The 53,983-nt window shown below is 58.3% G+C and carries 49 protein-coding genes; 14 read left to right on the top strand and 35 right to left on the bottom strand.

Features of this window, described 5'->3' with window-relative positions:
• The coding region (locus QTL94_RS23730) for an autotransporter domain-containing protein (RefSeq protein WP_289803268.1) at positions 1-1,102 on the top strand (1,102 nt) is incomplete at its 5' end.
• A gap of 61 nt (positions 1,103-1,163) precedes the next feature.
• Positions 1,164-1,898 (top strand): DUF6065 family protein, encoded by a 735-nt coding sequence (locus QTL94_RS23735; protein WP_065691898.1) that lies wholly within the window; start codon positions 1,164-1,166, stop codon positions 1,896-1,898.
• A 557-nt stretch (positions 1,899-2,455) separates the two neighbouring features.
• Here the strand turns inward: QTL94_RS23735 and QTL94_RS23740 are convergent.
• The 3 genes from QTL94_RS23740 to QTL94_RS23750 form a co-directional block, all read right to left on the bottom strand.
• Entirely contained in the window at positions 2,456-3,022 is a 567-nt protein-coding gene (locus tag QTL94_RS23740; protein WP_065692222.1) for a L,D-transpeptidase, read from the bottom strand.
• Between the two features lie 255 nt (positions 3,023-3,277).
• Entirely contained in the window at positions 3,278-3,862 is a 585-nt protein-coding gene (locus QTL94_RS23745; RefSeq protein ID WP_065691897.1) for a hypothetical protein, read from the bottom strand.
• Between the two features lie 979 nt (positions 3,863-4,841).
• A complete protein-coding gene (locus QTL94_RS23750) occupies positions 4,842-6,023 on the bottom strand; it encodes a Fic family protein (RefSeq protein WP_065691896.1) in 1,182 nt (393 codons plus the stop codon).
• A gap of 248 nt (positions 6,024-6,271) precedes the next feature.
• On the opposite strand from QTL94_RS23750, the gene QTL94_RS23755 reads away from it, so the two are divergent.
• Positions 6,272-8,629: a hypothetical protein gene (locus tag QTL94_RS23755; RefSeq protein ID WP_065691895.1), complete on the top strand. Its 2,358-nt coding sequence runs from the start codon at positions 6,272-6,274 to the stop codon at positions 8,627-8,629.
• A gap of 257 nt (positions 8,630-8,886) precedes the next feature.
• Here QTL94_RS23755 and QTL94_RS23760 read toward each other — a convergent pair whose 3' ends face one another.
• From QTL94_RS23760 to QTL94_RS23830, 15 genes are all read right to left on the bottom strand, one after another.
• Positions 8,887-9,840 (bottom strand): sensor histidine kinase, encoded by a 954-nt coding sequence (locus QTL94_RS23760; protein ID WP_065691407.1) that lies wholly within the window; start codon positions 9,838-9,840, stop codon positions 8,887-8,889.
• 817 nt (positions 9,841-10,657) lie between these two features.
• Positions 10,658-11,284 carry a LutC/YkgG family protein gene (locus QTL94_RS23765; RefSeq protein ID WP_065691445.1) on the bottom strand — a complete coding sequence of 209 codons (627 nt, stop codon included), beginning with the start codon at positions 11,282-11,284 and terminating at the stop codon, positions 10,658-10,660.
• On the bottom strand, positions 11,284-12,726 hold the full coding sequence (locus QTL94_RS23770; RefSeq protein WP_065691406.1) for a lactate utilization protein B: 1,443 nt from the start codon (positions 12,724-12,726) through the stop codon (positions 11,284-11,286). Before QTL94_RS23770 ends, QTL94_RS23765 begins: the two co-directional genes overlap by 1 nt.
• The gene (locus QTL94_RS23775; RefSeq protein ID WP_065691405.1) at positions 12,723-13,466 is read right to left on the bottom strand and encodes a (Fe-S)-binding protein; all 744 of its coding nucleotides are present in this window, start codon (positions 13,464-13,466) and stop codon (positions 12,723-12,725) included. The genes QTL94_RS23770 and QTL94_RS23775 overlap by 4 nt, the downstream gene beginning before the upstream one ends.
• A gap of 152 nt (positions 13,467-13,618) precedes the next feature.
• Entirely contained in the window at positions 13,619-14,326 is a 708-nt protein-coding gene (locus QTL94_RS23780) for a NapC/NirT family cytochrome c (protein WP_065691404.1), read from the bottom strand.
• A gap of 3 nt (positions 14,327-14,329) precedes the next feature.
• The gene (locus tag QTL94_RS23785) at positions 14,330-14,830 is read right to left on the bottom strand and encodes a nitrate reductase cytochrome c-type subunit (RefSeq protein WP_065691403.1); all 501 of its coding nucleotides are present in this window, start codon (positions 14,828-14,830) and stop codon (positions 14,330-14,332) included.
• Positions 14,800-17,310, bottom strand: a complete 2,511-nt coding sequence (gene napA / locus QTL94_RS23790; RefSeq protein WP_065691402.1) for a periplasmic nitrate reductase subunit alpha — start codon at positions 17,308-17,310, stop codon at positions 14,800-14,802. Before napA ends, QTL94_RS23785 begins: the two co-directional genes overlap by 31 nt.
• Entirely contained in the window at positions 17,279-17,560 is a 282-nt protein-coding gene (locus QTL94_RS23795; protein ID WP_065691401.1) for a chaperone NapD, read from the bottom strand. The genes napA and QTL94_RS23795 overlap by 32 nt, the downstream gene beginning before the upstream one ends.
• Entirely contained in the window at positions 17,553-18,041 is a 489-nt protein-coding gene (locus QTL94_RS23800) for a ferredoxin-type protein NapF (RefSeq protein ID WP_083199350.1), read from the bottom strand. Before QTL94_RS23800 ends, QTL94_RS23795 begins: the two co-directional genes overlap by 8 nt.
• An 8-nt stretch (positions 18,042-18,049) precedes the next feature.
• On the bottom strand, positions 18,050-18,241 hold the full coding sequence (gene napE, locus QTL94_RS23805) for a periplasmic nitrate reductase, NapE protein (RefSeq protein ID WP_065691399.1): 192 nt from the start codon (positions 18,239-18,241) through the stop codon (positions 18,050-18,052).
• 133 nt (positions 18,242-18,374) lie between these two features.
• Entirely contained in the window at positions 18,375-18,575 is a 201-nt protein-coding gene (locus QTL94_RS23810) for a hypothetical protein (RefSeq protein ID WP_065691398.1), read from the bottom strand.
• Between the two features lie 626 nt (positions 18,576-19,201).
• Positions 19,202-19,936 carry a helix-turn-helix transcriptional regulator gene (locus QTL94_RS23815; RefSeq protein ID WP_065691396.1) on the bottom strand — a complete coding sequence of 245 codons (735 nt, stop codon included), beginning with the start codon at positions 19,934-19,936 and terminating at the stop codon, positions 19,202-19,204.
• A gap of 74 nt (positions 19,937-20,010) precedes the next feature.
• Positions 20,011-20,976: a hydroxymethylbilane synthase gene (gene hemC / locus QTL94_RS23820; protein WP_065691395.1), complete on the bottom strand. Its 966-nt coding sequence runs from the start codon at positions 20,974-20,976 to the stop codon at positions 20,011-20,013.
• A complete protein-coding gene (locus QTL94_RS23825) occupies positions 20,976-22,769 on the bottom strand; it encodes an ABC transporter transmembrane domain-containing protein (protein WP_289803277.1) in 1,794 nt (597 codons plus the stop codon). Before QTL94_RS23825 ends, hemC begins: the two co-directional genes overlap by 1 nt.
• A gap of 294 nt (positions 22,770-23,063) precedes the next feature.
• Positions 23,064-23,921, bottom strand: coding sequence for a ferritin-like domain-containing protein (locus tag QTL94_RS23830; RefSeq protein WP_244499473.1), 858 nt, complete (start codon positions 23,919-23,921; stop codon positions 23,064-23,066).
• 209 nt (positions 23,922-24,130) lie between these two features.
• On the opposite strand from QTL94_RS23830, the gene QTL94_RS23835 reads away from it, so the two are divergent.
• The 9 genes from QTL94_RS23835 (at position 24,131) to QTL94_RS23875 (ending at position 35,361) form a co-directional block, all read left to right on the top strand.
• Positions 24,131-26,329 carry a 4Fe-4S binding protein gene (locus tag QTL94_RS23835; protein ID WP_502944179.1) on the top strand — a complete coding sequence of 733 codons (2,199 nt, stop codon included), beginning with the start codon at positions 24,131-24,133 and terminating at the stop codon, positions 26,327-26,329.
• A gap of 47 nt (positions 26,330-26,376) precedes the next feature.
• Positions 26,377-28,296 (top strand): TAT-dependent nitrous-oxide reductase, encoded by a 1,920-nt coding sequence (gene nosZ, locus QTL94_RS23840; protein ID WP_065691394.1) that lies wholly within the window; start codon positions 26,377-26,379, stop codon positions 28,294-28,296.
• Positions 28,296-29,669, top strand: coding sequence for a nitrous oxide reductase family maturation protein NosD (locus QTL94_RS23845; RefSeq protein WP_083199349.1), 1,374 nt, complete (start codon positions 28,296-28,298; stop codon positions 29,667-29,669). Before nosZ ends, QTL94_RS23845 begins: the two co-directional genes overlap by 1 nt.
• A complete protein-coding gene (locus tag QTL94_RS23850; protein WP_065691393.1) occupies positions 29,666-30,586 on the top strand; it encodes an ABC transporter ATP-binding protein in 921 nt (306 codons plus the stop codon). The genes QTL94_RS23845 and QTL94_RS23850 overlap by 4 nt, the downstream gene beginning before the upstream one ends.
• Positions 30,583-31,410, top strand: coding sequence for an ABC transporter permease subunit (locus QTL94_RS23855; protein WP_065691392.1), 828 nt, complete (start codon positions 30,583-30,585; stop codon positions 31,408-31,410). Before QTL94_RS23850 ends, QTL94_RS23855 begins: the two co-directional genes overlap by 4 nt.
• Entirely contained in the window at positions 31,407-31,973 is a 567-nt protein-coding gene (locus tag QTL94_RS23860) for a nitrous oxide reductase accessory protein NosL (protein WP_065691391.1), read from the top strand. The genes QTL94_RS23855 and QTL94_RS23860 overlap by 4 nt, the downstream gene beginning before the upstream one ends.
• Positions 31,960-32,958, top strand: a complete 999-nt coding sequence (locus QTL94_RS23865) for an FAD:protein FMN transferase (RefSeq protein WP_244499471.1) — start codon at positions 31,960-31,962, stop codon at positions 32,956-32,958. The genes QTL94_RS23860 and QTL94_RS23865 overlap by 14 nt, the downstream gene beginning before the upstream one ends.
• Before the next feature lie 123 nt (positions 32,959-33,081).
• Complete coding sequence (locus QTL94_RS23870) at positions 33,082-33,516, top strand: pseudoazurin (protein WP_065691389.1); 435 nt, start codon at positions 33,082-33,084, stop codon at positions 33,514-33,516.
• A 99-nt stretch (positions 33,517-33,615) separates the two neighbouring features.
• Positions 33,616-35,361, top strand: a complete 1,746-nt coding sequence (locus QTL94_RS23875; RefSeq protein ID WP_065691388.1) for a putative bifunctional diguanylate cyclase/phosphodiesterase — start codon at positions 33,616-33,618, stop codon at positions 35,359-35,361.
• A 34-nt stretch (positions 35,362-35,395) separates the two neighbouring features.
• Here QTL94_RS23875 and hemA read toward each other — a convergent pair whose 3' ends face one another.
• Positions 35,396-36,610, bottom strand: coding sequence for a 5-aminolevulinate synthase (gene hemA / locus QTL94_RS23880; RefSeq protein ID WP_065691387.1), 1,215 nt, complete (start codon positions 36,608-36,610; stop codon positions 35,396-35,398).
• 326 nt (positions 36,611-36,936) lie between these two features.
• Between hemA and QTL94_RS23885 the strand changes: the two genes are divergently transcribed.
• Both QTL94_RS23885 and QTL94_RS23890 read left to right on the top strand, forming a co-directional pair.
• Positions 36,937-37,695: a heme ABC transporter permease gene (locus QTL94_RS23885; RefSeq protein WP_289803269.1), complete on the top strand. Its 759-nt coding sequence runs from the start codon at positions 36,937-36,939 to the stop codon at positions 37,693-37,695.
• 154 nt (positions 37,696-37,849) lie between these two features.
• Positions 37,850-38,419, top strand: coding sequence for a DsbE family thiol:disulfide interchange protein (locus QTL94_RS23890; RefSeq protein ID WP_065691386.1), 570 nt, complete (start codon positions 37,850-37,852; stop codon positions 38,417-38,419).
• A gap of 467 nt (positions 38,420-38,886) precedes the next feature.
• Here the strand turns inward: QTL94_RS23890 and QTL94_RS23895 are convergent, their stop codons facing one another.
• The 16 genes from QTL94_RS23895 to ccoO form a co-directional block, all read right to left on the bottom strand.
• Positions 38,887-39,573 (bottom strand): CBS domain-containing protein, encoded by a 687-nt coding sequence (locus QTL94_RS23895; RefSeq protein ID WP_065691385.1) that lies wholly within the window; start codon positions 39,571-39,573, stop codon positions 38,887-38,889.
• Positions 39,574-39,648: 75 nt separating this feature from the next.
• A complete protein-coding gene (locus tag QTL94_RS23900; protein ID WP_244499478.1) occupies positions 39,649-40,080 on the bottom strand; it encodes a cytochrome c-type biogenesis protein in 432 nt (143 codons plus the stop codon).
• A gap of 68 nt (positions 40,081-40,148) precedes the next feature.
• On the bottom strand, positions 40,149-42,134 hold the full coding sequence (locus QTL94_RS23905) for a heme lyase CcmF/NrfE family subunit (RefSeq protein WP_065691384.1): 1,986 nt from the start codon (positions 42,132-42,134) through the stop codon (positions 40,149-40,151).
• Complete coding sequence (ccmE, locus tag QTL94_RS23910; protein ID WP_065691383.1) at positions 42,131-42,583, bottom strand: cytochrome c maturation protein CcmE; 453 nt, start codon at positions 42,581-42,583, stop codon at positions 42,131-42,133. Before ccmE ends, QTL94_RS23905 begins: the two co-directional genes overlap by 4 nt.
• Positions 42,580-43,701, bottom strand: a complete 1,122-nt coding sequence (gene ccmI, locus QTL94_RS23915) for a c-type cytochrome biogenesis protein CcmI (protein WP_065691382.1) — start codon at positions 43,699-43,701, stop codon at positions 42,580-42,582. The genes ccmE and ccmI overlap by 4 nt, the downstream gene beginning before the upstream one ends.
• Before the next feature lie 78 nt (positions 43,702-43,779).
• On the bottom strand, positions 43,780-44,499 hold the full coding sequence (locus QTL94_RS23920; RefSeq protein WP_065691381.1) for a response regulator: 720 nt from the start codon (positions 44,497-44,499) through the stop codon (positions 43,780-43,782).
• Between the two features lie 134 nt (positions 44,500-44,633).
• Entirely contained in the window at positions 44,634-46,547 is a 1,914-nt protein-coding gene (locus tag QTL94_RS23925; RefSeq protein WP_065691380.1) for a methyl-accepting chemotaxis protein, read from the bottom strand.
• 185 nt (positions 46,548-46,732) lie between these two features.
• The gene (locus QTL94_RS23930) at positions 46,733-47,401 is read right to left on the bottom strand and encodes a Crp/Fnr family transcriptional regulator (RefSeq protein WP_065691379.1); all 669 of its coding nucleotides are present in this window, start codon (positions 47,399-47,401) and stop codon (positions 46,733-46,735) included.
• A gap of 19 nt (positions 47,402-47,420) precedes the next feature.
• Complete coding sequence (gene ccoS / locus QTL94_RS23935) at positions 47,421-47,579, bottom strand: cbb3-type cytochrome oxidase assembly protein CcoS (protein WP_065691378.1); 159 nt, start codon at positions 47,577-47,579, stop codon at positions 47,421-47,423.
• Positions 47,576-49,858 carry a cation-translocating P-type ATPase gene (locus QTL94_RS23940; RefSeq protein ID WP_065691377.1) on the bottom strand — a complete coding sequence of 761 codons (2,283 nt, stop codon included), beginning with the start codon at positions 49,856-49,858 and terminating at the stop codon, positions 47,576-47,578. The genes ccoS and QTL94_RS23940 overlap by 4 nt, the downstream gene beginning before the upstream one ends.
• Positions 49,855-50,340, bottom strand: a complete 486-nt coding sequence (locus tag QTL94_RS23945; RefSeq protein WP_065691376.1) for a FixH family protein — start codon at positions 50,338-50,340, stop codon at positions 49,855-49,857. Before QTL94_RS23945 ends, QTL94_RS23940 begins: the two co-directional genes overlap by 4 nt.
• Positions 50,337-51,899, bottom strand: a complete 1,563-nt coding sequence (ccoG, locus tag QTL94_RS23950) for a cytochrome c oxidase accessory protein CcoG (RefSeq protein WP_065691438.1) — start codon at positions 51,897-51,899, stop codon at positions 50,337-50,339. Before ccoG ends, QTL94_RS23945 begins: the two co-directional genes overlap by 4 nt.
• A 259-nt stretch (positions 51,900-52,158) precedes the next feature.
• The gene (locus QTL94_RS23955; protein WP_065691375.1) at positions 52,159-52,347 is read right to left on the bottom strand and encodes a hypothetical protein; all 189 of its coding nucleotides are present in this window, start codon (positions 52,345-52,347) and stop codon (positions 52,159-52,161) included.
• A 10-nt stretch (positions 52,348-52,357) separates the two neighbouring features.
• Complete coding sequence (gene ccoP, locus QTL94_RS23960; protein WP_065691374.1) at positions 52,358-53,221, bottom strand: cytochrome-c oxidase, cbb3-type subunit III; 864 nt, start codon at positions 53,219-53,221, stop codon at positions 52,358-52,360.
• A 1-nt stretch (position 53,222) separates the two neighbouring features.
• The gene (locus QTL94_RS23965; protein WP_065691373.1) at positions 53,223-53,375 is read right to left on the bottom strand and encodes a cbb3-type cytochrome c oxidase subunit 3; all 153 of its coding nucleotides are present in this window, start codon (positions 53,373-53,375) and stop codon (positions 53,223-53,225) included.
• A 9-nt stretch (positions 53,376-53,384) separates the two neighbouring features.
• Positions 53,385-53,983 (bottom strand): cytochrome-c oxidase, cbb3-type subunit II (gene ccoO, locus QTL94_RS23970; protein ID WP_289803270.1); only part of this gene is annotated, 599 nt, incomplete at its 5' end.

Raw genomic sequence — 53,983 nt, forward strand, 5'->3', positions numbered from 1 at the left:
GCCCCCTCCGCCTCCTCCTCCACCTCCACCACCCCCTCCTCCGCCGCCACCACCTCCATCTCCACCACCACCGCCGATTCCGAACATTCGGCCGGAGGTGCCTGGCCAAGTGATCGCACCGCTGGTCGCGCAACGCATGGGGTTGATGACGATGGGAACATTTCACCAGCGCCGCGGCGACCAGTCGTTTCTGACTGGTGTTGGCGCCCTGGTTTATTCGGGTCCAGGCGCGCAAGGTGATGCATCGGAGGGCGACGTTGAAGGCTCCCCGCCCGGTGTCTGGGGACGGGTTTTCGGGGCGAGAAGCGACCTTGCGACCAACGCCACCTTAAGTATCGCGGGTTACGACGTCGGGCCGCAGTTCGATGGCACTTACTGGGGGATACAGGCGGGCAGCGATCTGGCGCAAATCGAACACGCTAATGGCCACACTGAACGCTTCGGCCTCTTCTACACCCACGCGAACACAGACGGGGATATCAGCGGCAACATCTTCGGCCGGGTCGATTTGGCAGCCGGCACTCTGGACCTCTCCGAAGACAGCTTGGCCGCCTACTGGACGCATCTGGCACCCGGGGGCTGGTACGTAGACGTGGTGGCGAAGTACGGCTGGCTCAATGGAACGAGCCGCTCCAATCGAGGCATCGCATCGGATGTCGATGGAAGCAGCTTTGCAATGTCTGCCGAAACCGGTCTTCCGCTCGCGATTGCCGATGGCTGGACGATCGAGCCTCAAGCCCAGATCATCTGGCAGCGGATTGACTTTGATGACACCGGCGATCGCTTCTCGGACATCACCAGCGGGGCCTTCGATTCGTTCACTGGCCGCCTTGGCGCCCGGGTGCAATACAGCTCGGGGCCTGCGTACGGCCATTTTGGCCTAAACCTCTGGCATGGCTTTTCCGCCGACCAGACTGTCACGTTTAACACCTTCCCACTTGTCACCCAGACGGAAGGCACGTGGCTGGAGGTCAATCTCGGGGGCGCGTACGAAATAAGCGAGAACGTATCGGCCTTCGGCGATGTCAGTTATTCGTTCGATGTCGATGGAGCGAAGAACAACATGTTTGGGGGGCAAGTCGGCCTGAGGTTCAGGTGGTAGCAGTGTTGTCAGGACCACAGTATCGTGGCAACGGTGGGAAAAACTCTGGCAGCGAGGTCCAATGAAATCACTGACTGCCTATGTCATTGACGGCCATGATGTCCGAATTCGTCCAGCGCCGGTGGACCGCGATTGGATGAACGCTACCGACGAGCGCTTCGCGTATCGATGCCTGCCGCTGAATATCGCTAATGCTCACGGCTGGGAAATACTGTGCACGAGCGCATTCTCGGCTAGCTGGGACGGACGAAAGGGCAAGGATGCTATTCGTGTCCGATCACGCTCTGGAACGATCGCTTCGGCCGTCAGCCATTTTGGCGATGGTATATTGACCTTTCATGTCCCTTGTCTGTTTCGTACCGAAGCCGGCATGGACCTTTTCGTCACCGGGCCTATCAACCGGCCAAAGGATGCCATCTCCCCCCTTTCCGGCGTTATCGAAACGGACTGGTCGCCTTATACTTTCACGATGAACTGGAAGTTCACGCGTCCGTTCCAGAAGGTCTATTTCGACGCTGACGAACCTTTCTGCCACCTGTTTCCCGTTAAGCGAGGAGGGCTCGAGAGCATTGAGCCGGACATTCGCAACCTGTCGGACAATCCGGATCTGAACCGGGAGTACGATCAGTGGACCAAGAGCCGGAACACGTTCAACGCGGACCTGGGTGACCAGGATTCAAGGGCGGCTCAGGATAGGTGGCAAAAGTCATATTTCCGGGGAGAAGCCCCCAGCGGTGCATCAGGTCCAGGCGATCATCGCAGCAAGCTTCGTCTGAAACCGTTCGACAAGCAGTAAGTTGACGCCAAAGCGCTTCTCCTAAGATCGAGAGTTCACAAAGCCACTGGCCAAGTCCCCAGACCTGAATCTGATCGTCGAAAGAGTGCTGTGTGAAAATTGGTACACTCGCACCGCTGCCGAAGTAAAGAGGGCCGAAACTGAACCGATTAGCTATCGTTTGGGCCGCAAAATCGAATAACCTTAACTTGCTCGAAACGGGCAGAAACGCTGCCGACGTCTGCCTAGGCAACACAGCGCCGGCAGCGTTTCATCCATTTGAAGTTGCCTGGTGCGCGATGATGCTGTGACAGCGACACTGACCCACAAAGGTAACAGGTTGTCGAATATCGTTGGTAATTTCCGGCTCTGCGCAGTTCCGTTACAAGGAAGGCGAAAGTGAACTCCGAAAATTATCGGGACAAGCGTTGATGAAATGACGTCCGATCCGCATTGAGTTCGATCGGGAGACCAGTTGGATGAGAACTGTCTTACGGATCGCTCATCGTCCTTTGGTCCGGACAATGCTTGCCGACGTCTTGCCAGGTGCTTTTAAGTGATCACCGCGGCGGACGCAGTCATATCACCAAAACATTGGTTCCGACGGGGGCTCGGCCATAGAGGTGAACGATGTCTTCATTGGTCATGCGGATGCATCCATTCGAAACCGCCTGGCCAATCAGCCACGGCTCATTCGTTCCATGGATTCGAAAATAGGTATCCTGCCCGCCGCGGTAGAGATAGAGTGCTGCTGCGCCGAGAGGATTGTTCTCCCCTCCGGGAACCCCTCCTGCATACGCCGCCAGGCGAGGCTTGCGTTCAATCATGCTAGCTGTCGGTGTCCAAGATGGCCACTCCGCCTTTCGTCCGACTACAGCGTTGCCCTTTAGAGTAAGGCCTTCCTCGCCGACAGCGACGCCATATCGGGTCGCGCGGCCCTGCGCCTCGATAAAATAAAGGTAACGTTCATAGGTGTTAACAACGATGCTCCCCGGCGGCTCGCTGCCGGCGTAGGCGACCTCCTGTCGCCGGATAGGGGAGCGCATCGAGCTGCGCATTGGTGAGCCTACTGCGGTGCAGCCAGATGCGGCCAAAGCCACGCAGCCCAAGACGAGGCCACGGCGCGTAAATTGATCACGGTCCATTGTTACCTTCTGGTTGTAGAGCCCTGCCGCTTCCTTTAGCATCTCATTGTTTTCACGCCAAGCTGTTGCGAGGCTGAACCCTCCGCCGGTACAGACATAGGCGTGAGGTCTTGCTTCCGAGTTCAATCCAGACTGTCGTTTATGTCTTGGCGCTTGATCGTCCTACACGGTTTCCGGCGAGCAAGGCGGAGTGTTGCCGAGGCCGGACCGCGACCGAAGGGAAAGGGTCACAAGTATGTAGCTGGCGTCCCCATCTCAAGCAGTGTTCATCTCGCGAAGCTCTGTAATGAACTGTTGTGGCCTCAGCCAGATGTTGGGCGTCTTATAGCCCATGTGGCGCGCGATCTCGCCTACCCAGTTGTTGCAATTATCGACAGACGCTTGCCAGAAATGGGAATTCGCTTGCTGTTTACGGATGAAGGCCACGACATTGTTGTATTCTTCGTCAGAGAGCATCACGCGCCAGCTTGCGGACCTATACTGCTCTTCTAGATCTCCGTCGGTTGGTCCGGTCGTAGCCGGAACCGGGATGACATGCCCTACGATATATGGAGTAGCATCCGGCGAGGCCGGGGCAAGCCCTGCAACCTCAGGATCGATCATATGGCCAGTCGTGTCCACCCGCCCGAAAACGACGTAAGTGTGCCCATAGGTCAGCGCGTAGCGTGATCGAAACTCTATGAAGTGACTGTATGTCGCTGTACCAGCTGGGGCAGTGATTGAGAGGCCCCGGCTGTCAGTTACGAAATTCGGTTGGGGGCTTTTATCAGTGGTCTGGCATGAAGATAAGGAAAATACCAACAGTCCAACCAGCAGGTAATTGCTTCGTACAAGCGGCATAACTACGCTCCATGTGAGAGCCGAAGGTGAATAGTGAGCTATGTTGCCAGAGTGTTAAACCCGAACAGGCTTTCGATCCTGCCTTCTCTGGCGCAGCGACGAACCTATCTCGTCTCCAAGTTCAGAGGGGTTGCTTACCTTTAGCCCGACAGGATGCTTTTTAAAACGAGGACCTCTCCTTCGATCAGAGTCACAACCTTGATGACGAATCAGAGGTTATGGGTAGCATATGTCCGACGCTAGTGTCGGAATGTCACATGGAGCGGATAGTGGAGTGCTGTGATAAGGAGGGCACACAAAAAGTGCCGCTGGCAAAAAATTGCCGACGTCCATCTGGAACTGCGGACCGACCGACCCGATCACTTGCTGTCGAATTAAGTCAGCATGAAGTACAGCATCAACTTCTCCCACTCGACCTGAGCGAAGCGCATGGAAGACAAGGACTGGGTTTCCCAAATAGGCCCAGGACGCCGAATGCCTTATCAACCTGAAGCCGGCCTAACCCAAATCAGATGGGCCTGATCGTCCGCAATACCGGCGAAGGCAAGAAGCAGTTGGTCCATGGACGCTGGGGACTGCCACCCGGCGTTACGCGCTCGAGAAATCGAGCCAAAGCCGAAACTTGGCCCGAAGGGCAAGCCGTTCGATCTCGAGGAACTGATCGTATGGAAGCCGACCGCGGCAGGACCAATGTGCGGAAACTCAGCTTTCCGCATTGGACGCGATGGCTCGGCATAGAACACCGATGCCTTGTGCCGGTTACCAGCTTCGCGGAGCCGGATGCGGCAAACAAGGTAGAAGGCGGCAATGTCCCGAATGTATGGTTAGGTGGACGCGGCGATATCGCCATCATGCGCTGGTCGAAGGATCGCCACGGTCCGAGTTAAACGATCATCGGGCGGTAGTTGAAGACGTAAACTAGGCGACGCTGCGGCGCCTTTCGCCGTGATGCAAATAGAACCATCGATCCATCAATTTGTCATGAACTGAGCGGTAGAGGATCGGTGCCTTCGCTTAGAATTGCAAGATATCTTCGATAGCTGAACACGCGACCTCGCTTGCGGCCGGTTACTTCATCAACGATGCCTAAGCGCTCCAGATCGGCGAGCGCTGCGTTGACCGTTGGCGCAGACAAGCCTGTAATCTGGACAATCTGGTTCGCCGTGTGAAAAGGATTCTGCTGGAAAAGCTCGTGAATGCGTAGCGCCGACCCTGCTCTATCGCTTTCCATAGTGATCCGCTCCCGATCTTCCTTGAAAAGAGCGACGATTTGAGTCGCAGCCTCAAAGGCCTGATTGGCTGTATCGGCCACGCCGGCCAGGAAAAAGTCTAGCCAGGCTTCCCAGTTTCCCTGTTCGCGAACCTCTTGCAGTAGCCGATAGTATTCTCGCCGATGGGACTTCAGATAGAGGCTAAGGTATAGCAGCGGCTTTCTTAGAACGCCGTTCATGCAGAGATATAGGGTTACGAGCAGACGGCCAATACGACCATTGCCATCGAGAAATGGATGGATAGTTTCAAACTGCACATGCAGCAGGCCGGCTTTGATGAGTGCTGGTAGCCGCGATTGGTCGTCATGGATAAAGTGCTCGAAAGCATCCAGGCAACCGGCCATTTCAGTGAGGGGTGGCGGCACAAAGAGTGCGTTCCCTGGGCGCGTACCACCAATCCAATTTTGCGAGCGGCGGAACTCTCCTGGATCCTTGGAGCCGCCTCGTCCACTTTGTAGGAGTCTGGCATGCATTTCGCGGATCAGACGCAATGACATGGGCAGCGTTTCCAGCCGCTCCAAACCATACATCATGGCATCAACATAGTTGGAGACTTCACGAATATCATCGACCGGCTGCCCCGCCTGCGCTTCCGTCTCAAACCGCAAGAGATCGGAAAGCGTCGACTGCGTTCCTTCGATCTGCGAGGAAAGAACAGCTTCCTTTCTCACATACATATAAAGAAACAGCTCCTGCCGCGGCAGCAACATTGTGATACCGTCCAAGCGGCCTAGTGCGCGCTCAGCCAAGCTGAGACGCTCCAGCAATGAAAGCACATCGATCGCCGGTTCGGGCGGCAAAGGTGGGGGTACGAACGCCCGTACTGTTTCACTGGCAGCGGTCGTCTCGACGAAGCGACCTAAGCGATTGTTGGATTGGGAATCTGACATAACCCACTATCGGGCTCGCTCGTTATTTAAGCAAGACGCTTTTCATTTAATTAAGCCGCAGACTTAGATAAGCGCGCTTAATTAACGCGGAGACACGAAGTCCAGAGCGCTGATCCAGAGTGATCTGAGTAAAGGGATAATTCTGATGAGGCAACATTCACAGTGTCAGACCCGATACATCCTTTCTTAAAGCTCACCTCATATTCCCGCTCGCCCTCGGGATTAACGCCGAGAGAAACGGAAAGAGCATGACCAAAAACGACCTTTCATCACGTCATTTTCAGCGAAAGATATTAGAATTCTGCGAGATGCGTATCGCGCCGATTGCGTCCAAAAGGGTACTGGAGAATATTCGGCCCTACCTAGTCAGTTTCATCATCTATCGAAAATCGCCCCCGCTCCTGAATGGCCATATCGACTGGACGACGATCGGTCAGGCGTGTGGGATCGAAGCCGAGTTGACGACAGAACTGAAAAAGAAGATGCGGCCAGGCTTGGATGCTATCATCCGATGGCTAGGCGCACCGCCAGCTGTCGAAGACCTAAAAACTCGGAAGCGGACCCTTCGCTCAAAGAAATCAGATCAAGACAAAAAGACAACCACCGCCTCCTCAACCAGAAAGCCGCATCGCGTCGGCGAAGGCGACAATGCTACTCACTCAGCTTTCGCACAGCGTGGACCTGCACCGAAGCCGATCAGTCCTTTTCCAGAACCGCTATTCGAAGCGACAGAAGATCCGGCAAGCTTTCAGGACGCATTAGTCTATCACATGCGGCGGTTTGGCGACACATATTGGCAGCTCTACCGCTCTGTTGTTCATCTGAATGAGACCTTTGACAACAAGACGCTGCTATCCTGGATCCAGGGCGAGCGCGTGCCGCGATCTATTGCTAGCTTCACGATCCTTGGCCGCATCGAGCGGCGCTACAGGTTGCGACAGGGGTATTTAAAAGAGAAGCTGCCGCATCAGGCACGTTCACTGTACGGCCATGATCTGGGTGACATCAGCCGCGCGGAGCGGCGTAGAATCTCATTTCACCTACCGGATGATTTCAGCAGTTTGCCCTTCACCAAACGGGAAGAGATCCTTGATTGGGTGCGCCGGGTAATCATCTCCGGATCCACGGAGTATCGTCGATACCAGGTGGCGGCCAGCAGGCAACGTTATGCCATCCGCTTTCCCGGTGTCACCTATGGCGGCAATACTCTTGCCTCTCGATCGTTGGCCTCCGCTGCTGACGCCAATCAGGACGGTGCGGCAGATTTCGACGATCCTGATTTGCTTTCCGGCGTTGTCGACGCGCCACCGAGACTTGCCATGGAGATGGCTGACCTTATCCGTTTCAAAACCTCGACACTGACCGCGATTGGTTTCCAGCGAAACGGCGTCTGGGGTGAGGAAACGGCCTCTCAGAAGATCGAACACCTCGGCCTGATGTTTGGCGCGCTGGCCGCTTCACCAAACGGGGCAGTAAAGGGCTTTGGCGTACCACTCAGCCAACTGAGCTTTGGCCTCCTCATCTTCCCCGGTGTGTGGGACTGGTATCTGCAGTGGCGAGAACAGCGCCGCGGCTTCTATACCAAATGGGAAGAAGACATGCTGATGGTCGCCCAAGCCCTTTCTCGCGCGGGTGTCGGCTGGATACGACAGCACCCGGAATTACTTAACAACGTGAGGCCGATCTCAGGTTTGGTTGAGCGGGACGAAATCGAATTCGCGGCCCGTGATTGGGACGGTGCCTGCGACGCTCTTCATCGGCATGCCGCCAACCGCTCGAAGGAAATCCAACGCGTCATGCGCGTCCATCGCGACCCGTTCGAGCCTATCATGTGCGTTCTCGAGGCCGAGAGTCCATTGGCCGAGTATCGCAAGATCACGGAAGAGATCCTTGAACGCATGCCGGACGAGAACAGATATCCACGACCGGCGGCCGAAGCCGTCAGATCATTCCTACTGCTTCGGCTTGGCCTGCACCTCGGGCTGCGGCAAAAGAACCTTCGCCAACTGCGTGTCTGTCCGCGCGGCCATTATCCAACATCCGAACGCCGGCTTGAGGACTTGAAGTGCGGCGAATTGCGCTGGAGCGATCGCGATCATGGGTGGGAGGTCCTCATCCCATCGGTCGCATTCAAAAACTCCGGCTCCTCCTTCTTCGGACAGAAGCCCTTCCGGCTGATCCTGCCCAATTTACTCGATCTCTACAAATACCTCGACGCGTATATCGACAAGCACCGTGGAGTTCTGCTCGGCGGAGCCAAAGATCCCGGGACCCTGTTCGTCAAGACGGTAAAGACGACCAGCATTGATGCCGCCTACAACTCCACCACATTCTACGAGGCTTGGCGGACCGTCATCCAACGCTATGGAATTTATAACCCCTACACCGGGCGAGGCGCGATCAAGGGCTTGCTGCCGCATGGTCCGCATAACCTGCGGGACATTCTCGCGACGCATATCCTTAAACAGACCGGATCCTACGAGCAGGCGAGCTACGCCATTCAGGACACGCCCGATGTCGTGCAACAGCATTACGGTCGCTTCCTGCCTCAAGACAAGGCGGCACTGGCCGCCAAGATTCTCAATCAGGTCTGGGAAGCTGCCTAAAATTGAATGAGTGCTCGGCTCGGATGTTTATTGCCTACGCCCGAGCCGGGACTCGTCGTTTCCGCTCTTGAAGGGATCCGAACCAGCGAACCCCTTATTACAAATCCTCGTCCAACCGAGTCCGCCAGATGATGTAAGAATTTAGCTGGCTCGAATGACTTGTTGGAGTCGTCTGCCGACCCTCCTGAGTCACCGTCATAGGCATTGATAACATCGGCGCACTCTAGCAAAATTCGGCGTTGGGCCTTCCAAAATGGCTAAACGGGCGGCTTTGGCATCCGCAGTGTCACGCGGCACCCCGACTCCAAATTTTCACGAGTGATCGTCCCTCCGAGTTGCTGGACTAGCAGCGATACTATCCGAGCACCTATGCCTTCTGGTGTACTAGCATGCATGCCTACGCCGTTATCAGTTACAGACAGAACAACCTCCTCGCCGGCTCTCAGCATAACCTGTATAAGGCCGGCTCGCGCCTCCGGGAATGCATACTTGAGGCTATTGGTCACAAGCTCGTTGACAATGATCGCAATCGGCACGGCCTGTTCGCTGTGAATAAATAGTTCATCCGCATCGGCCTTGATGGCAACCGGACTCGTTCCGCTGATCGACGCGCTGAGATGTTGGCAGATTTCCGTCAAGTATGTCCTTGCATTCACAACCTTCCGGTCTGCAAGTATCGTAAGGTGGTCGTATACTTGCGCCATGACCTGAATGCGCTCACCCATCTCGGTGAGCGCTTCTGCAGCACTCACCCCAGGATGCCTCGCCTGAAGCCGCATTATTGCCGATAACATCGCCAGATTGTTCTTGGTGCGATGGGCAAGCTCCATCAGGAGGACTGTTTTGGCTTTCTCCGCCCGCACGACTTTTTCCATCTCGGTCCGCAGTGCTTCGGCCACAAGCCCGATGACAGCGGCGGTTACTGTGAACAACAAGATAGGCAGGACATAGCCCGGGAACGGCACGGTTGGTCTGAGTGACATGTACGCGAACGCGGCACCCAGCGCGGTTGCATAAAGTGACGAACCTCGATCGAACATAATTCCTGTCAGGAAAATACCGGGCAAGAGAAAGAAGAAACCAACAAAGCCTGTCTGTGCGTAGAGACTAATCTGCACGCCAATGCAGAGTGCCATTATCACAGTTGTTGCCGAGTACCTTACCCATACAGGCTGCGGTTTTCCGGGGAGGAAATAGAGTAGCCGTTCCATTCTGATTATTACCCTAAAAGGCATTTCATTGGGTCGGCCACTTCGCACGGTGGCAACGAGGAATATGACAGTAGCCGTCGCAGCGCCTTGTCGGCAAGCTGACTCGAGCGGGGTTAACGGAGACGACTGACAAGGGGCGAGATTTTGGGAGCCTTGACACGCAGAACTAATGCGGATCTTTGGGCTAACTGCGATCTGGAAGGCAGCGAAACGGAAGCGCCAGCCCCTAATCCACTGGATGTCCGCTTCGGGTGGCAGCCTATGTGATCGGTTCGGGGAACCATAGTTCACATTCGCCTTGAACGGATCTGAACCGGCGGCGCCCTAGTCAGATGGGGCAAGTGCTTTATAAATTGGATCTCGAAGCATCCCCCGCGCATTAGAATTCGAGGCCGCAGCACAGCAAGATGCCGCAGCTCTCCACCTTGAGGCAGAAGTTCACGAAGCTGGAGCGCGTTACCGACGCAACGACAACGTTGTTCGTATCGGGATATAACAGGAACTGCCAAAGGACTCGGCGGTGGACATCGTAGCCGGAGGCTATGATGTCGCCCTAAGGATCGGCGAGGTCATTGAACGAGATATGGTTGCTGTCCGTTTGGGACCCGAATTGCGCCAAGTGGCGATCGCGACACCTAACTATTTCAACCAGCATGGTCGTCCGGGGGATCCGCGTGATCTTGTTCATCACCGACCTGGTCAACAGCGTCGGCAACGCCGTGGCGTGTGTGCACGCTGGCCTTTTCGTGGTGAAGTGCCAGTGGCCGTTCGCTCGCGGAACACCTCAACCTGTGTGAGGGATTGCGCTTTCAGTTCCCTACTGTGGCGCGACCACATCGGCGGTTTCAGGTTGCCAATTGGCGACGAGCAGTACGAAAAGCGATCGTACCCCCTGAGCACCATGTATAAGCACTCCCTCAATGTCCGCTGTCGCCGATGGGCCAGTATGGAAGCTTGCGTAGCGACTGTTCCGGAATTCCGGTCGACGATACGCTTGGTGGATATTGACAACGATATCGGCGGGATCGAGTAGCACGACCAAATGCTGCGCAAGATATCCAAGCGCATTTATGCCCAAGTCCGCATCACTGAGGAGGACCGAACCTGTCTCCGCCACTCCAAAGGAGGCGCGAACTATCGCAAAGTCGACGTCCGCTAATTGCCGAGGGAGAGCGCCGACGGAAATGCTCCGGTTACCCTCAATTTCTGGAACCATCGAACACACTATTTTGATCGCCGAGACCCTATCCCTGACGTCAGCGAGAAAGGCGTCCGAGGCGGGAGCATCGAGCAGGACACCTCCCATATGCTCGAGACTTGATTTGAAGGTCGAAACCAGCGAAGCGGGCGCGTGATCATCGTACAATGGGGACGAGGGAAGCGGCCGCTGAAGCCTGGGCAGGTTTGCGCGGATGGATGCAAGAATTTTGTCTCTGCTTTCCATCATTTCCCGTTTTCCGCGTACCAGCTATGGAATGTATGCTTTGTCGCGGGGGGAAGCTCGCGATGCTTCCCCCACGAATTCAATCCGTTGTACAGCACGAAACGTGGCAGATGCTTCAGGCCAACTTTTACTACCTTGAGAGCGGAACGATATGCGGCGGGACGCGCGAGCAGTTGGCCGGACAGTTTCATAGCTGCTCGGTTGGCTAGCGGGACTTCTTTCTTGGCTACGAGTTGGCGGCGCCAAGCGTATATTTGTTCGTGGATGTTAATTTTGACCGGACAGACATTCGTGCAGCTGCCATTGAGGGTTGACGCAAAAGGCAGATTACTGAATTTCCGTGCATTGAAGGTCGGATCGACGATAAGGCCTATCGGACCGGCATATGTGGCCCCGTAACTGAGCCCGCCGCTGCGCCGATAGACCGGGCATGTGTTCATGCAAGCACCGCATTTGATACACTTGAGCGAAGTCCAAAACTCGGCCATGCCAAGCCGCGCTGAGCGACCGTTGTCAACCAAAATGACATGCATCTCCCCTCCCGCGCGGGGACCGCGAAAATGCGAGGTATATTGGGTGATCGGCGTCCCGAGCGCACTGCGGGACAACAACCGGATGAAGACGGCCAAATCCTCAATTCGCGGAATGATTTTCTCGATTCCGATTGAGGCAATATGTAGATCCGGCACATTGGCCGATAGGTCTGCATTGCCTTCGTTGGTGCACACTACAAACGTACCAGTCTCTGCAACGGCGAAGTTCGCGCCTGTCATGCCTGCGCCGGCATCAAGGATCAAGGGACGGGCAGATTGGCGCTGAGCCTCTGCGAGGTAATGGGCATCGCTGTTGTGGGGATCGGTACCGATGGTTCTAGCCAAAACGTCGGCGACGTCCGCTTTGAGCTTGTGTACTGCGGGCACGACAACATGGCTCGGCTCTTCGTTATCCAGTTGTTGGATTCTCTCCCCAAGGTCGGTCTCCAACACATCGATGCCGACAGAGGCCATGTATGTTCTAAAGCCGCACTCCTCGGTGAGCATCGACTTGCTTTTAATAAGCGATGTCGCCCCGTGATCGCTTAGTATGCGGTGAACGATCCTGTTGTGCTCGTCCGCATCCGTTGCCCAGTGCACGTGGATACCGTTCGCCTTCGCCTTGCTTTCGAACTCCAGGAGATAGTCGTCGAGGCGGGTCAGGGTATGTTCTTTGATCGCAGAGGCAAGTTCGCGAAGCTCTTCCCACTCCTCGATTCCGTGCATCTCTCGGTCGCGCTTCTGTCGAAGGCCCCAAAGCCTCTCATCATGCATTGTCGCATGCTGCTTCGCTGCGACAAAGTCGGCAGCGGCCTTTGCCTGATCGATGGGCCGGTTACCGCGGACGACAGCTCCGCGCGGCTGCGGTTCGCGGGTGTCCGCCCCCTTCGCCCCGGAACCGGGTTTCATAATGCTACCCCGTTCAAGACCTGCGCGATATGAACGAATTTGATCGGCAAAGCGCAGCGCTCCGCACACCCTTGCTGGTGCATCAGGCAGGAAGAGTCAGCCGAGACGATGTAGTCGGCTCCGGCGCGGACATGGTCGGCAACCTTGTCGTAGCCCATTTTGGCGGAAACGGACTCGTAATAGGCAGAGAAAGTGCCGCCGAAACCGCAGCATTCATCTGGTCGCGAGGGCTGCACAAACGTGATGCCCTCCACTTTAGACAGGAGAGCATGCGGTTTGGAGAGGAACGGTTTATGCAGTTCGGACGGCGTCGCGTGACCAAGTTTTCGCAGCGATCCACACCCGTTGTGGAGCCCAACCCGGTGGGGAAACCGAGCCCAGGGAAAGGCGTTGACGTTTAAGATGTCGTGTAAGAACTCAACGATCTCAATCGTGTGCGAACGAACATTCTTTACTTCATCGGTCTGTTCAATGGCGTCAAAATTGTAGCGGACATGATGGACACAGCTGCCTGACGGGGAAACAACATAGTCGAAATGCGCAAAATTGCGCACGAACAGTGTCTCAACATCGGCGCAATACGTATTGAAACCACCGTTGGCCATCGGTTGACCACAACAGGTTTGGTTCATTGGGTATATCACGTCGCAGTCAAAGCGCTCGAGGAGTTCGAGTGTAGCAATGCCCACTTCCGGAAAGAAGGCATCAATGTAGCAGGGAATGAATAGCCCAATGCGCATGGGTGTCTCCTTCGGTGCAACGGGCCTCGGAATGAGCGAGTTCATTCAAGGTTCTAAGGCGCGCAACCGGTCGGTATTTGTGCCATTGGGAGCAACTGCCAAAGAGAACAGAAATCAGCGGCGGCATCTCGCTCAAGTTCGATGGGCGGTCTTCACTGCTGTAGATTGAAGGCCGCCCCATGCGCGTCGGCGATCGCTCGTTCGAGATCATCAATCGGCGTTGCGTTAGCCGTTTTGTTACCTTCGAGTTCCTTCGGCATTTTCCAGCCCGGATCAACGCCCTCCATATTCGGAAGTTCATGGGCAATTCCCTTATGGCAATCGATGCACGTGGCCTTGCCCGAGAGCAGATACTTCGAGTGGATATCGGCGGCGCGTTGCGTCTGCTTCTGGAAGTCCATCGCCACGGCCGAGTGACAGTTCCGGCACTCCAGACTGTCGTTTGCCTTCATGCGCGCCCATTCGTGCTGGGCAAGCTCCAGTCGTTTCTCAAGGAACTTCGGGCGAGTGTTGATGGTCCCGAAGAGTTTCCCCCAGACCTCCTTCGAAGCCTGCATCTTGCGCGCAATCTTGTCCGTCCATTGATGCGGAACGTGGCAATCGGGACAGGTTGCCCTCACGCCGGAGCGGTTGGAGAAATGGATGGTACGACTGAGTTCCTGATAGACGTTGTCGTGCATTTCATGACAGGAGGTGCAGAACTTCTCGGTGTTGGTGAGCTCCAGCGCCGTATTGAACGCGCCCCAAAACATCACGCCGCCGACGAAACCGCCGAGGGTCAGAACCCCCAGGCCGATCGTTGCGGCGGGCGTGGTCAGGATCGACCAAGCCCACAAGAATGCCGTCTTCAGCCAGGCCATGGGTCACTCGCTCCCCGCCGGTTTGAAGCCGAGCTCGCTCATGTCCTTGAACTGATTGATCACGAGGCTGCGGGTATCAGCCTGCGGAACATGGCATGTCGTGCAGAAATATCGCCGTGGCGAGACGTCGGCGAGCATCTGGCCGTCGCGCGTCATGTAATGCGTGACACTGATCATCGGCGCGCCGGAATCCTGAGTGAACTCTCGCTTGTGGCATGAGAGACAGCGGTTGGCGTTGACCGACAGCTCGTAGCCCTCGATCGAGTGCGGGATGATCGGTGGCTGATCAGGATAGGCCCGCATTTTCCGCTGATCATCGGTTACCCATTTGGGCAAGGGTTTCGCCTCGCCGGTATCCATGGCCTGGGGCGGTCCTTCTAGTTGGGGCACATTCTGCTGCACAACCTGGCCGATGGCGGCTGTCGCGACGAACACGACGAGACCGGCCATGACTGTCATCCACTGCGACCGCCCTAAATGGCGGAAACGATTTTGACCGCGCATTTTTTGAAATCCGTCTGTTTGGAGATGGGATCGGTGGCGTCCAGCGTGACCTTGTTGATCAACTGGCTGGCATCAAACCAGGGAACGAAGATGACACCAGGCGGCATGCGGTTTCGACCGCGGATATCGATGCGAGAACGGATCTCACCGCGACGCGAGATGATGCGAACTTCTGCTCCCTGGTTGATGCCGCGCTTGCGGGCATCCTCCGCATTCATGAAACATCGCGCACCAGGGAAGGCCTTGTAGAGCTCGGGAACACGCATTGTCATTGAGCCGGAATGCCAATGCTCAAGCACGCGGCCGGTCACCAGCCAGAAATCGTATTCATCGTCAGGCGATTCTGCCGGAGGCTCGTAGGGTACGGCCAGGATAACGGCCTTGCCATCCTTCTGACCGTAGAATCTCAGCCCTTCGCCGGGCTTGACGTAGGGATCATAGCCTTCCCTGTATCGCCAGCGGGTTTCCTGCCCGTTGACAACGGGCCAGCGCAGCCCGCGCACATCATGGTACATGTCGTAGGGCGCAAGATCATGCCCGTGCCCCCGGCCAAACGTCGCGTACTCCTCGAACAGTCCCTTCTGGATGTAGAAGCCGAAAGCCTTGGCCTCGTTGTTGTCGTAGTCCCCGCTGGTCTCGCTCAGGGGGAATTTGTCGACCTGGCCGTTGCGGAACAGCACGTCGAAGAGTGTCTTCCCGCGATACTCTGGGTTGGCGTCCAGAATGTCCTTGGGCCAGACCTCATCGGTCGTGAAGCGTTTGGAAAACTCGGCGATCTGCCACAAGTCCGAACGGGCTTCGCCTTTCGCTTGCACTAATTGGTGCCAGACATGCGTCCTGCGTTCAGCGTTGCCGTAAGCGCCTTCCTTTTCGACCCACATCGCCGCCGGCAGGATCAGGTCGGCGCTCATGGCCGTTATGGTCGGGTAGGCGTCGCTGACCACGATGAAGTTGTCAGGATTGCGATAGCCCTGCCAGGTTTCATTGCTGGTGTTGGGGCCGGCCTGAACGTTGTTGTTGACCTGAACCCAATAGAAATTGAGCTTGCCATCCTTGAGCATCCGGTCCTGCTGGACGGCATGATAGCCGGGTTTCTCGGGGATGATCCCCTCCGGAACCTTCCAGATTTCCTCCGCGTGCTTGCGATGCTCCGGGTTGGTCACGGTCATGTCCGCCGGCAGACGGTGGGCGAACGTCCCCACCTCACGGGCCGTGCCGCAGGCCGATGGCTGGCCGGTCAGCGAGAACGGGCTGTTGCCGGGCTCGGCAATCTTACCCGTCAGCAGGTGGATATTGTAGACCATCTGGTTGGCCCAGACGCCGCGGACATGCTGGTTGAAGCCCATCGTCCAGAGCGACATGACCTTGCGGGCCGGGTCGGCGTAAAGTTCCGCCAGTTGTTCAAGGAAGCCAACATCGACGCCGGACAGCGCCGCTGCCTTTTCGAGCGTATACTCCGCAACGAATGCCTTGAACGCTTCGAAATCAATTGGCTCAGTCTTTCCAGGGTCAGCCGAATTCGCAGCCTTCGTCTCCGCGGGATTGTCAGGCCTCAGACCATAACCAATGTCTGTTACGCCCCGCGCGAACTTGGTGTGCTTGTCCACGAAGTCCTTGTTGACGCGGTCGGTCTGGATGATGTGGTTTGCAATGTAGTTGAGGATCGCGAGGTCTGTGCCCGGCTTGAACACGATCGGCACGTCCGCGAGATCCATGCTCCGATGCGTGAAGGTCGAGAGCACCGCCACGCGGACGTGTGGGTGCCCCAAGCGGCGATCCGCCACCCGCGTCCACAGGATCGGATGCATCTCCGCCATGTTGGAACCCCAAAGCACGAAGGCATCCGCGTTCTCGAAATCGTCGTAGCAGCCCATCGGCTCGTCCATGCCAAAGGTGCGCATAAAGGCGTAGGCGGCCGAGGCCATGCAATGGCGGGCATTCGGATCGAGGTTGTTTGATCGAAGGCCGGCCCGCATGAACTTCGTTGCGGCATAGCCCTCGAAGATCGTCCATTGGCCGGAGCCGAACATGCCGACCGCAGTCGGCCCTTTCTCCTTCAGCACCTTCTTGCACTGCTCAGCCATCACGTCGAAGGCCTCGTCCCAGGTGACCGGCATGAACTCGCCGTCCTTGGCATAGACCCCGTCCCGCTTGCGCAGCAGTGGCGTCTGCAGCCGATCCTCGCCGTACATGATCTTGGAGAGAAAGTAGCCCTTGATGCAGTTCAGGCCACGATTGACCTCGGCCTGCATGTCACCGTGCGTGGCAACAACCTGCCCCGCCTTGACGCCAACCATGACGCCGCAGCCCGTGCCGCAGAAGCGGCAAGGCGCCTTCGACCATTTGATCTGCAAGGCTTCCACCCCGCCGGGAACCGGCTGCGCGGCGGCGGGCAGCGTTATTCCGGCAGCAGTGGCCGCTATGGCCGCAGCCTGGGCCTTCAGGACGTCACGCCGGGTCAGGGATTCGGTCTTCGACATGCTTCTCCTCCGTAACCTGCTCAAAAACCATGTTGGCGGCAATGACGCCGTCCATCAGCGAGACTCTGGACAGAACCTCGCCCAGAAACCCCGTGCTCGGGCCCTCGATGACAACGACGATCTTGCCTCGGTCATGGCCGTGCACTTCCAGCCCTTCGACGTCTTCGAGCTGCGCCAAAACTGCTTGCGTAAATTCAAACCGTGTCGCGATGACCGCACTTGAGACGTGCCAAAGAGAGTGCTCAACCATTGGAGACCTCGCTCAGCGAACGGATGGCGATGGCATCCACGGGACAGACCTGCAGGCATGCGCCGCATCCTGCGCAGGCGGATGTCTCTATGAGCGGCAAGAACGGCCCGCCAATCCGTGGCCGGAATCGTATGGCTTGAGCGGGGCAAGCCTCGCCGCAGGATTGGCAAGCAACTCCCTTCGCAGCGAGACAGCCTTCAGACACCTCTGCCACATGATCGAACTGGAAGCGCTCGGCATCGAAGACCGGCTCCGGACAGACATTCAGGCACTCTCGACAGAACGTGCATTCGCCGACAGACAGATCAACTCCGGGAACTCCGGCGACAAGCCGGATTATGGAGGTGGGACATCGTTCGACGCATCGATTGCAGCCGGTGCATCGTTCAAGCGAAGACGGCGACACGCCCGGAGGCAGGATCGGCAGGCGAGTAACGTCGCCCCTGAGGAAGGCCCGGCGAGAGAGTGCGATCGCGTCCATGGGCCGCCTCAGTGAATGGTCGGTGGCGGCCCTGGCGGGCCATAGATCATCTGGTAGAACCAGACAAGAAAGCCGTACGTCGCCACGGTTCCAACCGCGACCACGGGCCAGACACCAAATGCCAGGATCGCAAACGCCAGTCGCTCACCCCGTCGCGAAAGCCGCCTGTCGCCTTTCAAAGCTTCCGGTAGATCGGTCATCGAGAACCCTACCCCCGAGCGCAACTCGCCCTCATCGTTTTATTCATCCCAGGAAAAACTAGCATCCTACGACAGCGGAGGCCTGTAGTATCCCGTAACATCTCTAGTAAAACTCATTCCCGGCGCGAGTGGGTCAGTTGGAACGCGCTAGCCTTCTCGAGATGTTTGCGGCGACATGCTCAGCGATTGCACCTTTGATGTCTGTGACCGTATCGAACAATCGATTGTCGAGGTCGATGACATCGAACCGGACAGCAATGAACCGCAAACGGCTATCGATCGGAACGGCGATCCCGACCTCCTGACCTTCAAAGACGACAGCTTGCTTGTGCATGTCAAATCTCCGCGTCCCGCACAATCATGCGCACCGTTAGCAACAATGAGAACAAGATCTTCTGCGTCCTTAAGGGCTTGCAAGTCGAAATCGGGTCGATCCGGCGTAACGCGCTCGCTTCGCCACTACAAAGGCAGGCAGTCGAAAGATCGGCTCAGTCCATTCCTCTAGGCATCATCGACCAGATACACACCGAAGATATATGCAGGGTAAAGTCCACTACCACATCGAGCAAAATCTAGCCCAGATGAACGCCCCAAGCAACTGATTTTCCGATGATTTTAGAGTGTGCAATTATATGACAATTACCGCGCTTGCGAACAGGATGTGAATTGTTGCAAATATGGTTGCCCTCGTCATTGTCGACTGGGCACGCAAGCGCCCACACGGCACGATTCAACCGCATCATCCATCGAGATCGCGTTTCGAGACGGCTAGTATGTAACCAATCGCGCTGCGGCTCTCCAGCTCCGTAATCGAGGACGCGCTGATCTCCGGAATCGCTTTCCCCGAGCCCTCCCAGACGACTATATGAGGTCGGCCCAAGTAGAATGAGGCCCCCGTTCAACCATTTGCATCCTCGGAGCCGATCACATTCGATCGACCAAGCCGGCGGGGCTCGAAAGTCAAGCGATCAGCCGCCGCCGGAGTGCCTCGGCGATCGCCTGCGTGCGATTGGCTGCTCCAAGCTTCTTCGTCGCCGATTTGATGTAGCTGTTCACGGTCTCCAACTGATAGCCAGTGGCTTTACCGATGCCTTCACTGGTCAGGCCGAGGCTTGCTTGCGAAAGGCAGGCCATTTCGCCCTTCGACAATCGCATCTGGTCCGCGGCGTAGCGGTCCATGAGGGGCTTGGCGAACGCGTTGTGAACCGCTCCGGAAACAAGCTCGAGAAATGCTATCTCTGCGGATCCGAACGGCGTCGCGCGCGTATAGCCAACCGCGCCATAGATCGTCTCATCCCGCAAGATGGGTACGATGGTGCGATTGTGGACGCCAAACATACGTTGAAGATAAAGCAGGCGCCGCGGCACATCCTGATGTGCGTAGACCTCGCTTTCGATAACGACTGTTTTCGAAGATTTCGACGCCAGAATGAATGGATCGATTTGCGGCAGCTTGTCTGCTATATAGGCCTCAATGAACGCAGGCGGAAGATCGGTATCGATAGAGAAACCCTCGCCGAACCGATAGTGGTCCACGTCAAGTCCGCAAACGAACATGTAGTCGAACGGAACGGCCTTTCTAAGCCTGTCGATCATGTCGTTCTGACCAAAGAAGCGATGTTGCGGAACCGAGCGCAGATCGATGTAGTCGTCCAGGGCGTCAGGCAAAAGGACTGACAGAGCGCTGACCGGCATGGGAGGAGACTCAGTTTCGGTTCCTCCAAATATGGGCCCCGAGAGTTAACCGAACCTTAACGGGTTGATCCAGATCAATCTACCCGCTCGGGCAATCGAGAGATCTCCTCCTTTCGCAGCAGCTCTTTTTGTCGGGATATGATACAATTCGCAGCAGAGAGCCCAATTTTTTCGTTGGCGTATCGCGCGCCTGTGACCACCACCCTGATTGGGTTGCTTCCGTCTGCTTCGATCGTCATTCCTCGGAGCATCACCTCGCTTCCATGACAGGTCGCGTAAGCGGCAATGGGGGTACGGCACGAGCCGTCTAGGGCACGAAGAAACGCGCGTTCGCATCGGACGGCGTCGGCGGTGGCCGCGTCGTCCAGCGCGGAGACCAGTTCGCCAACGATACGATCGTCCTTGGCGCTTTCGATACAGATCGCACCTTGAGCAGGAGCCGGCGGGAAGGCGCGAGGATCCAACACCTCCGTCGCGACGCGCGCAAGAACCAGCCTGTTCAACCCGGCTTGGGCTAGCAGCGTAGCGTCGACGAACCCGTCCGTCATCTTCTGCAGCCTCGTTCCGACAAGACCTCGAAATGGCACGATGACGAGGTCTGGCCTGTGCATCTTGACGAGCGCCGCTCTTCGCACTGAGGACGTGCCGACAATGGCTCCGGCCGGCAGTTCCCAGAAATGGGCGCCGCTCCGGGACACGAGCGCGTCGCGGATGTCTTCCCTTGGCAAGACCGCGCTGATGTGGAGCCCCTCCGGAAGCACAGTGGCAACGTCCTTGCACGAATGGACTGCGAGATCGAGTTCTCCCGTTAGGAGCCTCTCCTCCAGTTCCTGGGTGAATAGGCCCTTGACACCGAGGTCGGGAAGCGGCCACTCATTGAGTCGATCCCCTTTCGTTGTCAGTCGGACGATCTCGAAGGATTCGATCGACAGTCCGTGACAGGCGGCAAGGCGCGAAGCGACTTCCGTCGCTTGGGCGACTGCCAGCGGACTTGCACGAGTGCCGATCCTGATGCGTCTCCCGAATTTCTCCTTGATCATCAGGCGGCGTCCCGTTCGTCTCGGTGCGAGTCCGGCGCGTCAAACTGGAGTTCGGCAAGTTTTGCGTATACGCCACCCTTGCGGACCAGCGAAGCGTGAGTTCCTTCCTCGACGATCCGGCCGCCGTCCATGACCAAGATCCGATCTGCCTTGAGCACCGTAGCGAGTCGATGTGCTATGACGATCGTGGTTCGATCTTTCATAAGTTCTTCGAGTCCCTTCTGCACCAACATCTCGCTTTCGGCGTCCAGCGACGACGTCGCTTCGTCGAGAAGAAGAACGGGGGCGTCCTTCAAGACCGCCCTGGCAATTGCGATCCGTTGGCGCTGCCCTCCTGAAAGCGTGAGGCCCCGCTCGCCTACGACCGTATCGTAAGAATGAGGAAGGACGGATATGAAGTCGTGCGCCTGGGCCCGCTGCGCCGCGGATTCGATCTCGGCGTCGCTCGCGCCCGTTTTTCCCAAAGCGATGTTGTCCCTGACGGAGGAGGCGAAGATAGTGACGTCCTGAGGAACGATAGCGATTTGTTGTCGGACCTCCTCCGCGGACAAGGAGGTAACATCGTACCCATCGATCGAGATCTGCCCTTCGTTTGTTCCATAAAAACCGAGCAAGAGCGAGAAGAGTGTGCTCTTCCCCGAGCCTGATGCACCGACAACCGCAACGGTCTCGCCCGGCGCAACCCGCATCGACAATCCCTGGAGCACTTCACGGTCGGGCATGCCGGGATAGGCGAACGTGACATCGCGGAATTCGACGCCGCCGGCTACCGGGGTTCGCAGCGGGACCGTCGCGCCCGGCTCTGGGCGTCCTTCTTCTTCACCCAACAGCTCGAAAAGCCTCCCTGCGGCGCCTGCTGCCTGTGCTAGTTCACCCCAGACTTCGGACAGCGATCCGAGAGAGCCCGCAGCTATGACTGCGTAAAGAAGGAACTGACTGAGGTTTCCGGCGGTCATTGATCCTGACAGCAGGCCACGCGCGCCGATCCACAGAACCCCGACGACGCTGGCGAAGATCAGAGCGATCGCGAAGGCGGTCAGGTAAGCCCTAGATCGAGCCGCGCTCACCGAGCTCGCGTAGGAAGTCTCGACGTCCTTGATGTATTTCTGCTCGGCAGATTCTTCGCCGTTGAACGCCTGTATTGTTCTGCTCCCAGCAATGACCTCGCTCGCGAACGCAGACGCCTGCGCCAGTGCATCCTGCGCGGCTCGCGAGCGGCGTCGAACCGAGCGGCCAAAAACTACTAGCGGAACGACGATCAACGGAATGGCGCCGATGGTGATCGACGACAAGCTGGGACTGGTCATGAACATCATCGCCAGCGAGCCCGCGCAAAGAATGGAGTTGCGTAGCGCAACTGAGGCGGCCAAGCTGACAGCCGACTTGATCTGGGCGGTGTCGGCGGTCAGGCGCGAACTGATCTCGCCGGACCGATTAGCGTCGAAAAAAGACGCAGGGAGTCGCACGACCTTTTTGAAAACCTGGAGCCGAAGGTCACTGACAAGGCGTTCTCCAAGCGCGGCGACGAAGTAATATCGACACGCGCTAGCGACCGCGAGCGCTATGGCAAGAGCAACAAGCATTACGAAGTAGCGGTCTACGAACGCCCCATCGGTACGGGTGAACCCCTGGTCTATCAAACGGCGGACTGCAGTTGGTAACGCCAGGGAGATCAGTGCCGCGGCTGTCAGGGAGACCAGGCTCCCGGCAACAAGCCATTGATGCGTTCGTAAGAAAGGAGCGAGTCTTCTCAAACCGCCAAGTGATCTACGTCCACCGCCCCTACTCCCCATTGAACTGTTGGCAGTGGAATCCGCCGCAGGGGATTGCGCTTCGGCGACGCGGTCGTGCTGGGCAATCATCATTGCCTTGAACTCCAAGTTTCGTTGAGTTCGTTTTTCACGTCGAATCCACGTCGCGTCTTTGATCGCGATCAATAACCAGCATCCTTTATTGACCCAGTGAATCTGTGGGCAAGCCTCACCTGCGACGCTAAAGGTCGGCCGGTCTCAGCGGAAGCCAGACTGTGGGACGCGTCTCAATAGACAATCAGGCGTCGGCGTCAACCGTCGCAAACCTGAGCCAACCTATGCGGGCGAAGATCCTCGGAGAACTGCCAGACAATGGATCAACTCCGCAGCGAAGGCCCTCCCACGCGAAGCATCCAAGTCCTGCTTGGCTTGGCTTCCGAGATTTAGATAGTAGTCCACCAGCATTTCGCCCAGCGCGAGGGGAGACCCAAGCGCGGATCGCGGAAAGCTTGCTGGGGACGCAGGCCCCTCAAGTGGAGTCTCTACTAGAGAAGCCTGCCGCAATTCCGACTGCCGTGAGAAAGATCGCAACGCCGTTTCCTTGCCAGCGTCGGTTTCGGATGCTGCCAGCGTATCAAGATGGTGCTTCAGTTTGCGCTCGAGGTCGGGCAGACTGTCTATCGTGACGTCGATGTTCAGGCTGCGCTCCGTGTGGAATGCTCGCCTGCGTTCTCGTCGCAGCGTTGCGACATGTCCTAGCTCTTCTCGCGCCATCCGCTCGGCTGCTTCCCGTATTTCTTCAGAGTGCGCGTGTGCTGAGACGTAGGTCCAGAACACGAAGGCGCGCTCCTCATTCCGCACCGCCATTGAAAAGGCCCGATAGGCGCTCAGAAGATCAGGAGAGACGATCCCGACGCCTTCGTCCTCAAACACCTCGTTTGGACTTTCCGGTGCTTGGCTTGGAGTCGAGACACCCAGCCCCAGTCTCCACTCGTCGACCTTGCTGAGGTGACCCTGCTCCTCTGCGACCAGAGTGTCAAAAACGCGTGCCAGATCTGGTCGCTCCAGCGATTCCATCCTCCGGGATAAATCCAGGTAGCCGTCAATCGCCTCCTGCTCCATTCGAGCCGCGAGCGCCAACAGTTCGGCGAGAGAGGCCAGTTTCCAAGGCTCGCGAGTGGTTGACATGTCCATTCCCTTTCTTCTCGGCAAGCCTGCGGCTTTCGCGGTTGCTGTTTGGCGCTTTGAGCCTGCGCATTTCACCGGAAAATCATCACTCTTGGTTGATCTTGATCAAATAACACATGGTTTTTCTCCGTATATGTTCCCACCGCGAACGCACCGAAGGGCTGAAGGACGCGATGATAACAATACAAAAAGGCGCAGACATTGGCCGCATAGCTATGTTCTTCATAGCGGCAATCGGTCTTCTCGCAGCTTTCGCGGCGCCTGCAATGTCGGCGGGCCAGCTACCGTCATATCTGGAGAAGATTCAACCAAGCGACCTGTTTCAGGGTGCTGATCGGTTCGGCAACCCAGAAGGCGAGCCTCCGATCGCGCCAGTGTACCGCGGCCCTGACGTGCTTGGTTATGCCTATCTAAATTCGGACTTCACCAATTCCACGGGCTATTCTGGCAAGCCTATCCATATCGCCGTGGGGATCGACACAGCAGGCGTTGTGCGAGGGATCAAGCTGATCGATCACCATGAACCGATCGTGCTCATCGGCATTCCCCAGGCCAAGGTGGTTGCAGCACTAAATTCCATCATCGGAAAAAATCTCGGCCGCGTAGCTGCCGGCGAAGAGCGGCCGCCGCAGGTCGAGATCGTAAGCGGCGCAACCGTGACAGTCCTCGTCATGGGCGACAGCGTCATCCGCTCCGCGGTCAAGCTTATTCGCAGTGGCAGACTTAATCCCGCCGACGCCGGAGGCGTCCAAAAACAAGCAGACGTGAAGACGCTGGATCTGACGAAGACGGACGTCAGCGACTGGCAGACGCTCTTAGGTGACGGGTCTGTGCGAAGCCTTCGGTTAACTGTTGGCGAGGTCTCCAAGGCCTTCAATGATGCCGGCCAGCCCGACGCAGCATCGCATCCGGAAACGACGACACCGGACGACCGCTTCATTGATCTTTACGTGGCGCCGGTGAACGTTCCGTCGATTGGGAAAACCCTTCTGGGCGATGCAGCATATGCCAGGCTTCAGAGCCGTTTGCAGCCTGGCCAGTCTGCGATCCTGGTCGCTGGCGACGGCGCGTATTCCTTCAAAGGTTCAGGTTACGTCCGCGGCGGCATATTCGATCGAATCGAGCTCTTACAGGACGGACAGGGGCTCCGATTCCGCGATCGCTACCACACTCGTATCGCAGCTCTCGCACCGGTTGACGCGCCTTCGTTGAAGGAGATCGCACTGTTTGTCGTTGCGCCCGAATATACATTCGACGTGACTGAGCCTTGGGAACTCCAGCTTCTGGCACAGCGAAGCAGCACCGGTGCGCGCGACAAAGCAGTCATTCCCTTCAATCTTGGATATGCGTTGCCATCGAAGTACGTCACGGTGACTAGGGCGGCCGCTCCGGCTCCGGCGATCGTCCCCCTGGCGGATACAACAACGCAGGCGTCAGACGAACAGCCGCTTTGGATCAGTATCTGGAATCTGAACCGCGTCAATATCGGGATCACCGGCACCGCCCTTCTCGTCCTGACCGCAATCTTTTTCTTCCAGGACTGGCTAGTCAAACGTCCAGTTTTGTTTGCGTGGGTGAGGAACAGCTATCTTGTCTTCACGCTCGTTTGGCTTGGCTGGTATGCGAACGCCCAACTATCCGTAGTCAATGTTCTGACCTTCACCAACGCGCTGATCACGAACTTCAGTTGGGAGTTCTTTTTGGCGGCGCCGCTGATCTTCATTCTGTGGGCGTCGGTCGCGGCCGGCCTGCTGTTCTGGGGGCGTGGTCCTTTCTGCGGGTGGCTCTGCCCCTTCGGTGCGTTGCAGGAATTGCTCAGCAGCATCGCAAAGCGCCTGAAGGTGCCTCAGGTCAAGCTTCCCTGGGGGCTGCACGAACGGCTCTGGCCTATCAAGTACATCATCTTTCTTGGACTGTTCGGACTGTCCTTCTACTCGATCTCGTACGCCGAGATGGCAGCGGAAGTCGAACCGTTCAAGACAGCAATCATCTTGAAATTCGTCCGCGATTGGCCGTTCGTCGTCTTCGCCGGCGCCCTGCTCATCGCAAGCCTGTTCATCGAGCGCTTCTATTGCCGGTACCTTTGTCCGCTCGGCGCTGCGCTTGCCATTCCCGGACGAATTCGAATGTTCGAGTGGCTGAAGCGATATCCGGAATGCGGTTCTCCGTGCCAGCGCTGCGCGAAGGAGTGTCCCGTGCAGTCCATTCATCCCGAAGGGCAAATCAATGTCAACGAGTGCATCTACTGCATGCATTGCCAGGAACTTTATCATGATGACCACCGCTGCCCGCACATGATTCAGGTACGGCTGAAGCGCGAGAAATTCATGGCGCTCTCCACACCGGAGTCGCGCGGCGAGAAACCACCGAAAACCGTCGTCACCCACAACGGGAAACCCATCGAAAGAGCTTAAATCGGCGCGCGGCGTTCCAGTCGCGGCCACAACTGAGGAAGTGAAACATGTCAACGGAAGACACGCAGCCACGTTTCAACAGACGTCAGCTTCTCGGGACCACGGCACTTGCTGCGGCCGCCGGAGCTGCAGCAGCAGGCGGTGCCCTTAACTTCTCTGGCGCGCTCGCCACGCAGGCAATGGCCGCGGAAGGACGCAAGCAGACCTGGGAAGTCAAGCCGGGAGAACTCGACGAGTACTACACATTCTTCTCTAGCGGCCAGTCTGGAGAAATCCGGATAGTTGGCGTGCCTTCGATGCGCGAAATCATGCGCATTCCGGTGTTCAACCGCTGCAGCGCAACCGGTTGGGGACTGACCAACGAGAGCCGCAAAATCTTGACCGAAGGGCTGCTTCCCAGGACGGTCGAATTCCTCAAGGACCAAGGCGGCGTCTACCACAACGGAGACCTTCACCACCCTCACCCGTCCCAGACGGACGGCACCTACGATGGGCGTTATCTCTACGCCAACGACAAGGCCAACACTCGCGTCTGCCGCATTCGTCTGGATGTGATGAAGTGCGACAAGATCATCGAGCTGCCGAACCAGCACACGGTTCATGGTCTTCGTGTCCAGAAGTACCCGAAGACCGGTTATGTCTTCTGCAACGGTGAAGACGGCGTTCCGATCCCGAACGATGGCAAAATCCTGGACGATCCGAAGGCCTATCAGGCCGTGTTCACCGCGGTCGATGGCGAAACAATGAAGGTCGCATGGCAGGTCATCGTCGATGGCAACCTTGATAACGTCGATGCCGACTATCAGGGCAAGTATTGCTACTCCACCTGCTACAATTCCGAGAACGGTGTGAACCTCGAGCAAATGATGGCGAAGGACCAAGACTGGGTGGTCGTCTTCAACATCAAGCGCATTGAGGAAGCCGTCAAGAACGGAGACTTCAAGGAGATCGGCGGCGTCCCTGTCATCGACGGACGACATGGTTCGAAATACACCCGTTATATTCCGGTCTCGAACGGGCCCCATGGCATGAACACGGCGCCTGACGGGATCCATGCCGTGGCTGCAGGCAAGCTGTCCCCAACCGTAACCGTCTTTGACGTGCGCAAGTTCGACGATCTTTTCGACGACAAGATCAAGCCGCGAGATACCGTGGTCGCGGAACCGGAACTCGGTCTCGGTCCGTTGCACACGGCCTATGACGGACGTGGTAACGCTTATACCACGCTCTTCATCGACAGCCAGATCTGCAAATGGAACATCGAAGACGCCAAGCGTGCCTTCAAGGGCGAGAAGGTCAATCCGATCCGGCAGAAGCTCGACGTCCATTACCAGCCGGGCCACAACCACAGCTCGATGGGCCAGACCAAGGAAGCTGACGGCAAGTGGCTCATTTCGCTGAACAAGTTCTCGAAGGACCGGTATCTCAACGCAGGGCCGCTGAAGCCCGAAAGCGACCAGCTCATCGACATCTCCGGGGACGAGATGGTACTTGTACATGACAACCCAACCTTCGCAGAACCGCATGATGCGACGATCGTTCACGCATCGAAAATCAACCCGGTCAGCATCTGGAGCCGCGATGATGCCTTCTTTGCCGACGCGGTGGCGCAAGCGAAGAAAGACAACATCGACCTCATGACGGATTCTCAAGTGGTCCGGGATGGCGACAAGGTGAGAGTCTACATGACGTCGTCGGCGCCCGCCTTCGGCCTGGAATCGTTCACCGTCAAGGAAGGAGACGAGGTCACCGTCTATGTTACGAACATTGACGAAGTCGAGGACCTGACGCACGGCTTCGCGATCGTCAACTACGGGATCAACATGGAGGTCGCTCCGCAAGCGACTGCCTCGGTCACCTTCAAAGCAAGCAAGCCAGGCGTCTACTGGTATTATTGCTCGTGGTTCTGCCATGCGATGCACATGGAAATGAAGGGCCGTATGTTGGTCGAACCGAAGTCGATCTGATGGGCCAAGCAAAGACACTCACGATGGCGGCCCTCTGGGCCGCCATCGCTGCCACCGCCTCGGCCGCGGATCGCTTTGTGTCGCCGTCGGACGGTCCGAGTCTAGTCGAGGCCGTCGCGCGGGCCGCGTCGGGAGATACGATCACCCTCCGATCGGGTAGCTACGAAGGGCCTCTGACTCTTAGCAAGCCGGTGGTCCTTCAAGGATCCCCAGGCGCGGTCGTGGTCGGGAATGGCAGAGGAACGGTCGTAACAATAAATGCTGCGGACGTCACCGTGCGCGGTCTTGAGATCAGAGGATCCGGCTCGAACCTGGAAACGATGGACTCTGGCGTCTTTGCGACCGAGGCTGCTACCGGTGCTGTCATTGAAAAGAACCTGATCTCAGAGAATCTTTATGGGATTTACATTCATGGTGCGAAGGATTCCGTCACCCGCGGAAATCGGATCGTCGGGATCAAGGAAGGCCGGCTCAGCGAGTCTGGAAACGGCGTAACGGTCTGGAACGCTCCTGGCGCGAAAGTTGTTGAGAACGACATCAGTTTTGGGCGCGACGGAATCGCGACAAACGCCAGCAAGCGCAATGTCTTTAGCAAGAATAACTTTCACGACCTACGTTTTGCAATTCACTACATGTACACCAACGACAGCGAGATCAGTGGCAACGTTTCGACGGGCAACACTGTCGGCTATGCGATCATGTTTTCGAACCGCCTTAAGATCATCGACAACGTCTCCGACGGTGATCGCGATCACGGGATCCTGCTGAATTCAGCCAACAGTTCCTTGGTAGAAGGCAATGTCGTGCGCGGACGGTCACAGGCCGAAAGCCGTTGGGCGTCTGCAGGCGCACGGGCGTCTGCGGACGAGATACCTGCGGACGCGGCGAGCCCCATTGCCGCGGGAGACATCTCGGGGTTCCGCCTTGGTCCTGAAAAATGCGTATTCATCTACAATGCGAACAAAAACAAGCTCATCGACAACGAGTTCAATGGCTGCGCGATCGGCATCCACTTCACGGCCGGTTCGGAGGGAAACACGATGAGTGGTAACTCCTTCATAAACAATCGCAATCAGGTGAAGTATGTCGGAACACGCTACCTCGATTGGTCGGCCAACGGTCGCGGCAATTACTGGAGCGACAACCCCGCGTTCGACCTCAACGGCGACGGCATTGGTGACAATCCCTACCGCCCCAACGACGTGATGGACAAGGTTCTGTGGACATCGCCGCAGGCCAAGCTTCTCGCGACCAGCCCTGCCGTCCAACTGATCCGGTGGGCGCAAGCTCAGTTCCCGGCCTTGCTTCCTGGCGGCGTAATAGACAACCACCCCTTGATGGTGCCTCCCGCGCCCTCTGGAGCTGTAAAATGATAGAGCCGACCGTCGTCGTATCCAAAATCGCCAAGCACTACGGAAAAGTGCAGGCAGTAAGAGATGTTTCTTTTGCGCTTAACGAGGGCGAGATGGTGGCGCTCGTAGGCCATAATGGGGCTGGAAAAACCACCTTGATCAAATTGATGCTCGGCCTCATTCGCCCCTCAAGCGGGAGTATCAGGGTGATGGGCGAAGATCCAGCGTCCGGCGCTGTTGCTGTGCGTCAGAGACTTGGGTACCTTCCAGAGAGCGTCGCATTCCATAACGCGTTGACTGGTCGGGAGACTCTCGCATTCTATGCGAGGCTGAAGCAGGTGCAGGGATCCGATCCCATAGGTCTGCTGGAGCGCGTCGGGCTTGGTGCGGAGGCAGCGGCCCGGCCGGTCCGCACGTACTCGAAAGGGATGCGCCAAAGGCTGGGCCTGGCGCAAGCCCTCCTGGGCGAGCCTCGCCTTCTGCTCCTGGACGAACCGACGAGCGGCCTCGACCCGGCATCGCGTCGTAGGTTCTACGATCTGTTGGGGGAACTGAAATCGAAAGGTGCGGCCATCCTTCTCTCCTCGCACGCGCTTACAGAGCTGGAGGATCGCGCGGATCGGTTGCTAATCGTCAACGAGGGCGTGGCCGTTGCAGATGGAACCATGGACGATCTTCGAGGACTGGCGCGTTTGCCGACGCACGTGCGCGTCACGCTTGCAAACAGTCGGGCTGTCGAAAGACTGAAGAGCGAGAGTTTCGGCTGGAAAGAAACGGTGCCGGGCACGGTTGAGGCCATGGTGAGCAACGAAGAAAAGATTGAGCTTCTCCGTCACGTAACCGTCGTCCCCGGCGACGTCGCGGCACTCCACATAATCGAGCCCACATTGGATGACCTCTATGCTCATTTCCTGAGCGCTGGAAAGAGAGCGGCATGAGAAACGTCCTGATTATAGCATCAAAGGAAATCCGCGAGGGGCTGCGCAACAGATGGGTGCTTGCGACAACGCTTCTTCTCGGCGCACTCGCGTTGACGCTTTCTCTGCTTGGAAGCGCTCCGACCGGGAATGTTGGTAGCGGCCGGCTCGACGTCGTCATCGTAAGCCTTTCCAGCCTCACGATCTTCCTCGTGCCACTGATCGCGCTCTTGCTTTCCCATGACGCCATAGTCGGCGAGATGGAAAGAGGCACCATGCTGTTGCTCTTGAGCTACCCCGTTGGACGAAACCAGGTCCTGTTGGGGAAATTTGTCGGCCACATCGCGATTCTCGCATTCGCAACACTGATCGGCTACGGCGCGACCGCGGTCATGCTTGTCGCGACAGGAAACACTATCGATGCCGCAAGCTGGTATGCCTTCATGGTTCTGCTCGGATCGTCGATACTCTTGGGTGGCGTATTCATTGCGGTCGGATATCTCATCAGCGGTCTGGTCAGCGAGCGAAGCACTGCAGGCGGGGTAGCCATTGGCGTTTGGCTGCTCTTTGTCGTGATCTACGACATGGCGTTGCTTGGGGCATTGGTGGCCGCCGGAGGACATGCCCTACCAGCGGGCGTGCTCGACGCTCTGCTACTCATTAACCCCACGGACGCCTACCGGATGCTCAACCTCGGATCGGGAGGCGCCCGAGCACTGTCGGGCATGGGTGGCGTAGCCGAATACTCGGCACTTGGACCGACTATCTTGGTAGCAGCGCTTGCGGCGTGGACCGCCGGTCCTCTGGCACTGGCTTCCCTGACGTTTTCTAGGAGAGAGCTATGAAAAACCTGATCACGATCATGATCTTCCTTTCGTCGCTGTTTCTGAGCGGTTGCGAAGAAAAGAAGGAATCGCCACCGCCGGCTCCCTTCGCACTGACGAAGGATGCAATAGGCAGGTACTGCGGAATGAACGTCCTCGAGCACGCGGGACCGAAGGGTCAAGTCATCCTGGACGCCAAGGTAGGAGAGCCCATCTGGTTTTCTTCGGCACGTGACGCTCTTGCGTTCACAATGCTTCCTGAAGAGCCGAAGGATTTTGTCGCCATCTACGTCTCCGACATGGGCAAGGCGCCGAGTTGGGAAAGACCGGGCGCCGAGAACTGGGTGGACGCTCGAAAGGCGTTTTACGTGATTGGCAGCTCTCGCCGTGGAGGAATGGGAACAGAGGAGACGGTGCCGTTTTCGTCAGAAGACGCTGCTATCGAATTCGCAGGAAAAAATGGTGGTCAGGTGGTGACGTTCGACGACGTTCCTCGCGACTACGTACTTGGAAGCGGATCCGACGGAGGCGATCAGACGCCGAGCGACTCATCCGTAAAATCGGAGGCACATGACCATGGTTAGGATGTTCAGCCGACGTCGAGCTATTTTTATCTTCGCCGCGGTGGCCGGCCTGCCTCTTCTAAGAGATACGGAAGCAGCCGCGCTTCCAACGACGTGGGAAGGCCAAGCTCTCGGCGCGCCGGCGCGGCTTCTTCTGAACCATCCGGATCCTGCGGCCGCCTCACGCCTGATCGAGCTTGTCGTGGCGGAAGTCGCCCGACTCGAGAAGGTCTTCAGCCTCAGCCGTACCGACTCGGCGCTTTCAGAATTGAATAGGGTCGGTGTCCTTGCCGCTCCCCCACTGGACCTTATAACTTTGCTTCAAAGCAGTCGCAGCATTTGGGAGAAGACCGGCGGCGCGTTCGACCCCACTGTGCAACCGATTTGGCGGTTATATTACAATCATTTCTCCTCTCAGAACGCCGATCCCTCGGGTCCAAATATAGCCGAAATCGCAAAGGCTCTTTCGACTGTCGGTTTCGATCGGCTCAAGTTCAATCGGGATCGTGTCGTTTTAGGCTCTTCCGCGGGGTTGACGTTCAACGGCATCGCGCAGGGGTATATCACCGACCGGATCGTTGACCTGCTACGCAATGCTGGCGTCACTAGCTGCCTTGTCGATATGGGCGAGGATCGGGCTATCGGAAGCCGTGCCGACGGGACTGCTTGGCAGGTCGGTCTTGCGGAAAGCGAAAACGACGAACACCCAGACCAGGTTCTCCACATAATCGATAAGGCCGTTGCTACCTCAAGCAGCAGCGGATTTGAGTTCGATGAGGCAGGCCATTTCGGCCACATTATTGACCCCCGGAACGGTTTCACGCCGCGCCTTTACCGGCGCGTGTCCGTGGTGGCAGACGACGCGACCCGCGCCGACGCCTTAGCGACCTCGTTCTGCCTTATGCCGGAGAGAGCGATCCGGGCGATCGCCGGAGAAGAGCCCGATCTTATGGTCGATCTTGTAAGTGATACAGGCGTTCATGCGCGGTTCGGACACTCTGCCTGACCTAGTCCGCATCCCACCATTTGGTGCGGCACCTGCAGCCGGATACCCAGTTTCGATCGGCGAGCAAATCGGAAGCCGGTTGTCAATTGATGTCTCGAGGGGACACTACTACGGAGAAGCAAAATGAACTTTCTGAAAACGCTGATTTTAGCAACGCCGATAGCAGCGATCGCCGGTCCGGTTGCTGCTGCAGATTTCGAGGTCCACATGCTGAACAAAGGCGCCGACGGCGTCATGGTGTTCGAACCTCTTCTGACGAAAATACAACCTGGCGACACCGTCACCTTCGTGCCCACCGACAAGGGCCATAACGCCGAAACCGTGAAGGACATGATCCCGAATGGCGCCGAAGCCTTCAAGGGAAAGACAAACGAGACCGTAAAAGAGACGTTCTCTGCACCGGGCGTCTATGTAATCAAGTGCCTGCCCCACTTTTCGATGGGGATGGTTGCTGTCGTTACGGTGGGTAACGCACCTGCCAATCTAGACGCTGTGAAAGCAGGGAAACTCCCCAACAAGGCTCGCGAGCGCGTGGATAAGGCACTCTCGCAGCTTTAACTTTCCGCATGACACCAAGCCTCGGCGGCTCGTGCGAGCGAGGTGTTGGCTGCTAATTCTTTCACGCGATCAATTTCGGACGTTTAGCAGTGGTGCACAATGACGCTGGTTGATTTGGAATTACGAAAAGGCGCGGTGATGACCTCAGATGAATCGGTGGTCTCATCTTGTCCGAAGCGAACGGCGGTTTTCGATGCGACCGCCGCGGCGAACTTAGCCGATGCTACCTCACTTACAATGATATCAGTGGACTCGCGAGGCAACATCAGATTTGTCAATTGCGCAGCGGCGGATCTGTTCGGTTACGAACGCGAGGCTATGATCGGCTGCCCGGTCGAAATGATCATCCCCGAACGCCTTCGTAGCGCGCACGCGCGAGGATTCGCCCGCGCCATGGCTGGCGCAGAGTTGAATCTTGGAGGAAAGGCTGTCGAAGTCTATGCGATCCGCAAAGATGGGAGCGAGTTTCCAATCGAACTCACACTATGCGCCTGGCATGACGGAGTCGAGATGGGCGCCGGTGCCGTCATAAGAGACATCTCCGAGCGCCGCGAGCGTGACAGCAGGCTCATGAGGCTTGCAAATCAGGATACACTCACTGGTCTTCACAACCGCGGACGCTTTGTGGAGTTCCTTAAGGAGGCCGTTCCTCGTCGGCCGTCGATCGTGCTGATGATCGACATCGATGGATTTCAGGATGTCAACGACACCCACGGCCACACGACGGGAGATTCATTACTGCAGTCGATCGCGGTCCGACTCCGTCATCGCCTTCCATCCGCGGCCCAAGTTGCGCGCTTTGGCAATGATGAGTTTGCCGTGTTCGTGCAGAACGCCAGCGAACAGGTGGATCTCGAGGAGTTGGCCGGGACTGTGACGACGGCATTTTCGATGCCCTTCGAAGTGAATGAACAATTGCTGGACGTGAGCGTCAGCGTAGGAGCCGCGATATCTCCCCGTGATGGCGAAGATGCAGACGAGCTTCTCGCTAGTGCTGACCTAGCCCTTACCAAGGCGAAGAGCATAGGCGGTAGATCATTCCAGGTTTACGAACCAGCATTAAGAAGCGAGGCTGGAGCTCGACGCGCCATGAGGGACGAGCTCCGTCTGGCCCTTCGCGCCCGCCAGCTTGCGCTTTACTACCAGCCGCAGGTGAATATGAAAACTGGAACCATCTTCGGAGCCGAGGCCCTAATCCGCTGGCAACACCCTGAACGAGGATTGCTGCTCCCTGGAGCCTTTCTCCCCGCGATAGAGCAAAGCGCGCTTGCACTTGAGATCGGATGGTGGACCCTTGATGAGGCATGCAGGACAGCAGCGCTGTTGAATGTTCTGAGTCCGCACCCGATCAAGATGGGCGTCAACCTCTTTCCTGCGCAGCTCCGCGCCCCGCATCTTTGCCGCAAGGTTTCTGAGGCGCTCGAAAAATATCGCATCGAGGCCAAGTTGCTCGAGATCGAGGTCACGGAAACTATCGCTCTCACCGACGACGACCGGTCTCTTGAGGCCATGAACACGCTACGTGACATCGGCGTTGGTATCGCTTTTGACGACTTCGGCACCGGTTACGCATCTCTCAGCTCACTACAGCGGTATCCACTTACCACGTTAAAGATTGACCGTGGATTTGTTTCCGAGCTGTCGACGAAGCCCCGTGACGCCGCCATCACGCGGGCTATGATTAGAATGAGCCTCGAAATGGGGATCGAGACGATAGCCGAAGGTATCGAGAATTCTGAACAAGAAGCGTTCCTGCTATCGCTCGGCTGCTCCGCGGCACAGGGCTACAAGTACGGGCGACCGATGCCGTATGAGGCACTTGCCAACATTCTTTCGACCCGGTGACAAAGCCGAAGCCTTGCGGCGGATCAGCAAGAACTCAGGCCACATGCCGGGCCAGCGCACAGCGTGACCACAGCGAATGCAATGCCTCGACCAGATGCTCGATATCGGCATCGCTATGCAGCGGTGTCGGCGTGATGCGCAGACGTTCGGTCTTCTTCGGCACGGTCGGATAATTGATCGGCTGCACGTAGACACCGCAATTGTCGAGCAGCAGGTCGGAGATCCACTTGCACTTTGCAGCATCGCCGACCATCACGGGCACGATATGGCTCGGGTTCGGCATGTGCGGGATGCCGCGCTTGTCGAGCAGTGCGCGCAGCGTCCGCACGCGTTCCTGGTGGCGGGCGCGCTCGAACTGGCTCACCTTCAGGTGCTGGATCGAGGCGACGGCGCCAGCGGCCAGCGCCGGTGGCAGCGCTGTTGTAAAGATGAAGCCCGAAGCAAATGAGCGGATGAAATCACAGAGCGCCGTCGACGCGGCGATATAACCGCCCATGACGCCAAAAGCCTTGCCGAGCGTGCCTTCGATAACCGTCAGCCGATCCATCAGGCCCTCGCGCTCGGCAATGCCGCCACCGCGCGGACCATACATGCCGACGGCATGGACTTCATCGAGATAGGTCATCGCGCCATACTTGTCGGCGAGATCACAGATTTCCTTGATCGGAGCGATATCGCCATCCATCGAGTAGACCGATTCGAACGCGATCAGCTTCGGCGCCTTCGGATCGGCCGCGGCGAGCTTCGCTTCCAGATCCTGCAGGTCATTGTGCTTCCAGATGACCTTGTCGCACTTGGCGTAGCGAATGCCCTCGATCATCGAGGCGTGGTTCAGCGCATCCGAGAAAATCACGAGGCCGGGGATCTTGGATCCGAGCGTGCCGAGGGCTGCCCAGTTGGAGACATAACCGGAGGTGAAGATCAGCGCCGATTCCTTGCCATGCAGGTCGGCAAGTTCGCGCTCGAGCAGAACGTGGTAGTGGGTGGTACCAGAAATATTCCGGGTGCCTCCCGCACCCGCGCCACAGTGATCGATGGCGTTCTTCATCGCCTCGATCACCTTGGGGTTCTGGCCCATGCCGAGATAGTCGTTGGAACACCAGACAGTCACATCCTTGGGGCCATCGGCCGTATGCCGGGTCGCGCGCGGAAAGCTGCCCCGGTGACGCTCAAGATCGGCAAAAACGCGGTAGCGGCCTTCCGCATGCAGGCCTTCCAGCTCGTTTTTGAAGAATGCTTCGAAAGCCATCATATGCTCCTTGCGATCAATGCAGGAGTATCCCCCTGAACGTCGATCTTATTTGATCTGCGTCAAGTTCAGATCAAAAACATCCCTCCCCCGATCGCCATACGCAGCGCACCGCGGCGATGGTGGAGGAATCCAATGCGGCGACTGCGGCCCTATCCCCGAAGGCAAGCAGGCTTGAGCGCCTCTCAGCTTTCTCAACAGGACACCGCCGGTCAAGCATGCCTGCACTGGCGGCGCGGGCCTGAACTTTCGGGCCGCTGGCACTTCGACGCATTCTTTGATCAGGATCAATTATCTTGGACGCCAGGCAGGCTAGTGGTGCCTGCATGAATGTCGTTTCCAAGTTCTCCAAGTCTCTTAGCGACCTGGCACAGCCTTCTCGCTTCGTCGCGCTGGCCGACAGTGTTATCCCAACATTGGCAGGGACGACTTTAGTCGCCTTCGCGGTCGGGCTGTGGTTGAGTTTCACAACGGACGTAGACTACCAGCAAGGTGAAACCGTACGGATTATGTACGTTCACGTTCCTTCGGCCTGGATGGGCATGCTCTGCTATAGCGTGATGACGGTGAACGCCATCGGGTCGCTCGTCTGGAGGCATCCGCTTGCGGACGTCGCGGCGCGGGTAGCCGCCCCGCTAGGGGCAGCCTTCACCTTTGTCTCGATAATGACGGGAGCGATTTGGGGAAAGCCGATGTGGGGAACCTGGTGGGTGTGGGACGCACGCCTGACATCAATGTTCATACTCTTCATCATGTACCTCGGGATTCTCGCGATCAATCGGGCGATAGACGAGCCAAATCGCGCTGGTAGGGTCACAGCGGTACTTATCGTGGTCGGGTTCGTGAACATACCTATCATCAAGTTTTCGGTCGATTGGTGGAACACCCTTCACCAGCCAGCGAGCGTTCTACGGTCCGACGGACCGGCACTCGACTTGGAGTTCCTGCGGCCTTTGTTGACGATGGGTTTCGCGTTCGCATGCCTGTTCGCGACGCTCTACCTGGCGTCGATCCGAAACGAGATATGGCGTCGAAAGCTCATTTCGCACTATCGGCTTGCAGCACGCGCGGCCACGAACAAGTAAGGATGAAAATGCAACACGAAGTCTACGTTCTGGCCGCATACGCTGTCACGCTTACCGTGGTCATATCGACCTCGGCGAAGGTTTGGATCGAAGGTAGGTCCTTTCGACGCCGGGTGGCGGCACTGGTTCATGCCAAGCAACCTCGGAGAGCACGTTGACAGCGAGCCGCCACCTGGCAGCCGCGCTTCCACTCGTCGTATTCCTGGGTTTCGCGGCCGTGGTCGCAAATAACCTCTACCGCGAGGCACAAGAAGGTTACTCGCCATCCACCCTCCCGTCCGCGCTCATCGGTGAGAACCACCCTCCAATGGCGCTGCCAAGACTCGAGGGAGGGCCCCCGGCACCGAGCGAGGATATCATCAAGGGCAACGTGACGATCGTGAATGTGTTCGCGTCCTGGTGCGTCCCATGTCGCCAAGAACACCCATTCCTTATGCGTCTCTCCTCGGACCGGCGGGTGAAGGTGGTTGGGATCAACTACAGAGACGACCCGAAAGACGCAAGCGCGTTCCTTAACAGCGAAGGCAATCCGTACGCAGCCGTCGGAACCGACCGATCAGGGCGTCAATCTATCGAGTGGGGCGTCTACGGAGTTCCGGAAACTTTCGTACTCGATCGGACCGGGCGCATCGCCTTCAAGCACGTGGGTCCGCTCGACGAGAAAGCGATCACGCGCGAACTCCAGCCTCTCATCGAACAGTTGTCGGCAAGCGCAAATCTCTGATCTATCGCTCAGGACGCGCCGGTACGGCGAATAGCTTGAACGCGTGCAGCAGGTTCGCCGAAGTAACGTGGCTTCGGTATCGCCGATCGCCGATGGGATGCGCGACACTCGATCTGCCGTGTTCATCCCACCAAACAAGTTGATTGGTAGAAACGCTTTCCTGCCGAACAAGCGTATCTTTGAGCCGGCGCAAAGACGCGCAGCATGTAAGGTGAGATGGTAAATGCGCGGGTCGGAGCAACAGTCCGTGTCAGGTGCGGGAAACCTTGGCAGAGGCCTTGTCTTGTCTTGGATAGTGGCGCACTACTAGACAGGTCTCCTCGCGTGCACCATTTCGCAAGCCGATCCGCCTCCCCCGTGCAAACAGCGTCGAGGCTGCGGCGACCTGAACATCCCTTCAACAAACAATACAGCCTTAACCTTTTCCACACGTAATGCGGTGGCCCGTGAGCAGAACGCTCGCCCAGCTATCTTGCTCCAGTTGCCTCAATTGGCGCCTCGGCGATTCTAATTCGGTCGCATATCGCCCCGACCCCAAGTCCTTCGACGAGGCTTCGAACGGCCTTCCGCTTGAGCTCGGACTCAACCTGCCCCTCGAGTGTGACCTGACCGTCCTTGACCGTAACCTGTATCCTCTGAGAGGTCAGCCCCAGATCGGAACGAAGGCGGGTGCGCAATGCAAGCTTTATAGAAGCGTCTCCTCTTGGCAGGGTAGTTGCCGGCGCGTCGATGATAATCTGCAAGATGTCCCGCCTGCTGACGATCCCGATCAGCTTTCCGTCCTCCACGATCGGCAGGCGCTTTATTCGATGGGCCTGCAGGCTTTCGGCAATGTCCGATATTTCGCTGTCAGGACCGGCCACGATGACGTCCTGGGACATGACGTCGGCAACCGACCACCCGTTACTGCTGATGTATCGTTCGAGATCAGTTTCCGAAATGACTTCCGGCGCGCGGGCTGGTCGAGACGACAGCCTTATTTCCCTGCGAAGCAGAAGGTCGCCCTCGGTCAGCATTCCACACACCCGCCCCTGATCATCGACCACAGGGAGGCCGCTCACGTTGTTCTCGAGCATGACGGCAACAGCATGACGGATACCAATGGCCGGGCTGATATGGACTACGTCTTTTGTCATGACGTCCTTGGCCTGCATCTGTCTGCCTCGCATATGAAAGTATTGTTCGGATAAGACGTTAGTCGTCAGTGCTGAACTACGCTTTGACCTTGATCAAAGAGGCGGCGGGTTCAGCAGACCCCGCAGCTTTGCTTCCTCCTCCGGATTCAGACGACTGCCCGGCGGCTGTCCGGCGCGGCGGCGCGCAAAGACCAGCAGCGAGACGCCACTCGCCAGGACGAGAATGATGGGGGCTCCCCAGAGCGTAATGGTGCGGATGCTTAAGCGCGGTTTCAAGAGAACGAACTCGCCATAGCGAGAGACGATGTAGTCCAAAACTTGTTCGTCGCTGTCGCCACCCTTAATGCGCTCACGCACCAAAAGCCGCAGATCCTTGGCGAGCTCTGCGTTGGAATCGTCGATCGATTGGTTCTGGCAGACCATGCAGCGCAGTTCCGCCGACAGCGTTCGCGCGCGACTCTCCATCGCAGGGTCCGGCAGCATTTCATTTGGGTTCACCGCGAGCGCCGGGAATGGCGACAACATCGTCAGGAGAAGCGCCAGCACCTGCACTATGCAACCCGGCAACGGAAAAGAGGAGCATCTCATCGCTTTCATTCCGCCGGCTCCATTGCCACAACAGCTTTGGCCTTGCGCCTGGGCGCACCGATCCGCAGGCGTCGATCGCTAAGCGAGACGAAACCCCCGAAAGCCATGACGAGCGCGCCACCCCAGATGCAAAGAATGAATGGCTTCCACCAGATACGCACCACAATGCCGTCGGCATTGGTTGGGTCCCCGAGCGAGACGTAAAGCTGACTCAGCCCGAAGGTCAGGATGCCCGCCTCCGTCGTCGGCATCTGGCGCGCGCTATAGACGCGCTTGGCGGACCAGACGTCAGCGACTTCGACACCAGCGCGGCTGACGCTGAAATGACCGCGATCTTCCTTGTAGTTGGGTCCGGCCGCTGGCTGCATTCCATCGAACCGAAGCGAGTAGCCGCCAGCATAAGTGGTCTCTCCCGGCCTCATCTCCAGCACATGTTCCGTCGCAAAGGTCGAAACCGCGACGATACCAAGAACTGTGATGCCGAGGCCGGCATGCGCCAGTGCGGTACCGAAGGCCGAACGCGGAAGACCGCTAAGCCTGCGCCAAGCGACATTGGCCGCCACCTTGCCGATACCAGCGCGGTACCAGAGATCAGCCCCAGCGCCGAAGACGAGGAAAAGGCCGGCAGCGAGACCGAGAACTGAAAGAACCGGCCCGCCATGCTCGATATAAAAGAAGACGAGAGCCGCAATGAAGGCAAGGCCTGCCACGACATACAGGCGCTGCATGGCGCCCAGGAGATCGCCGCGCTTCCAGGCGAGCAGTGGACCGAAGGGTACTACCAGCAACAGCGGGATCATCAACAGCCCGAAGGTCATGTTGAAGAAGGGCGGCCCGACGGAGATCTTGTCTCCCGTCAGCGTTTCCAACAGCAGCGGATAAAGCGTGCCCGTCAACACCGTCCCGCAGGCAACCGTCAGGATCAGGTTGTTCAGCACCAGCGCGCCCTCGCGCGAGATCGGCGCAAAGAGCCCGCCAGCAGAAAGCAGGGGCGCGCGGAAGGCGAAAAGCGACAGCGCCCCGCCGATGAAGATCATAAGGATGCAAAGGATGAAGACGCCGCGGCTCGGATCGCTCGCAAAGGCATGGACGGAGGTCAGCACGCCGGAGCGCACCAGGAAAGTGCCCATCAGCGACAGGGAGAATGTCAGTATCGCAAGCAGCACCGTCCAGATCTTCAACGCTTCGCGCTTTTCCATGACAAGGGCGGAATGCAGCAGTGCCGTTCCTGCCAGCCAGGGCATGAAAGAGGCATTCTCCACCGGATCCCAGAACCACCAGCCGCCCCAGCCGAGTTCGTAATAGGCCCAGTAAGAACCCATGGCTATGCCGAGGGTCAAGAAGGTCCAAGCGGCAAGCGCCCATGGCCGCACCCAGCGCGCCCAGGCGGCATCGATCCGTCCTTCCATCAGCGCCGCGACGGCGAAGGAGAAGCAGACGGAGAAGCCGACATAGCCGAGATATAAAAGAGGCGGATGGATGGCGAGGCCGATATCCTGTAGCACCGGGTTCAGGTCACGTCCCTCGGCCGGTGCCGGATCAAGGCGAACGAAAGGATTTGAGGTCAGCAAGATGAAGAGGATGAAGGCGACAGAAACCCAGGCCTGCACCGCCAGCACATTGGCCCTCAGCGTATCCGGTAGATTTCGCCCGAACAGTGCCACCATCGCGCTCAAGAGCGCCAGGATCAGCAGCCAGAGCATCATCGATCCCTCGTGATTGCCCCATACGCCGGAATATTTGTAGATCAGCGGCACAAGTGAGTGCGAGTTCTCCCAGACGTTCTCGACCGAGAAGTCGGAGACCACATGCGCATAGGTCAGCACGCCGAAGGAGAAGGCGACGAGGCTGAAAAGAACCATTGAGCCGAGCGGCGCCACGTCCATCATCGCCTGATCGCTGCGGCGGGCGCCGATCACGGGAACGACAGAAAGAATGATCGCCGTCGCTAGCGCTAGAATGAGTGCGTAGTGGCCGATCTCGATGATCATTGCTTCGGCTCCCCTTGTTGCCAGAGGCCTTGTTCCTTCAGCTTTTCAGCGACTTCTCTGGGTACGTAACGTTCATCATGCTTGGCAAGCACGGTGTCCGCCGAGAAGAGTTGCCCGTCAGCTTCGAACTTCCCTTCAGTCACGACGCCTTGTCCTTCGCGGAAAAGGTCTGGAAGGATCCCAGCGTATCGAACATGCACGATCGCGCCGCCGGGGTCGGTCACGGTGAAATCGACCTCGGGTCCGCCGCCCCGCTTGACGCTGCCCTCTCCCACGAGACCACCTAGACGAATTCTTGTGCCAGGCAGGACGCCGCTCGCCGCAAGGTCCGACGGCATATAGAAGTAGGCAACGGACTGGCCGAAGGCAAACATTACCAGGAGAACCGCGGCCATTATGAAACTCATCCCACCACCGATGACGGCGAGACGCTTCTGCTTTCTAGTCATTGTTCGTTTCTTTCAACGCCGAATTCGCGCGCGGCCGCGATGAGCTTCGAACCCTCGTTACTTTTCGACTGAAAACTCCCAAGTGCGCGCTCAAGCGCGTCTTGCGTGCGAGGCTTGTCATGAAGGACGCCATATGAAGTGATAAGCTGCAGCCAGCCTTGGAAGTCATCCGGATTCCTGGTCAGCTTCTCATCGAGGCGTTCCACCATACCACGGACCATCTCCTCCTGATCGTTCGCGCTCATTCCGTTCGCGGCTACGACTTGGTCCCCAGTCGGTCCGCGAGGGGCGCCGAGGGGTGGAGAAACAGGCGTTCCGCCGTTTTTGGCGAGGTGGTCGTTGACCAGCGGCAGCCAAGGCGCGCCGGTCGGTGAATCCTTAGCAATCGCCTCGAAAGCCTTTAGCGCGTCGCCAGTTCTTCCGGACTGTTCGAGGCCCAAAGCGTGATAGAACCTGGCTCGAGGATTTTTCGGATCGATCGCCAAGGACCGGTCCAACACGCGTTTGACTGAATCCGTGACCGTACCGTCCGAAGTCGCCAAAACGGCTTCGGTCAAACCATCGAGCCTTTCAGAACTTGGACCTTGCAGCCGAATGGCATTCTCGTAGGCTTTGGTGGCGTCAGCGGCGCGATTGGTTCTCAGGTAGATCGGCGCGATGACGTCCCAGCCGCGGCCGTCGTCGGGCGCTCTCTCAAGATGAGCCTCCGTCTTGCGGATCAAGATGGCAAGATCCTGACCCGGATGAGCCAGCCTCTGCTGTAGCGGGAGAGACGGAAGATCCGGCGAGCCAACTGCGACATAAAGCGAAATGCTCGCAAGTGATAGGAAGGCCGCCGTAGCTAGTTTCACCTTTGCCAGGGAAACAGGCCGGCTCTTTATCTCGCCAACGTCAGCTTCGCGGAACAGCCGCCTTGCTGTCTCCGCCCGCGCGAGCTCGTAGTCGTCCACGCTTATTCTGCCGTCCGCGCGTTCGCGCTTGAGCTCTTCCATCTGGTCGCGATAGATCTGCCCTGCGTCGCTTGTCGGCTCGATGGCTCTGCGAGGCGTCGACAGCGGGTGCAGTAGCACGGCCGTCACGATGCCCGTGATGACCGCGAATAATGTCCAAATGATCATGTTCAAACGTGCTCTGTTGCGAGAGCATATTATCCACGTCCCTGCCCCGCACATTGACGGGGATCAATTAACTCGCGCTTAGAGCTGGCGTCCGGTGAAGACGTAGCCGATGCCGCGAACGGACTGGATGAGGGCGGGCGCCTTCGGGTCCGGCTCGATCTTCTTGCGGAGCCGCACGATCTGCGCGTCGATAACCCGATCAAACGCTTCGAGGTTTCTACTTCGAGTGAGTTCCATCAGGGTCTCTCTCGACAGCACCCGCCCGGAATTCCGCACGAAGACAAGAAGCATGTCGAACTCGCCGGTCGTCAGCGGGACATCATCGCCCTCGGGCGAGGTGAGTCGGCGTCGTGGCACGTCAAGACGGTAGCCTTCGAAATGGAACGCTTCGTCCGCTGGCGCGGATTTCCCCGTGGGGGGAGTTGCAGCCGCCCGTCGTCTAAGCACGGTTCTCAGCCGAGCGAGAAGTTCGCGAAGGTGAAATGGCTTGGCGACATAGTCGTCGGCACCGAACTCAAGTCCAATGACCTTGTCGGTGACGTCGTCCTGTCCCGTCAGCATCAGCACGGGAACGTCGGATTTGCTCCGCAGCTCCTTGAGCAGGTCGAAGCCGTTTTCCCCGCCAGGAAGAACGAGATCAAGAAAAATAGCGACATATTCGCTTTTAACAAGTTCAGCGCGCATCCCCGCGCCATTCGCGACCGCCGTCACGCGGTATCCATTGTCATCGAAATATCGGACGAGCATCTGCCTGATCCGGGCGTCGTCATCGACCACGAGAATACGATCCGGTTCCATGTTCCTCCGTCCTGCTGCCTGTGCGCCTCACACATAACGCAGGATTGCAAGCCGCGCTACCGCCTGGCAGAACGCAGGACCGATCGACGCACCATCGCCCGCGAAACACAAATCGCGGGCGATGGTGCCGTAAATCAGAACTCCTCCCAATCGGCTGCGGCCTGAGCAGCCGCTGGAGCGCGTCCTGAAGAAGGTGTGAGGACGCTGATGTTCCCGCCGGAGCGGGAGGGCTGGCCGACACGCGGGCTGGTCTCGACGCCCGGAAGATGAAATGCGGACAAGAATGACCGCAGCCTACCGCTCTCTCCGGCAAGCGTGGCGCTAGCGGCGTTTACCTCCTCCACCATCGCAGCGTTCTTCTGGGTCACCTGGTCCATCTCATTTACGGCGGTGTTCACTTGCGTCAGGCCGACTGACTGTTCTTTGGCGGATAATGCGATTGAATCCATGTGCTGGTTGATCTTGGCGACGTGCTTCTGAATCGTTTCGAGCGCGCTCCCGGTTTCGCGAACGAGCGCAACGCCGCTCTCGACTTCCGTTTCGGAGGAGCGGATGAGATCCTTGATTTCGCGGGCGGCGGTTGCGGAGCGCTGGGCAAGTTCTCGGACCTCCTGGGCAACAACTGCGAATCCTTTGCCGGCCTCTCCAGCTCGAGCTGCTTCGACGCCTGCGTTCAGTGCCAGGAGATTGGTCTGGAATGCGATGTCGTCGATCACGCCGATGATGTTGGATATCTGGCGTGACGATCCCTCGATCTTCTCGATCGCATCGACGGCTCTCGCGACGACCTGAGCCGAATGCTCCGCGCTCTCCTCCGCTTCCGCGGCGACGGACCGGGCTTCTTCTGCACGCCTGGACGCGTTCGAAACGTTGGCGGTGATCTGGTCGAGCGCGGCGGCGGTCTCTTCGAGCGAGGCTGCCTGCTGCTCGGTCCGCTTGGACAGGTCGTCTGCGCTTTGGCTGACCTCTTGCGATCCCGCATCGATGGCCGCCGTCGCCTGCGACACTGCCCGGAGCGTCTGAGCCAGCTGGGAGACCGCGCTGTTGTAGTCGGTTCGAAGCCCTTCGAAATCGGCGGCGAACGGCGTATCAAGGGTGAAGCCGAGATCGCCTCCTGCAAGGTGCTTGAGGCCGGATCCCAGGCTTCGCGTGGCGGTTCCCATCTCGTCAGCACGCCGTCGCTCCATCTCGGCATTGCGTCGGCGCTCCTCCTCCGTTCTGCCGCGAGTTTCCTCGGCTTCATGCTCCAGTTCGACGCCGCGTTGCCCGTTCTCCTTGAAGACTTGGACGGCGCGAGCCATGGCGCCGATTTCGTCGCGGCGGTCGCGCTCCATCACTTCGGTTGAATAGTCCGCGTCGGCTAGGCGGCGCATGGATTCAGACAGGTCCCTGACCGGGACCACCAACCATTTGCGAACTCCTGCCAAGCCGAGGAGAAGGAACAGGAAAAGACCTGCGAGGATCGAAGTGACCGTCGTCCATACCGCGTTCCGCGCGGCAGTCTCCGCGGCATCGTCCTTCGCGTCTACGTCGCCGATAAGCCGTTGCGCGACTTCGACCGAAGTCTTGGATACTTCTGGGAATTGAGGCTGGCACCTCGTTAGGAATTCTGCCTGGGAAGCCAGGACCTCTTCAGATGCCGTGGCGACGAGCGCCTTTTGAATCGAGAGTTTGCACGCTTCGTCGACGATCCGCAGGCCTCGAACCTTGATCGTCGGCAGTTCCGCGTTGCCGGGCAAGGCTGCGATCGCGGTGTCGATGAACTTCACGAAGCTCTGGCGCGCGGAATCCAATTCCGCCATGGCAGACTGGTTCGCGGCGTCGGTCCGCGACATCAGCATGTCGCTGATCGCCGCGCGTGCTGTCTGGAGGGAGCGGTTCGCGCGCGCGAGATTGATCACCGCGGTTTCCTCGCCTTGCAACAGACCCTGATACTGCTTGTCGATCGACAACATCTGGTAGCTTGAGTACCCGACCGCACAAAGGACGAAGAGCCCCACCGACGCAAGAAGTGTAAGAAATTTGATTGTGATTGAGAGGTGACGCATCGGAACTCCGCAAAACGCTCGCTGATCCTGTCAGCGGATGACATCCCGCGCAGAAAAACCCGTGGCATTCCCTCATGTTATGCCTGTGTGAGGCCGCGACGTAGCCGCAACCCCAAAAATAGGATGAAGAGCTTAAAGTACGTTTAAACGTTCTTCACCTGTCGCCCCCATATTTGGGGTCTCGTCTAGCAGGCAGCCCGAAGGTTTGCCACGCTCAGGATATTCACCGTGCTGCCGCGCACGTCCACTCCGGCATCGGCAAGGGCTGCGAACGCTCTGGACAGAGCTTCGGGAGCAAGACCGAGCTTTCCTGCAAGGATTCGTTTCTGAAATGGCAATCGGAAGCTGGCCTGCACGGCGCCCTCCGGGCAGCGACCCAGAAAATAATTGGCCACCCGCTGTGGCGCGGTCTGTAGCCGGTCGGCACATATGCAAAGAAATGCTTCACTGAGATGTCTCGACATGATCCGCGCAGCATTGGTCTGTAGGATTGGGTGACGCCCGGCGAGCTTCCGAAGTTTCACGAGATCGAAGATGGCAACGTCGGTGATGTCGGCCGTGCGGGCGGCGGTTGCATAGCTTGCACCGTCCAGGAGAAGATACTCTCCAAAGGTCTCACCGGCCTCGCATATGCAGACGTCAGCCTCCCGCCCCGACGCGGCGTCCGTCTTCGTGAGCCTGACAAGGCCGTTGAGGACACAGAAAATCGCGGCGGCCCGCTCGCCCTCCTGATGGATTAACTCGTTGCTCGAGAATGTCTTAATCTGGCACGTCGCCTCTATTTCGGAGGCCACCTCGGCGGAGACGCCACGCAAAAGTTCCGACTGCCTTACCCTGCGAATTTTTTGAAGCATCGTTTCCTCCTGGCCACCTCTAGCGCCGTGTTTCCTCTCGTTCGTCGTCGGCGAGAACGCGCCACGCCGCGCCTTCGAGATCTTCGTACTGCCCGCTTTTCAGCGACCAGAGAAAGGCTGATAGACCTATGCCCCCCATCAGGAGCGCGATCGGGATCAGATAGATCAGCGTGTTCATGCCAAAACCGCCTCCGGCGTCAGTTCGCTTGCGTTGGCCCGGCTGTCTATCTGGTGTCGCCGAGCGAAAGCGTTGAGACGCAGCGCATTGCTCACCACGATGATTGACGACGTCGACATGGCGACCGCTGCTATAAGCGGGGTGGCGAACCCGGCGATCGCGATGGGCACGGCCAGAATGTTGTAGCCGATTGCAAGGGCGAAGTTCTGGCGGATGAGCGACGCCGACCGCCTTGCCACTTCGATGGCATGTGGCACCGCGTCCAGTCGTTCGTTGAAGAAGACGAGATCAGCGGCCTGTCGGCCGATATCGGAGGCGGTGGCGGGGGCAATGGAGACATGGGCGGCGGCGAGTGCAGGAGCGTCGTTGATGCCGTCTCCGACCATGAGGACCTTGCGGCTATCGTCGCGCAGTCTCTCGCACGCATCGACTTTCTGCCGAGGCGTCAACGCTGCAAGCGCCACATCGACTCCAAGCTTGGCCGCCGTGGCCGCCACAACACCTTCGCGGTCTCCCGAGAGCATCAAGGTCTTCAACCCCATATCGTGGAGCCGAAGGATCGAGGCGTCCGCGCCCGGCCTTAGTGCATCCTCAAAGAAGAAGCGGGCGACAGGACGACCGTCCTTCGCCAGAACGACCTCAGACAGAGATCCCTGGGACTGCGAGGGAGTACCGCCGCAGGCGAAGGAGAAGCTACCCAGTCGATAGCACGCTGCGTTGTAGGACGTTTCCAGACCGCCGCCGGGTATCTCAAGGACGCGGTCGAACGAGGCAGTCGGCATGGCGACGCCGCGGACTAGCGCCTGCGAAAGCGGGTGCTTCGAGTGAACCGCCAGACCGGCAGCTAACGCGACATTCGCTTCATCCAACGCCTCCATGCTCACCAGTCGTGGGATCCCCATAGTGACGGTACCAGTCTTATCGAACGCGACCGTGTCGACCTCTGCGAGCCTCTCGAGGGCGGAACCGTCCTTGACCATGATACCCCGACGAAAGAGCTCCCCGGCCGCTACTACCTGCACCACGGGAACAGCAAGTCCGAGTGCACACGGGCATGTAATGATGAGGACGGCGACAGCGACCAACATGGCCTGTTTCCAGTCGCCACCTATGAGACCCCAGCCAAGGAACGAGGCGAGTGCAAGGAGATGCACGACAGGCGAATACAGGGACGCGGCCCGGTCTGCGATGCGCCTGTACCTCGCCCTTCCACCTTCAGCGGCCTCCATCAGGGAGATGATTTCGGAGAGAAGCGAATCCTTCGCCATCTTGGTCGCTCTTACGACGATGGATCCGGTTAAGTTCATGGCTCCCGAACTCGCAGACGTGCCTTGGCGGGCTGCCACCGGGCTGCTCTCACCCGTGACGATCGAGAGATCGAGATCGCTTTCGCCGCTGACTACGATGGCGTCCACCGGAATCCGCTCGCCCGGTGCCACTGCGATCTCGTCACCTACGTCGATATCCTCTACCGCTACGTACCGTCGCGAGCCATCGCGCTGTAACACTAGCGCGCCGCGGGGTGCTATGCGGGCCAGACCGTTGATCGCCGCGCGAGCCTTTTCACGCATGACGTGGTCCAGCGCCCGGCCGATAAGAAGAAAGAACAGCAGCGAAACTGTAGCATCGAACCAGGCGTGTTCGCCGTGGTGCATCGTTTCCCATAGCGACACCGCGTAGGAAAGCGTCACAGCGAGCGATATCGGCACGTCCATGTTGGTGCGGCCGTGCTTTAGTGCGTTCCAGGCTGAGCGGAAGAAGAACCTACCGGCATAGACGAGCGCGGGTGCCGCTATCATCGCCGAAATCCAATGAAACATGTCCCGCGTTGCGGCGTCCGCGCCAGACCAGACCGAAACCGAGAGCAGCATGATGTTGGCCGCAGCAAAGCCGGCAACGCCGACCGCCAGCAGCAACTGGTTGCGCGTCTCGTCATTTCCGGCGGCGACAGGCGCAAACAGGTGGGCGCGATAGCCCGCCTTCTCGATAGCCTCTAGGATGAGCGCCGGATCCGTGGGCCTATCCTCCAACGCCTCTCGGTAAACGCAGGTGACGCGACGCGATGTAAGATTGACTCTGGCCTTCTTCACGATAGGCAGAGCGGAGAGGGCCTTCTCGATCGTACCGATGCAGCCGCCGCAGTGTGCGTCTGGAACGCTCAGGTCGAGCTGGCGCATTCCATCCCCAAGAGAATGACTTGCAAGGGTGATCTCTTCAGAGCTGAAAGATCTTGGGTTCATCGCGAGCACGGCTTCGGCGTTGATCATGCAGCAGGTCATCGACCGAACCCCGCGGTGTCGAAGCGCTGGGCTTCGTGCATCACCACCACGCCGTCGCGCTTCGAAATCAGCTCGACAATCCAGTCGCCAGAGGGAACGTGGCGGTCTGCCTCGTATCGTCCCGCCTCAACGAGTTTTAGGGATTCAACAAAGTCCTCGTGGTCGCCCACTGGACGTCGGAAGTGTGCCTCGACTTCATCGGCCTGAGCGGGCGAGCCGTCGCGATTGCGGAGCCTGTAGGTGAAGATGTCGCCGTGGAGAGAGGTCGCACCGGTGACGCCCGTGGCGACCATCGCCTTTATTGCAGAGGCCTTCTGATTGAACTGCTGGCTCGCGACATAGGTATTCTCTACGACCAGCCCGCTCCAGCTCGATGAAGCGAACCACGCCATGGTCACGTTCACCGAAATGATCACCGCGAAAAACCCGCAAGTCGTCAACAGCATGTGTCTGCCAGTGAATCCTTTGGATGTCGAAGTCATTGTGCTGCTCCAGGGGTATTGAATGCCGCGCGGTAGGTCGCGCGGTCCGAGTGGCCGTCGTCCTCGATCGAGAGCAGGAACTCTGAAACGGGAGCGCTCGCGCCATGTCGTGTCACGAAGACCTTGAGGGTCGTCGCGGCATCCGGTGCGGCGTCGATCGTAAAGGTTCGGCCCTCCTGCTTGCCGAGCTCGGGAATGCGCATTGTCGCGCCGTCGAGACCGGTGATGCTTAACTCGATCTTTCGCGGCCTGGGGACCATGTTGAGAACGCGGAGCGTGTAACCATTGCGGATAGAGCCGTCGCTCTCGAGTACGTATTGCGGATTTCGGTCATGGACGACGTTCAATTCGAGACGTTCGCGCGTGGCCAGATGGACAATCATACCCACGCCGATCATGCACCACACCGTGGCGTAGAAGACGACGCGAGGACGAAAGATGATCCGCCAGTTGAAATGCCTGATCCCATCAACAAAGGAGCCGTCCGGCTTGCGAACCAGCGCAGGCTGCACGGGCGTGCGGCCATTGTCGGTCGCAATCTTCATGTTGCTGGCGTACTCGCTGAGCGTCGCGTAGGAGATCAGGCCGCGTGGCCTGCCGATCTTGTCCATCACGCCGTCGCAAGCGTCGATGCAGAGAGCGCAGGTGATGCACTCCATCTGCTGGCCATCCCGGATGTCGATGCCCATGGGACAGACGGCGACGCAGGCGTTGCAGTCCACGCAGTCGCCGACAGGCTGACCTGCCGCCTGAGCCTTCTTGCTGTGGCGGGAGCGTTGTTCCCCACGCCAGTCGTTATAGGTCACGACGAGCGAGTTCTCGTCCAACATCGCCCCCTGAATACGCGGCCAGGGGCACATGTATGTACAGACCTGCTCGCGCATGAAGCCGCCAAGTATGTAGGTCGTCGCGGTCAGCGTCGCCACAGTGGCGTAGGCCACGCCAGCAGCGTGCCCTTGGACCAGGGACGCAAGAAGTGTCGGCGCATCGGCGAAGTAGAAGATCCAGGCACCGCCGGTGGCTACGCCGATCACCAGCCAGATCGCATGTTTCAGGACCCGCTTGCGGAGCTTATCGAAGCTCCAAGGCGCGGCGTCGAGCTTGATTTGCGCGTTTCGGTCGCCATCGACGGCGCGCTCGACCGCGAGGAAAAGATCGACCCAGACGGTCTGCGGACAAGCGTAGCCACACCACGCCCTACCGACGGCGGATGTCACAAGAAACAGTCCGAAACCCGCCATGACGAGGAGCCCTGCGACGTAATAGAATTCCTGCGGCCAGATCTCGATGAAGAAGAAGTAGAAGCGTCGCGAGGCGAGATCGACGAGAATCGCCTGATCGGGCGCGTAAGGTCCGCGATCCCAACGAATCCAGGGCGCCAGATAATAGATGCCGAGCGTGACCAGCATCACGATCCACTTCAGGCGGCGAAACCGACCCTCAGCACGCTTTGGCAAAATCTTTTTGCGCGCCGCGTACAACGGTTGGCTGCCCTTGGGGTTGTTCACGCCCTTCACTCGCCGGACGTTTTTCGGATCAGGAGCTGTATAGAGATTCATCTGCATTCCCAAGGTTCCAATGCACTTCTGCTACGTTTTGCTCCTTCGATCCTTGATCCAGATCAAGCAAAAAGAGTTCAAAAAAGGGCCGCGCTCCGGACAGGAAGCACGACCCCGAAAGACTGGGAACCAAGGCCTTCGCGCAGCAGGTGCGATGCCGCTGCGCGAAGCTATTTCGGCTACGTCAAAGGAGATTAAGACACGTAGCCGCGAGGAACTGCGGGGGAGATTTCCGCTTGGACGTCCTCGAAGACCGTTGTTATCGGCTTGTCGTCGACTGATCTTTGAGCGACGTCAAAGATATCATCGAACTGCCGATCTTTTCCGGATCTTCCTGTTCGCTCACCGGTGTCACAGTCTTGCTGGAGCGAGACGATACGCGGGAGTGGATAACGGAGCGCGGGGTGCCATAGAGCCCGAGAAGTGGGTTGTGATCATGGGTGCTCATCTGATCCTCCTTACTGGCCACCGCCGAGGGAATGAACGAAGACAGTGAGCTCCTTGACCGTCGTGTCACCTAGGCGCCCCGCCCAGGCAGGCATCACCCCGTGCTTTGGCGAGGCCACCTGCTTCGCGATGGCTTCCTCGCCCTTTGCCTTGAGCCAGATCGCGTCTGCCAGATTCGGAGCCCCCATCTCGATCTTGCCCTTGGCATCCTCGCCGTGGCATGCGGCGCAGTTATCCAGGAAGATCTGCTTGCCGGCCAGGGCCAAAGCAGGATCGGAGGGCGTATTGGTCAGGCTCCAGACATAGGCAGCAACCTGCGTCGTCTGAGTCGCATCGAGCGTATCGGCGAACGCAGGCATCTCCGATACATGGGTATCGGTGTCGGCATCATAGCGGATGCCGTGGGCGATCGTCGTCTGGATCGACTGCAGGTCGCCGCCCCACAGCCAGTCGTCGTCGTTCAGGTTCGGAAATCCGGGGCCGCCGCTCGCGCCGGAACCGTGGCAGGGAGCGCAGTTATTCTTGAAAGCGGACGCGCCACCGGCGATCGCGAATTCACGAAGCGTCGCATCGGCGTCGATCTCCTGCACGGTCTTTGCTGCGATCATCTCGTGATACTTCGCCTGTCCCGCCTTTGCCTGATCCAGATCCTGCTGAAGTTCAGCGCGCGTCGAATATCCGAGGTACCCTTTGGTGGCGGAGGTGATCATCGGGATGGCTGGATACGCAATAGCATAGCCAATCGCCCAGACGATTGTCGCATAGAACGTCCAGACCCACCACCGGGGCATCGGGTTGTTCAGCTCCCTGATGCCGTCCCATTCGTGTCCGGTGGTCTCGACGCCGCTGATTTCATCAACATGCTTTTCCGACATCTCAATCATCCTTCAGGGGAATATCGGCGGCGTCCTTGGCCGTCTGCTTGCTGCCGGGACGGAGCGTAAAGACGATCGCGCCAACGAAAAACGCGGCCATTGCCAGAAGACCCCAGCTGTCGGCGAAGTGCCGCATTGCGGTATAGGTTTCCATCAGATCACCTCATCGATAGCCGGTTGCGTCGTCGTAGGTCGAGAAATCGACCAGCGTGCCCAGCATCTGGAGGTAGGCGACAAGCGCATCCATCTCGGTCAGCTTCTGCGGGTCACCGTCGAAATCGCCGACTTTCGCCTTCGGATATCGTTGGAGAAGAGCAGCGGTATCGGCGTTCGGATCGGCCTGCGCCTTCATGTCGGCTTCGGCATTGGCGAGCATGTCGTCGTTATAAGGCACGCCGACATCCTCGTTTGCCTTGAGGTCCATGCCGACGTCTTTGACCGTGACTTCCTGTTCCTTCAGGAAGGCATATTTGGGCATGATCGATTCCGGCACGACGGCTCTCGGATCCGACAGATGCTGAACGTGCCACTCGTTCGAGTAGCGGCCGCCAACGCGAGCAAGGTCAGGACCGGTTCGCTTCGATCCCCACTGGAACGGATGGTCGTACATGGATTCCGCGGCAAGCGAATAGTGGCCGTAGCGCTCCACCTCGTCCCGGAACGGCCGGATCATCTGGCTATGGCAGACATAGCATCCTTCGCGGATGTAGATGTTGCGTCCCGCCAGTTCGAGAGGCGTGTAGGGACGCATGCCTTCGACCT

Origin of the sequence: Rhizobium sp. S96, assembly GCF_030382195.1 — a bacterium.
GTDB lineage: Bacteria > Pseudomonadota > Alphaproteobacteria > Rhizobiales > Rhizobiaceae > Rhizobium.

Bases quoted from the DNA above. Each gene is read 5' to 3' on its own strand.
- QTL94_RS23965 (WP_065691373.1), bottom strand. From the start codon at position 53,375: ATGGAAACCTATACCGCAATGCGGCACTTCGCCGACAGCTGGGGTCTT.
- QTL94_RS23885 (WP_289803269.1), top strand. From the start codon at position 36,937: ATGAATGTCGTTTCCAAGTTCTCCAAGTCTCTTAGCGACCTGGCACAG.
- QTL94_RS23785 (WP_065691403.1), bottom strand. From the start codon at position 14,830: ATGCGCGGTCAAAATCGTTTCCGCCATTTAGGGCGGTCGCAGTGGATG.
- QTL94_RS23815 (WP_065691396.1), bottom strand. From the start codon at position 19,936: ATGCCGGTCAGCGCTCTGTCAGTCCTTTTGCCTGACGCCCTGGACGAC.
- QTL94_RS23940 (WP_065691377.1), bottom strand. From the start codon at position 49,858: ATGACCTGCTGCATGATCAACGCCGAAGCCGTGCTCGCGATGAACCCA.
- QTL94_RS23895 (WP_065691385.1), bottom strand. From the start codon at position 39,573: ATGCAGGCCAAGGACGTCATGACAAAAGACGTAGTCCATATCAGCCCG.
- QTL94_RS23945 (WP_065691376.1), bottom strand. From the start codon at position 50,340: ATGACTTCGACATCCAAAGGATTCACTGGCAGACACATGCTGTTGACG.
- QTL94_RS23760 (WP_065691407.1), bottom strand. From the start codon at position 9,840: ATGGAACGGCTACTCTATTTCCTCCCCGGAAAACCGCAGCCTGTATGG.
- QTL94_RS23955 (WP_065691375.1), bottom strand. From the start codon at position 52,347: ATGAGCACCCATGATCACAACCCACTTCTCGGGCTCTATGGCACCCCG.
- QTL94_RS23920 (WP_065691381.1), bottom strand. From the start codon at position 44,499: ATGGAACCGGATCGTATTCTCGTGGTCGATGACGACGCCCGGATCAGG.
- QTL94_RS23905 (WP_065691384.1), bottom strand. From the start codon at position 42,134: ATGATCATCGAGATCGGCCACTACGCACTCATTCTAGCGCTAGCGACG.
- QTL94_RS23830 (WP_244499473.1), bottom strand. From the start codon at position 23,921: ATGGACATGTCAACCACTCGCGAGCCTTGGAAACTGGCCTCTCTCGCC.
- QTL94_RS23875 (WP_065691388.1), top strand. From the start codon at position 33,616: ATGACGCTGGTTGATTTGGAATTACGAAAAGGCGCGGTGATGACCTCA.
- QTL94_RS23780 (WP_065691404.1), bottom strand. From the start codon at position 14,326: ATGGCCTGGCTGAAGACGGCATTCTTGTGGGCTTGGTCGATCCTGACC.
- ccoG (WP_065691438.1), bottom strand. From the start codon at position 51,899: ATGAATCTCTATACAGCTCCTGATCCGAAAAACGTCCGGCGAGTGAAG.
- ccoS (WP_065691378.1), bottom strand. From the start codon at position 47,579: ATGAACACGCTGATCTATCTGATCCCGATCGCGCTCCTGATGGGGGGC.
- napE (WP_065691399.1), bottom strand. From the start codon at position 18,241: ATGACCGATCTACCGGAAGCTTTGAAAGGCGACAGGCGGCTTTCGCGA.
- ccmE (WP_065691383.1), bottom strand. From the start codon at position 42,583: ATGACTAGAAAGCAGAAGCGTCTCGCCGTCATCGGTGGTGGGATGAGT.
- QTL94_RS23845 (WP_083199349.1), top strand. From the start codon at position 28,296: ATGGGCCAAGCAAAGACACTCACGATGGCGGCCCTCTGGGCCGCCATC.
- QTL94_RS23810 (WP_065691398.1), bottom strand. From the start codon at position 18,575: ATGCACAAGCAAGCTGTCGTCTTTGAAGGTCAGGAGGTCGGGATCGCC.
- hemA (WP_065691387.1), bottom strand. From the start codon at position 36,610: ATGGCTTTCGAAGCATTCTTCAAAAACGAGCTGGAAGGCCTGCATGCG.
- QTL94_RS23765 (WP_065691445.1), bottom strand. From the start codon at position 11,284: ATGGAAAGCAGAGACAAAATTCTTGCATCCATCCGCGCAAACCTGCCC.
- QTL94_RS23740 (WP_065692222.1), bottom strand. From the start codon at position 3,022: ATGGACCGTGATCAATTTACGCGCCGTGGCCTCGTCTTGGGCTGCGTG.
- ccmI (WP_065691382.1), bottom strand. From the start codon at position 43,701: ATGATCATTTGGACATTATTCGCGGTCATCACGGGCATCGTGACGGCC.
- QTL94_RS23860 (WP_065691391.1), top strand. From the start codon at position 31,407: ATGAAAAACCTGATCACGATCATGATCTTCCTTTCGTCGCTGTTTCTG.
- ccoP (WP_065691374.1), bottom strand. From the start codon at position 53,221: ATGTCGGAAAAGCATGTTGATGAAATCAGCGGCGTCGAGACCACCGGA.
- QTL94_RS23750 (WP_065691896.1), bottom strand. From the start codon at position 6,023: ATGTCAGATTCCCAATCCAACAATCGCTTAGGTCGCTTCGTCGAGACG.
- QTL94_RS23870 (WP_065691389.1), top strand. From the start codon at position 33,082: ATGAACTTTCTGAAAACGCTGATTTTAGCAACGCCGATAGCAGCGATC.
- QTL94_RS23825 (WP_289803277.1), bottom strand. From the start codon at position 22,769: ATGGGGAGTAGGGGCGGTGGACGTAGATCACTTGGCGGTTTGAGAAGA.
- QTL94_RS23900 (WP_244499478.1), bottom strand. From the start codon at position 40,080: ATGTTGTCGCCATTCCCGGCGCTCGCGGTGAACCCAAATGAAATGCTG.
- QTL94_RS23770 (WP_065691406.1), bottom strand. From the start codon at position 12,726: ATGAAACCCGGTTCCGGGGCGAAGGGGGCGGACACCCGCGAACCGCAG.
- QTL94_RS23930 (WP_065691379.1), bottom strand. From the start codon at position 47,401: ATGCTTCAAAAAATTCGCAGGGTAAGGCAGTCGGAACTTTTGCGTGGC.
- QTL94_RS23735 (WP_065691898.1), top strand. From the start codon at position 1,164: ATGAAATCACTGACTGCCTATGTCATTGACGGCCATGATGTCCGAATT.
- napA (WP_065691402.1), bottom strand. From the start codon at position 17,310: ATGTCGAAGACCGAATCCCTGACCCGGCGTGACGTCCTGAAGGCCCAG.
- QTL94_RS23865 (WP_244499471.1), top strand. From the start codon at position 31,960: ATGACCATGGTTAGGATGTTCAGCCGACGTCGAGCTATTTTTATCTTC.
- QTL94_RS23800 (WP_083199350.1), bottom strand. From the start codon at position 18,041: ATGGACGCGATCGCACTCTCTCGCCGGGCCTTCCTCAGGGGCGACGTT.
- QTL94_RS23925 (WP_065691380.1), bottom strand. From the start codon at position 46,547: ATGCGTCACCTCTCAATCACAATCAAATTTCTTACACTTCTTGCGTCG.
- QTL94_RS23745 (WP_065691897.1), bottom strand. From the start codon at position 3,862: ATGCCGCTTGTACGAAGCAATTACCTGCTGGTTGGACTGTTGGTATTT.
- nosZ (WP_065691394.1), top strand. From the start codon at position 26,377: ATGTCAACGGAAGACACGCAGCCACGTTTCAACAGACGTCAGCTTCTC.
- QTL94_RS23775 (WP_065691405.1), bottom strand. From the start codon at position 13,466: ATGCGCATTGGGCTATTCATTCCCTGCTACATTGATGCCTTCTTTCCG.
- QTL94_RS23850 (WP_065691393.1), top strand. From the start codon at position 29,666: ATGATAGAGCCGACCGTCGTCGTATCCAAAATCGCCAAGCACTACGGA.
- QTL94_RS23835 (WP_502944179.1), top strand. From the start codon at position 24,131: ATGTTCTTCATAGCGGCAATCGGTCTTCTCGCAGCTTTCGCGGCGCCT.
- QTL94_RS23855 (WP_065691392.1), top strand. From the start codon at position 30,583: ATGAGAAACGTCCTGATTATAGCATCAAAGGAAATCCGCGAGGGGCTG.
- QTL94_RS23755 (WP_065691895.1), top strand. From the start codon at position 6,272: ATGACCAAAAACGACCTTTCATCACGTCATTTTCAGCGAAAGATATTA.
- QTL94_RS23795 (WP_065691401.1), bottom strand. From the start codon at position 17,560: ATGGTTGAGCACTCTCTTTGGCACGTCTCAAGTGCGGTCATCGCGACA.
- hemC (WP_065691395.1), bottom strand. From the start codon at position 20,976: ATGATCAAGGAGAAATTCGGGAGACGCATCAGGATCGGCACTCGTGCA.